The organism is Acinetobacter pittii, from assembly GCF_022449185.1.
GTDB lineage: Bacteria > Pseudomonadota > Gammaproteobacteria > Pseudomonadales > Moraxellaceae > Acinetobacter > Acinetobacter pittii_I.
In genome coordinates, this window is record NZ_JAKUKO010000005.1 from 57,672 (window position 1) to 115,342 (window position 57,671).

General features: G+C 38.2%; 46 protein-coding genes, 3 pseudogenes and 1 riboswitch (2 of these 50 cut by a window edge). Of the genes and pseudogenes, 41 read left to right on the forward strand and 8 right to left on the reverse strand.

What is annotated here, in order from left to right; genetic code table 11:
• A protein-coding gene (locus tag MKX14_RS12310; protein WP_240282561.1) for a DUF4424 family protein crosses the window boundary here: on the forward strand, window positions 1–853 show its 3' portion. 92 nt of this gene lie to the left of the window's left edge; 853 of the gene's 945 nt are visible here — the last part of the coding sequence; the start codon falls outside the window, past its left edge; the stop codon is at window positions 851–853.
• Window positions 854–981: 128 nt separating this feature from the next.
• Here MKX14_RS12310 and MKX14_RS12315 read toward each other — a convergent pair whose 3' ends face one another.
• Window positions 982–1,584 carry an HvfX family Cu-binding RiPP maturation protein gene (locus MKX14_RS12315; protein ID WP_240282562.1) on the reverse strand — a complete coding sequence of 201 codons (603 nt, stop codon included), beginning with the start codon at window positions 1,582–1,584 and terminating at the stop codon, window positions 982–984.
• 164 nt (window positions 1,585–1,748) lie between these two features.
• Here MKX14_RS12315 and MKX14_RS12320 point away from each other — a divergent pair, with 164 nt between their 5' ends.
• The 21 genes from MKX14_RS12320 to MKX14_RS12420 all read left to right on the forward strand — a co-directional run bounded on the left by MKX14_RS12320 (window position 1,749) and on the right by MKX14_RS12420 (window position 22,179).
• Window positions 1,749–2,057: an HvfA family oxazolone/thioamide-modified RiPP metallophore gene (locus MKX14_RS12320; protein ID WP_108008342.1), complete on the forward strand. Its 309-nt coding sequence runs from the start codon at window positions 1,749–1,751 to the stop codon at window positions 2,055–2,057.
• 69 nt (window positions 2,058–2,126) lie between these two features.
• Entirely contained in the window at window positions 2,127–2,990 is an 864-nt protein-coding gene (locus MKX14_RS12325; RefSeq protein ID WP_240282563.1) for an HvfB family MNIO-type RiPP peptide maturase, read from the forward strand.
• Complete coding sequence (locus tag MKX14_RS12330) at window positions 2,941–3,696, forward strand: HvfC family RiPP maturation protein (RefSeq protein WP_240282564.1); 756 nt, start codon at window positions 2,941–2,943, stop codon at window positions 3,694–3,696. The genes MKX14_RS12325 and MKX14_RS12330 overlap by 50 nt, the downstream gene beginning before the upstream one ends.
• A 2-nt stretch (window positions 3,697–3,698) precedes the next feature.
• Window positions 3,699–4,319, forward strand: a complete 621-nt coding sequence (locus MKX14_RS12335; RefSeq protein WP_005070082.1) for an RNA polymerase factor sigma-70 — start codon at window positions 3,699–3,701, stop codon at window positions 4,317–4,319.
• Window positions 4,313–4,492 carry a zf-HC2 domain-containing protein gene (locus MKX14_RS12340; RefSeq protein WP_017403061.1) on the forward strand — a complete coding sequence of 60 codons (180 nt, stop codon included), beginning with the start codon at window positions 4,313–4,315 and terminating at the stop codon, window positions 4,490–4,492. The genes MKX14_RS12335 and MKX14_RS12340 overlap by 7 nt, the downstream gene beginning before the upstream one ends.
• Window positions 4,493–4,584: 92 nt before the next feature.
• Complete coding sequence (gene mumR / locus MKX14_RS12345) at window positions 4,585–5,496, forward strand: LysR family transcriptional regulator MumR (RefSeq protein WP_014206319.1); 912 nt, start codon at window positions 4,585–4,587, stop codon at window positions 5,494–5,496.
• A 344-nt stretch (window positions 5,497–5,840) separates the two neighbouring features.
• Window positions 5,841–7,094: an NRAMP family divalent metal transporter gene (ycsG, locus tag MKX14_RS12350; RefSeq protein WP_014206320.1), complete on the forward strand. Its 1,254-nt coding sequence runs from the start codon at window positions 5,841–5,843 to the stop codon at window positions 7,092–7,094.
• A gap of 34 nt (window positions 7,095–7,128) precedes the next feature.
• On the forward strand, window positions 7,129–7,893 hold the full coding sequence (locus MKX14_RS12355) for a LamB/YcsF family protein (RefSeq protein WP_068528112.1): 765 nt from the start codon (window positions 7,129–7,131) through the stop codon (window positions 7,891–7,893).
• A 2-nt stretch (window positions 7,894–7,895) separates the two neighbouring features.
• The gene (locus MKX14_RS12360; RefSeq protein ID WP_240282565.1) at window positions 7,896–8,711 is read left to right on the forward strand and encodes a putative hydro-lyase; all 816 of its coding nucleotides are present in this window, start codon (window positions 7,896–7,898) and stop codon (window positions 8,709–8,711) included.
• Between the two features lie 32 nt (window positions 8,712–8,743).
• A complete protein-coding gene (gene ybgK, locus MKX14_RS12365; protein WP_240282566.1) occupies window positions 8,744–10,330 on the forward strand; it encodes an urea amidolyase family protein in 1,587 nt (528 codons plus the stop codon).
• On the forward strand, window positions 10,327–12,045 hold the full coding sequence (bccA, locus tag MKX14_RS12370) for an acetyl/propionyl/methylcrotonyl-CoA carboxylase subunit alpha (RefSeq protein ID WP_240282567.1): 1,719 nt from the start codon (window positions 10,327–10,329) through the stop codon (window positions 12,043–12,045). Before ybgK ends, bccA begins: the two co-directional genes overlap by 4 nt.
• Window positions 12,046–12,399: 354 nt before the next feature.
• Window positions 12,400–13,104, forward strand: a complete 705-nt coding sequence (locus MKX14_RS12375; RefSeq protein ID WP_240282568.1) for a thermostable hemolysin — start codon at window positions 12,400–12,402, stop codon at window positions 13,102–13,104.
• Between the two features lie 13 nt (window positions 13,105–13,117).
• On the forward strand, window positions 13,118–14,653 hold the full coding sequence (locus MKX14_RS12380) for an AMP-binding protein (RefSeq protein ID WP_240282569.1): 1,536 nt from the start codon (window positions 13,118–13,120) through the stop codon (window positions 14,651–14,653).
• A 53-nt stretch (window positions 14,654–14,706) separates the two neighbouring features.
• Window positions 14,707–15,582 (forward strand): TauD/TfdA family dioxygenase, encoded by an 876-nt coding sequence (locus tag MKX14_RS12385; protein WP_228156154.1) that lies wholly within the window; start codon window positions 14,707–14,709, stop codon window positions 15,580–15,582.
• Window positions 15,583–15,631: 49 nt separating this feature from the next.
• Window positions 15,632–16,444: an SDR family oxidoreductase gene (locus tag MKX14_RS12390; RefSeq protein WP_046813611.1), complete on the forward strand. Its 813-nt coding sequence runs from the start codon at window positions 15,632–15,634 to the stop codon at window positions 16,442–16,444.
• 213 nt (window positions 16,445–16,657) lie between these two features.
• A complete protein-coding gene (locus tag MKX14_RS12395) occupies window positions 16,658–17,878 on the forward strand; it encodes a chloride channel protein (protein ID WP_046813612.1) in 1,221 nt (406 codons plus the stop codon).
• 255 nt (window positions 17,879–18,133) lie between these two features.
• Window positions 18,134–19,078, forward strand: coding sequence for a cysteine synthase family protein (locus tag MKX14_RS12400; RefSeq protein WP_046813613.1), 945 nt, complete (start codon window positions 18,134–18,136; stop codon window positions 19,076–19,078).
• Window positions 19,079–19,092: 14 nt separating this feature from the next.
• Window positions 19,093–19,656, forward strand: a complete 564-nt coding sequence (locus tag MKX14_RS12405) for a phosphoribosyltransferase family protein (protein WP_046813614.1) — start codon at window positions 19,093–19,095, stop codon at window positions 19,654–19,656.
• The gene (locus MKX14_RS12410) at window positions 19,653–20,306 is read left to right on the forward strand and encodes a YggS family pyridoxal phosphate-dependent enzyme (RefSeq protein WP_052942556.1); all 654 of its coding nucleotides are present in this window, start codon (window positions 19,653–19,655) and stop codon (window positions 20,304–20,306) included. Before MKX14_RS12405 ends, MKX14_RS12410 begins: the two co-directional genes overlap by 4 nt.
• Before the next feature lie 23 nt (window positions 20,307–20,329).
• Entirely contained in the window at window positions 20,330–20,953 is a 624-nt protein-coding gene (locus MKX14_RS12415) for a LysE family translocator (RefSeq protein ID WP_046813615.1), read from the forward strand.
• 659 nt (window positions 20,954–21,612) lie between these two features.
• The gene (locus tag MKX14_RS12420) at window positions 21,613–22,179 is read left to right on the forward strand and encodes a TetR/AcrR family transcriptional regulator (RefSeq protein WP_240282570.1); all 567 of its coding nucleotides are present in this window, start codon (window positions 21,613–21,615) and stop codon (window positions 22,177–22,179) included.
• A 51-nt stretch (window positions 22,180–22,230) separates the two neighbouring features.
• On the opposite strand, the gene MKX14_RS12425 is transcribed toward MKX14_RS12420, so the two are convergent.
• Both MKX14_RS12425 and yddG read right to left on the reverse strand, forming a co-directional pair.
• Entirely contained in the window at window positions 22,231–22,662 is a 432-nt protein-coding gene (locus MKX14_RS12425; RefSeq protein ID WP_108008318.1) for an SRPBCC family protein, read from the reverse strand.
• 129 nt (window positions 22,663–22,791) lie between these two features.
• Window positions 22,792–23,724, reverse strand: a complete 933-nt coding sequence (yddG, locus tag MKX14_RS12430; protein WP_240282571.1) for an aromatic amino acid DMT transporter YddG — start codon at window positions 23,722–23,724, stop codon at window positions 22,792–22,794.
• Between the two features lie 203 nt (window positions 23,725–23,927).
• On the opposite strand from yddG, the gene MKX14_RS12435 reads away from it, so the two are divergent.
• From MKX14_RS12435 to uca, 4 genes are all read left to right on the forward strand, one after another.
• Window positions 23,928–24,878 carry a 3-hydroxyacyl-CoA dehydrogenase NAD-binding domain-containing protein gene (locus tag MKX14_RS12435; protein WP_240282572.1) on the forward strand — a complete coding sequence of 317 codons (951 nt, stop codon included), beginning with the start codon at window positions 23,928–23,930 and terminating at the stop codon, window positions 24,876–24,878.
• A gap of 191 nt (window positions 24,879–25,069) precedes the next feature.
• Window positions 25,070–25,165, forward strand: a riboswitch (guanidine-I (ykkC/yxkD leader).
• Between the two features lie 28 nt (window positions 25,166–25,193).
• Window positions 25,194–25,934 carry an urea amidolyase associated protein UAAP1 gene (locus tag MKX14_RS12440; protein ID WP_240282573.1) on the forward strand — a complete coding sequence of 247 codons (741 nt, stop codon included), beginning with the start codon at window positions 25,194–25,196 and terminating at the stop codon, window positions 25,932–25,934.
• Window positions 25,935–25,949: 15 nt separating this feature from the next.
• A complete protein-coding gene (locus MKX14_RS12445) occupies window positions 25,950–26,603 on the forward strand; it encodes an urea amidolyase associated protein UAAP2 (RefSeq protein ID WP_000217380.1) in 654 nt (217 codons plus the stop codon).
• A gap of 2 nt (window positions 26,604–26,605) precedes the next feature.
• Window positions 26,606–30,211 (forward strand): urea carboxylase, encoded by a 3,606-nt coding sequence (gene uca, locus MKX14_RS12450; protein ID WP_240282574.1) that lies wholly within the window; start codon window positions 26,606–26,608, stop codon window positions 30,209–30,211.
• Between the two features lie 39 nt (window positions 30,212–30,250).
• Here uca and kefF read toward each other — a convergent pair whose 3' ends face one another.
• Window positions 30,251–30,787: an NAD(P)H-dependent oxidoreductase gene (gene kefF, locus MKX14_RS12455; protein ID WP_240282575.1), complete on the reverse strand. Its 537-nt coding sequence runs from the start codon at window positions 30,785–30,787 to the stop codon at window positions 30,251–30,253.
• Window positions 30,788–30,879: 92 nt separating this feature from the next.
• Between kefF and MKX14_RS12460 the strand changes: the two genes are divergently transcribed.
• From MKX14_RS12460 to MKX14_RS12480, 5 genes are all read left to right on the forward strand, one after another.
• A complete protein-coding gene (locus MKX14_RS12460; protein ID WP_240282576.1) occupies window positions 30,880–31,233 on the forward strand; it encodes a winged helix-turn-helix transcriptional regulator in 354 nt (117 codons plus the stop codon).
• A gap of 174 nt (window positions 31,234–31,407) precedes the next feature.
• Entirely contained in the window at window positions 31,408–31,533 is a 126-nt protein-coding gene (locus MKX14_RS12465; RefSeq protein WP_240282577.1) for a hypothetical protein, read from the forward strand.
• A 4-nt stretch (window positions 31,534–31,537) separates the two neighbouring features.
• The gene (copG, locus tag MKX14_RS12470; protein ID WP_240282578.1) at window positions 31,538–31,972 is read left to right on the forward strand and encodes a CopG family ribbon-helix-helix protein; all 435 of its coding nucleotides are present in this window, start codon (window positions 31,538–31,540) and stop codon (window positions 31,970–31,972) included.
• A gap of 12 nt (window positions 31,973–31,984) precedes the next feature.
• Complete coding sequence (gene atzF, locus MKX14_RS12475) at window positions 31,985–33,796, forward strand: allophanate hydrolase (RefSeq protein ID WP_240282579.1); 1,812 nt, start codon at window positions 31,985–31,987, stop codon at window positions 33,794–33,796.
• Window positions 33,793–34,815: an ABC transporter substrate-binding protein gene (locus MKX14_RS12480; protein ID WP_240282580.1), complete on the forward strand. Its 1,023-nt coding sequence runs from the start codon at window positions 33,793–33,795 to the stop codon at window positions 34,813–34,815. Before atzF ends, MKX14_RS12480 begins: the two co-directional genes overlap by 4 nt.
• Window positions 34,816–34,866: 51 nt before the next feature.
• Here the strand turns inward: MKX14_RS12480 and MKX14_RS12485 are convergent, their stop codons facing one another.
• From MKX14_RS12485 to MKX14_RS12500, 4 genes are all read right to left on the reverse strand, one after another.
• A complete protein-coding gene (locus MKX14_RS12485) occupies window positions 34,867–35,748 on the reverse strand; it encodes an ABC transporter ATP-binding protein (protein ID WP_240282581.1) in 882 nt (293 codons plus the stop codon).
• Window positions 35,748–36,692, reverse strand: coding sequence for an ABC transporter permease (locus tag MKX14_RS12490; protein ID WP_240282582.1), 945 nt, complete (start codon window positions 36,690–36,692; stop codon window positions 35,748–35,750). Before MKX14_RS12490 ends, MKX14_RS12485 begins: the two co-directional genes overlap by 1 nt.
• Before the next feature lie 95 nt (window positions 36,693–36,787).
• Window positions 36,788–37,186 carry a hypothetical protein gene (locus tag MKX14_RS12495; protein ID WP_199992826.1) on the reverse strand — a complete coding sequence of 133 codons (399 nt, stop codon included), beginning with the start codon at window positions 37,184–37,186 and terminating at the stop codon, window positions 36,788–36,790.
• Window positions 37,179–38,519 (reverse strand): MFS transporter, encoded by a 1,341-nt coding sequence (locus MKX14_RS12500; RefSeq protein ID WP_240282583.1) that lies wholly within the window; start codon window positions 38,517–38,519, stop codon window positions 37,179–37,181. Before MKX14_RS12500 ends, MKX14_RS12495 begins: the two co-directional genes overlap by 8 nt.
• A 98-nt stretch (window positions 38,520–38,617) precedes the next feature.
• Here MKX14_RS12500 and MKX14_RS12505 point away from each other — a divergent pair, with 98 nt between their 5' ends.
• From MKX14_RS12505 to MKX14_RS12550, 10 genes and pseudogenes are all read left to right on the forward strand, one after another.
• The gene (locus MKX14_RS12505; protein ID WP_075382687.1) at window positions 38,618–39,514 is read left to right on the forward strand and encodes a LysR family transcriptional regulator; all 897 of its coding nucleotides are present in this window, start codon (window positions 38,618–38,620) and stop codon (window positions 39,512–39,514) included.
• A gap of 104 nt (window positions 39,515–39,618) precedes the next feature.
• Window positions 39,619–42,816, forward strand: a complete 3,198-nt coding sequence (locus tag MKX14_RS12510; RefSeq protein ID WP_108008294.1) for a type VI secretion system Vgr family protein — start codon at window positions 39,619–39,621, stop codon at window positions 42,814–42,816.
• A 9-nt stretch (window positions 42,817–42,825) separates the two neighbouring features.
• Window positions 42,826–47,697, forward strand: a complete 4,872-nt coding sequence (locus tag MKX14_RS12515; protein WP_240282584.1) for an RHS repeat-associated core domain-containing protein — start codon at window positions 42,826–42,828, stop codon at window positions 47,695–47,697.
• Between the two features lies 1 nt (window position 47,698).
• Window positions 47,699–48,490 (forward strand): hypothetical protein, encoded by a 792-nt coding sequence (locus MKX14_RS12520; RefSeq protein WP_240282585.1) that lies wholly within the window; start codon window positions 47,699–47,701, stop codon window positions 48,488–48,490.
• A 14-nt stretch (window positions 48,491–48,504) separates the two neighbouring features.
• Window positions 48,505–50,664, forward strand: a pseudogene (locus MKX14_RS12525) (RHS repeat-associated core domain-containing protein); the annotation flags it as partial.
• 17 nt (window positions 50,665–50,681) lie between these two features.
• Complete coding sequence (locus MKX14_RS12530) at window positions 50,682–51,200, forward strand: hypothetical protein (protein WP_057069375.1); 519 nt, start codon at window positions 50,682–50,684, stop codon at window positions 51,198–51,200.
• Between the two features lie 77 nt (window positions 51,201–51,277).
• Window positions 51,278–51,813 (forward strand): annotated as a pseudogene (locus MKX14_RS12535) (hypothetical protein).
• Window positions 51,814–51,901: 88 nt separating this feature from the next.
• Window positions 51,902–52,240 (forward strand): annotated as a pseudogene (locus MKX14_RS12540) (hypothetical protein); the annotation flags it as partial.
• Between the two features lie 345 nt (window positions 52,241–52,585).
• Window positions 52,586–55,372 carry a DUF2345 domain-containing protein gene (locus tag MKX14_RS12545; RefSeq protein ID WP_240282586.1) on the forward strand — a complete coding sequence of 929 codons (2,787 nt, stop codon included), beginning with the start codon at window positions 52,586–52,588 and terminating at the stop codon, window positions 55,370–55,372.
• A gap of 3 nt (window positions 55,373–55,375) precedes the next feature.
• Window positions 55,376–57,671, forward strand: partial view of an ATPase gene (locus tag MKX14_RS12550; RefSeq protein WP_240282587.1) — the 5' portion only. It continues 671 nt past the right edge of the window; only the first 2,296 of its 2,967 coding nucleotides appear in the window; the start codon lies at window positions 55,376–55,378; the stop codon falls past the right edge of the window.

The window sequence follows — 57,671 nt, forward strand, 5'->3', positions numbered from 1 at the left end:
GATTCAATATCTCAAAAACTCAGAGATTGCCATGCAAAGCGAAGATCTATTTATTAGTAAAAAGATTATTAAGGTCGACTACCTCTATAAAAATTTAAGTAATAAAGACGTAACGGAAACGATTTTATTTCCGTTACCACGCATTGATAATTTTTTTGAATCTGATTTTGCTCACACCGAACAGCTTTTAAAAAGTTTTAAAATTGTGGTAGATGGAAAAAATATAAAACCCGAGATACATGTCAGAACGTTTATTCAAAAAGATGAAAAATCGCCACTGATTGATGCAACGGATGAGTTTAAGCAATGCGGTTTTAGTGAAAAAGAGATGCTAAACCCATGGACTCGTACTAACTATGATTATGAATATTATGTAGACAAGCTAAAACAATGTAATAAGCCGCAAATACAGAAAATTTTAGCTAATTTTAAAAAAGATGATGTTATTCCATGGTCATCTCAAGTGATCTATAGTTGGAAGCAAACTTTTAAGGCCAATAGTTTGACTAGAATTCACCATGAATATAAACCTTTGGTCGGTGGCTCTGTAGCTCTCTATCCAGACGAATATAACCAGCAATTTTGTATGGATAAACAATTTAAGCAGGGCTTAAAAAAAGCCAGTGCAGAAAATTCTCCGTTTAGTGCTTTGGGCTATATTTTGACGACGGGCGCAAATTGGGCAAAACCAATTGAAAACTTTAAGCTCACCATTGAGCGCGATAAAGACGAACTGGTTTCATTTTGTTGGGATGGGCAAGTTAAAAAGATTAGTCCAACTCAATTTCAAATGGCCAAGACTAAGTTTGTTCCCAAAAAAGACCTAGATATTATTTTTGTTAGAGTTCGATAATTTGATACCAGCTTCTGGTTTGACCAAATTGCCTCAATATTGATTGTGTGTCATGAACCAGACATGGCACACATTAGGAAAAAGATGTTCTATATGGCTGTCAGTAGGATTGTTGGCGTAATGAGTAATTAGAGCAGCTTCTTTTGAATCCAATAATCTAAACTGAAATAACGGCCGCCTCCAAGAACAAGCAGTGCGAGTAGCATGACTAAATACGTAGCGGCAAACTCAATTCCATTATTTAAAACTACAAACGAACCACTAGACGTGAGCCAGTCATAATTGCCGTAGGTTTGTAATATTTCACGAGCTTTCTCTAACTTTTCAGCCGAGGCCAAGACCTGCATGTTTGCAAAGGGTGCATTTGGATCAGCAATCGCTTGCCATCCGTTCGGTAGATGGACCGTAAATATAGCAACCGACATGGTAATCATGAGTGGAATACTAATTAAGCGAGTAAAAAGGCCAAATGTTAATAGTATTGCCCCCGCGAGTTCAGTTGTTGTTGCAAGCAGGGCCATTAAATACGGAAAGGGAAGTCCTAAACCTCCATCTGAGTTGCCAAACCATTCTACAATATCATTAAAGTGCATTAATTTATTTGTGCCTGCCATCCAAAATATAGGAACTAAATATAATCGAAGAGCCAGAGCTGCGATGCCGTCCGCATGTTGTAGAGTTTTACCCAGTTTTTGATAATATTGAGATAAGCCATAAATAAAATTCTTCATGATAATTTCACATCCGATGCGATTGAATATTAATTAGTCGGATAAAAACTGTATTTCTTACATAAAAAAATTTTTTATTTACGGTGTAATAAAAAAGGATTTGGTCCGTCTAACTATACGTACAAATGTACAAATCGAGAATTTATCTTTAAAGGAATACTAAAATGAACAAACTCAACTCAATGACTTCAGTGGCGGCATTATTAGCACTTTCAGTTGCTGGCGCTACACAAGTGGCAGTGGCAGCACCCCATACAACAACCGAAGCACATGCAACCAAAGCAGCAGATGGAAAATGCGGTGAAGCAAAATGCGGTGCTAGCAAAATGAAAAACCACGAAAAGTCTGCCGAAGCAAAATGTGGTGCAGATAAAAAAGCAGCTGATGGTAAATGTGGAGCAACTAAAAAAGCAGCGGACGGCAAGTGCGGTGCAGATAAAAAAGTCGCTGACGGTAAGTGCGGCGCTAAGTAAACAATCTGATCATGGATGATGTCGACCTTCTGGTAAGTGTCGGCATCGTTTCTAAAAGGAGAAATCACCATGATGGATTTGTCAGGCGTAGGGCTGGGTTTAAGGCGTGATTTTATAGATTCGTTTTTAGATGCAAAAACATGTCCCGATTTTATCGAAGTTGCTCCTGAAAACTGGCTAGGTTTTGGTGGACGACACGCGAAATTACTCGCACAGTGTGTTGAAAAAGCTCCATTAATTTGTCACGGCTTGTCATTGTCTATTGGCGGTCCTCATCCACTCAATCTTGAATTTATCGGAAAAATAAAAAGCTTTTTAGAACAATATGATGTCTCTATTTATTCTGAACATTTAAGTTATACAAATGATGGGGGCTATCTATATGATTTGTTGCCAATCCCCATGACCGAAGCGGCTGTTAAATATGTCGCTGAACGTATTTTATGTGTTCAAGATATTTTAGGAAGACGATTAGTCATAGAGAATGTTTCTACTTATTTAATGCCTAATGCTGAAATGAGTGAAGCGGAATTTATACGTGAAGTCCTTCAATATGCAGACTGTGATTTGCTTCTGGATGTAAATAATGTCTATGTCAACAGTATTAATCATGGCAGTGATGCATTTGCATTTATTCGGGACATGCCAAAAGAAAGAATCCGTTATTTACATATTGCTGGACATGAACAAGTTCAGAAAAATTTATTAATTGATACGCATGGCGCAGAAGTTTGTGATCGCGTATGGGAACTATTGAGATATACCTATCAAGTGTGTGGTGTGAAAGCAACTTTACTTGAACGCGACTTTAATATTCCCTCATGGCGAGAGCTAGAAGAGGAGCTAGCCAAAATTAAAATAATTCAACAACAGGAGAGTGGCTATGAAGGAAAATCAAATATCCTTCCAAACCATGCAACAACAGTTTTGTGACTGGATTCGTGATCCTGATTTGGAATTACCTCAAGCTCTTCCTGCCGAACGAATGCATATTTATCGAGACTTACTTTTTAATAATGTCTGTTCATTTATTGATTTAGTTTATCCCGTGGCTCGTGCGATGTTGCCAGAGTTAAAATGGCAACAATTACTCACGGAATTCTTTCAAAAAGCCCAGTGCCGCTCACCTTTGTATAATGATATTTCTCTTGAGTTTAGAGAATATTTGAAAGATCAGCAGCACCCGATATTGCAAGAATACCCTTGGTTGGCTGAGTTGTTGCAGTTTGAATGGCTTGAGTTGTATTTAGATACTGTTGAAATTGAACAAGTAGTCTTACAGGAAAACTGTGATTGGCAGTTAACCACGAAAGTATGGGTATTGGTTTATCAATATCCCGTTTATAGGTGGACAACTTTAATGACTCCAGAACAGGCCGAGCCTATGCCTGGAGCAATTATGGTCTGGCGAGATGAACAAGACAAAGTATGTATTGAACAGCTTTCGCCTTTGTTTGCTATGGTGATTGAACAGTTGACTCAAAATGTAAAGTTAACTGACCAAGATATTCATACACTGATTCAATCTGTACTCACTGATTTGTCTGAACATGATATTTATCTGCAGATTCAAGAACTAAAAGCACTGTTAACTCGAATGCGATTAATTCAAGTTCCCCATGATTTTAAAGAGGTATAAGGATGACTTCAGCCGTGGCATCAGATCATGAAGAAATAGAAGATCAGCTGCATAATCCAGCCTTTTTACAAGACTTAAGGCAGCAAATGATAAAATTTGCTTTTTTACAGCTTTCTTCTCTTCCTCAAGCTGAAGATGTGGTGCAAGAAGCATTAACGAGTGCTTTCCAGCATTTAGATTCATTTAAAGGGCGGGCTGCATTCAAAACGTGGGTATTCGCGATTTTAAAAAATAAAATTATTGATGTGATTCGGCAAAAATCGCGTTTGGTCGCAATGACAGAATTATTTAAAGATGAGGAAAGTGAACTGAGTATTGATGCATTGTTTGATGCTTCCGGACATTGGCATAAATATGAAGCGCCTCAAGCATGGCAAAGCCCTGAAGAAATGATGGAACAGGCAGATTTCTGGATAATTTTTGAAGCTTGTTTAAATCATTTACCTGCCAAATATGCTCAAGTTTTTATGATGAGAGAGGTGATAGAGCTGAGCTCCAACGAAATCTGTAGCAAGTTGGAATTGTCTATCTCAAACTTTAATGTGTTGATGTATCGGAGTCGTACCCGACTACGTGAATGTTTAGAAAATAAATGGTTATTGAAGGAGGATTGTTCATGCTGACATGTCGACAAGCCACTCAACTGTTGTCTGAAAAGCAAGATAGACCATTGTTATTACGTGAGCAAAGTGGTTTACAACTGCATTTATTGGCTTGCCGCTCATGCCGCCGTTATTCAAAACAGATCAAAACAATTAGTCAGCTTTCTAAAGCATTTAAAAATTTAGATAGCTAATTTTATTTAAAAATTTATTTATTGCTAGCCTAATTACGCTAACAACTCCCATACTATAAAAGTAAAGGAGTTTTTTTAAGACAGGATGAAACGTGAATTTAAAGAATCTTGAAGCATTTTATTGGGTTGTGACTTTAAAGAGCTTCAATAAGGCCGCGACTAAATTACAAACCACCCAGCCTGCGGTCTCTCAAAAAATCACATCTCTTGAAAATGAATTAGGCTTTAAAGTTTTAGATCGAAGTTATCGGCAGCTTAAACCGACTCATAAAGGCTTAACTTTATTTAAATACGCCGAAAAATTTATGCGACTAGAGACCGATCTGGTTGCAGAGCTGACTGAAAATCAACACCTGACTGGCACCATTCGTTTAGGCGTTTCCGAAACTATTGTTTATACGTGGCTCGTTGAATATATCGAAAAGGTTCAGCAAGAGTTCCCAAAAATTTCAGTAGAAATTGTGGTAGACCTTACGCCTAACTTACAAGAGGGCGTTCGGACAGGTGACTTAGACATGGCTTTTTTACTCGGGCCAACTTTAGCTTTTGAGTGTATTGAACAAGCCTTGTGTGACTTTGAACTAAGTTTCTTGGCTTCACCGTCGTTTAAAGGTGGAGTTGCTCAAATGTCTTTTAAAACTTTAATGTCACATACCATTTTAACTTATCCAAAAATTACCTATCCCTATAAAGAATTGAAAGCACGAATGAAAGAGCAAGGGATTGATGAACCACTTTCAATTACCAGTTATTCATTGGCAACGCTGTTGCGTTTAGCCGAGCAGGGCTTAGGTATTGCTGTGGTGCCGACCTTAACGGCGTTAAAAGAAATTACTGATGGACGACTAGAAATATTAAATACGCCTATTCAGTTAAAGACGTTTCATTTCACCTCGATCTACATTCAAGGAAACGATGTTGCCTTAAAAGAGAAATTAACCGAAGTTGCGGTTAAGGTCTCTGAATGCGCTATGAAAAGACTCAATGAGCAAATTAAAAAATAAGCTGTTTTTGTGTGTCTTTTATCCCGATTTTTTCTTATTTAAAAAAGCTGTTTTGTATGTAAAACCATAAAAGCAGCTTATTAACTTCAATAAGTAAAGCTTATCCTGATTTTTTAATAACTAATAAATCATTAAAAATCAAATATTTGAATTTTTAATTTTATGTAAAAAGTCTTATTGTCCGTAGGGATTAGCTATGTTTTTATTTTAGACACAAGATTTGATCACCGATTGTGTTAATTGGGGAACAGGGAATCTTTGTCATTTTAAAGGATTAAAGAATATCGTTTGGGACGAAAAATGGTGTTCTTGGTTCAACTTGAAAATAGCGTTGTTAAGCTCAAATGGATGAGGAACGCATTAATATGTCTTTACTGAAATCTTCTTTTTTATCAGATCGCCAATGGGCCATTGTGGCCTCGATCTTTATGATGGCGACCTCTGCAATGGGGCCCGGATTTTTAACCCAAACTGCTGTATTTACAGTCAAGTTAGGCGCGGCATTTGGCTTTGCCATTTTAGTTTCCATTCTGATTGATTATGTGGTTCAACAAAACATTTGGCGTGTGGTGACACTTACTCAAATGCGTGCATCTGATATTGCCAATAAAGCATTGCCGGGTAGTGGTTATTTACTGGCGTTTTTGGTGATTTTGGGCGGGTTTTTCTTTAGTGTCGGTAACATTGCCGGTGCAGCTTTAGGTTTAAATGCGCTTTTTGGCCTCGACACAAAGTGGGGTGGTATTTTAAGTGGTGCATTAGCCATTTTGATTTTTGCCTCTAGAAAAGCAACGCTTGCAATGGATAAAAGCATGATCGTATTGGGATTACTTAAAATCCTCCTGATTATTATCGTTGCTGTCATTGTGATGCCTCCAGTTGGGCAAGCTGTACATCAAACCTTTGCTCCAGATCAGATCGACTTTGCCATTATTACCACCATTGTTGGCGGTACGGTTGGTGGCTATATCTGTTATGCGGGTGCACACCGTTTACTCGATAAAGGCGCTGTTGGCCCTGAAAATATTGATGAAGTTGCTAAAGCTGCGACCAAGGGCATTGTTGTGGTCGGCATCATGCGCTATGTGTTGTTCTTGGCTTTTTTAGGTGTGGTGGTGAGCGGTGCAACCATTGATTTAGCCAGCCATGACGCCAATCCGGCAGCTCAAGCATTCCAATATGCAGCGGGTACATTTGGTTTTAAATTATTTGGTTTAATTTTCTGGGCAGCAGGGATTAGTAGCACCATTGGCGCAGCATATACTTCAGTGTCATTCTTTACTGCGTTTAAAAAGAACTTAACACCAAAACAAACCAACTATACGACCATTACCTTTATCGCATTGGCTTTATTGCTTTATGTGTTATTGGGTGCAACTCCGGCAGGCCTACTCATTTTCGTAGGTGGTTTTAACGGATTGGTGTTGCCAATTGGCCTTACAATTTTTGTGTATGTTGCCGCGTGCCGTAAAGATTTGATGGGTAATTATAACTATCCAAAATGGTTGCTTATTTTGGGTGGATTAACATGTCTGTTAACGTGGTGGATGGGCTACATGTCATTTACGACTGTATTTAACTATTTGACCAAGCTTTAAGCCAGACTGCGTGAAGTGATAAAGGAATAATGCCATGTTTGTAGATTTAAATAGTGATTTGGGTGAGAGCTTTGGCTCATGGAAAATGGGTAATGATGACCAGATTTTACCTGTCGTGACCAGTGCCAATATTGCTTGTGGCTTTCATGCTGGCGACCCACTCGGCATTTTAAAAACGGTTCGTAAAGCCGTTGAGCTTGGTGTGACTATTGGGGCCCATGTGTCTTATCCAGACCTTGTGGGCTTTGGCCGGCGTAATATGGATTTGTCACGTGACGAATTGATTGCCGATGTGCTTTACCAAATTTCTGCACTCGATGGTTTGGCTAAAGTGGCAGGCTCAAAAGTGCAATACGTTAAACCACATGGCGCGCTCTACAACACCATTGCCCATGACCAATCTCAAGCAGCAGCCGTGATTGATGCCATTAAAATGTATAACCCTGAACTGGTTTTAGTGGCTTTGGCTGGGTCGAACTTAGTCGAGCAAGCACGTGCGGCTGGTTTAAAAGTTGTATCAGAAGCATTTGCAGACCGTGCGTATAACAGTGATGGCTCATTAGTGTCCCGCCGTCTAGAAGGTGCGGTTTTACATGACTCGGCATTTGTTGCGAGCCGTGTGGTGTCTATGCTTAAAAATGGTGGAGTTGAGTCAATTGACGGCGTATTTACCCCAATTCAAGCCGACACCATTTGCTTACATGGTGATACCGATGGTGCGCTAGAGATGTCGGCAGCCATTAAAGCCGAGCTTGTAAAAAATAATATTGAAATCCGCCCATTTGTAAACAAAGCATAAGGATGAGCACCATGTATAAGGATATTAAAGTCGACCCAGCTCAGCTTGAAGCTGCGTTAGATGCGCGTTTAAAAATCCGTGCAGGTTTTGATAAACCGACAGCAGGCATGGCCGCGGGCATGACGCAGGTCAACATGATTTCGGTGCCAAAAGAGTGGGCATATGACTTTTTGCTCTATGCACACCGTAATCCGCAAAGCTGCCCTGTGCTTGATGTGCTCGAAGAAGGCATCTATGCAACTAAGCTTGCAGCAGACTCAGATATCCGCACTGACTTCCCACGTTATCGCATTTGGAAAGATGGCGAAATGGTCGATGAAGTGACCGATGCAAGAGAGATTTATAACGCGCATCCTGATTTGGTGACATTCTTAATTGGCTGTAGTTTTTCGTTTGAAACAGCTTTGCAAGAAGCGGGCATTGAAGTTCGTCATATTCATGACGACACCAATGTGCCGATGTATTTGAGCAATATCAAGTGTGAACCAGCAGGCCGTATTTCAGGAAATATGGTGGTTTCCATGCGACCAATTCCATCGCATCAAATTAGTGAAGCGGTAAAAATTACAGCACGTATGCCAAGCGTGCATGGTGCACCTGTACATATTGGGCACCCTGAAAGCTTAGGAATTTTGGATGTAAATAAGCCAGACTTTGGCGATGCTTCTCGTATTGAAGCGGGTGAAATTCCAGTGTTTTGGGCCTGTGGCGTAACACCGCAAGCTGCCGTCATGAACTCGAAAATTCCTTTTGCGATTAGTCATGCACCGGGTCACATGTTTATTACCGACATTCCTGACCGTGCTTGGATGGGTTAATTGGACTAAAGAAGAATTAAAAGGATAAACAAATGCGTTTTTTATCGGTAAACGCCGATTGTTTTCTAATTGAGCTTGCAAGCCTAGAAGAAACATTGGCGTTGTACAATAAATTGCAAAATACGCAATTGAATGGAATTAAAGACTTAGTCCCTGCTGCAAAAACAATTTTGGTTTTCTTTAATGAGATCGAAACCAACTTTAAAACGCTGGTTGCTTTAATTCAGAGTCTCAAAATTGATTCTGGATTTGAGCGTAGCGGCCAAGAAGTGCTTGTGCCGATTCGTTACGATGGTGAAGACCTTGCGCAGGTTGCCGAGTCGCAAGGTTTATCTGTTGCCGATGTGATTAGAAAACATCACCAAAGCGTATGGAATGTGGCTTTTATTGGTTTTGCACCGGGTTTTGCGTATATGAGCAGTCCCGATAAGCCTTTTACTGATATTCCGCGCTTAACGGTTCCGCGTAAAAAAATACCGTCAGGTTCTTTGGGCTTGGCTGGAAAATACTCTGGTATTTACCCAAAAGACAGTCCGGGTGGTTGGCAGCTGATTGGTACTACATCAGAAAAAATGTGGGATTTAGAGCGTAAAAATCCTGCATTACTGTTACCGGGCATGACCGTTCATTTTGAAGATGTTACACATCGCCCAACGACTGTGACTGTACCGCAGCAAATCACGCGTACGGTTGAGCCGAAACAATCTGTGCCACTGTTTAAGATCACTGCACCAAGTTTACAAATGCTTATTCAAGATGAAGGGCGCTTAAACCAGACCAATATTGGTGTTGGTGTAGCGGGTGCAATGGACTTATCTGCCATGCACAGTGCTAACCGTATTGTCGGTAATCCAACCGATACACCTGTCATTGAAGTTTTAAATGGTGGCTTAAAAGCAAAGATGCAACATGCAGGTGTTATTGCGGTGGCTGGGGCCATCTCAAACATTCGTGTGAAATTTGCGGATGGTCAAACCGCAGACTTTGCAAGCTATCAACCGATTGATTTGGATGAAGGCGATGAATTTCAAATTCAACCACCAACAGCAGGCTTAAGAAACTATTTAGCAGTTCGCGGCGGTATAGAGGTTGAACCAGTACTGGGTAGTGCCTCGTTTGACAGCTTGGCAGTGTTAGGTCCAGAGCCTTTAAAGCTTGGAGATACCATTTACCAAGGGCAGGTAAAGGCAGCCAATATTAGCGTAAATGAAGTGGGCAAAAGTGACTTACCGCGAGCTGGTGAAGTCGTTGAGCTAGATATTGTGATGGGCCCACGTACCGACTGGTTCGAACAAGACAGTATTGAACTGCTATGTCAGCAAGAATGGCTCGTGACCAATGAAAGCAACCGAGTTGGGCTAAGACTTTCAGGTGAACAACCTTTATCTCGCAAAATTACCCATGAACTGGAAAGTGAAGGCACATGCATTGGTGCTTTGCAGATTCCACCGAGTGGTCAGCCTGTTTTGTTTATGAATGATCACCCTTTAACGGGCGGATATCCGGTCATTGCCTCTGTTGCTAAACACCATTGGGATTTGGTGGCACAGATTCCGGCAGGTTGCCGCATCAAATTTAGAAAAATTGCCGAATTTACAGATTTTGAGAATGAAAGATGAATACAGAAAAATTATTGATTGCTAACCGTGGTGAAATTGCCGTTCGTATTATTCATGCTTGCCGTGATATGAGAATTTCATCAGTCGCGTTATATGCAGATGACGATATTGGCAGCATGCATGTCGAACTTGCAGATGAAGCATGGGGTTTGGCTGGTGCGACTGCTAGCGAGACTTACCTAAATATTCCAGCCATTATCGAAGTTGCAAAGAAATCGAAAGTGACCATGGTGCATCCGGGTTATGGCTTTTTATCTGAACGTGCTGAATTTGCCCAAGCCGTGATTGATGCGGGCTTAAAATGGGTAGGGCCATCACCAAGTGCCATTGAAAAACTAGGCGATAAAATCGAAGCACGTAAAATTGCAGCTTCCGTTGGTGCGCCTTTGGTTCAGGGTACGCAAGATCCACTCAATAATGCAGATGAAGCTTTAGAGTTTGCCAAACAATATGGTTTACCAATTGCCATTAAAGCTGCATTTGGGGGCGGTGGCCGTGGCTTAAAAGTTGCGTGGAAACTCGAAGAAGTCAAAGAGCTTTATGAGTCGGCAGTGCGAGAGGCAAAAGCTGCTTTTGGTCGTGGTGAATGTTTTGTCGAGCAATATCTTGATAAACCGCGCCATGTAGAGGCACAAGTCATAGCCGACCAACATGGCAACATTGTGGTACTTGGTACACGTGATTGTTCATTGCAACGTCGTAACCAAAAGTTAGTCGAAGAAGCGCCCGCGCCATTTATTAGCGATGCGATTTATCAGCAAATTTTAATCTCGGCAAAAAACATTTGTCAGGCCGCAAACTATGTGGGTGCGGGAACAGTTGAATATTTACTGAGCCGTGACGGCAAGCTTTCCTTTTTAGAAGTAAACACACGTTTGCAAGTTGAGCACCCAGTGACTGAAGAAACCTCAAAAGTTGATTTGGTGGTTGAGCAAATTCGCGTGGCACAGGGCCATGAGCTTTCTATTAAAGAAACACCGAAAGCGCAAGGCCATGCCATTGAGTTTCGTATCAATGCCGAAGACCCAGCACGTGGTTTTATTCCAGCCTTTGGTGTGTTGAGTTTATTTGAAGCGCCGTTTGGTCATGGTGTACGAGTCGACACAGGTGTTCGCACTGGGTCATTGGTGTCGAGTCACTTTGACTCACTTATGGCAAAACTAATTGTGACTGGTCCAACCCGTGAAGTTGCAATTGCTCGCGCTAAACGTGCTTTAAAGCAATTTAAAATTGAAGGTGTGGCTTCTGTTTTAGACTTTCACCGTGCGGTACTTAATGAGCCTGACTTTACAGATGAGTTTAACGTACACACGCGTTGGATCGAAAATGACTTTAAACAAGAGTTGAAACCGACTAAACGCGGCATTCCAAACCATCAACAACCAATGCTGCTTAGCTACATTGAAATTGATGGCAAGTTACATCGTTTAGGTTTACCTGCGGGTATGTTTGCACAAGGCCCAGCAACCGCAGCTCAAGCACAAACTGCCGAGCCAGAAGTAAGTGCCGAGCATTTACTTGCCCCAATTAATGGTGTGATTAGCGCTTGGAAAGTCGAAAATGGTGAGCAAGTCACCGAAGGCCAAGTGGTTGCCATTATGGAAGCCATGAAAATGGAAGTGCAGGTACTGGCACATCGCAGTGGTGTTATTCAGATTGGCGCAGAGAAGGGCGCGACCTGCCATGCAGAAACTGTGATTGCGAGTATTAATTAAGTTTTGAATAAATGATTTGGCTCACTTAAGCATTAGCTTAATTGGGTCAAATTACATAAAGCCTTGATGAAATCATTTAAATTAGAATTAAAATATTTACTGAATATTGAATCGTTAGTGATAATTATTATTAATAATTTTAACAGTTTTATCTAAATTTTTATTTATCAAACTATATTTTTAGTAATCTAGTTTTGTTTCATTTTTATGACAGATTTCAATATTCTAAAAAAATATTAAAATAGTTAAGTATTTGAAATTGTTGTTTATATTTTTTAATTTATAAAATTAAGAAATAATTAAGAATAGCTTATTAGTTTTAAGGATAAATATTTATTGTTTATGAGATAAGCAATGTCATCTAGTTTTATTGGAAATAATTTATTTCTTCCTAGAAGTGGTCATTATACTTTTTTGCCTAGAAAAGAAAATATTTTTTTCTATCAAATTGTTGAAAATAAAACATCTGACTTTATTCAGGTAAATAAAGTTAATCCCGAACGATTTTTCTTAGAATCATTTATTAACAATAGTTTTAAGAAAACTCATCAAGCTGAATTATCTAGTTATTTATCAACCTTATTTTCCGGAAAGTCTAATAATGATGTAAAAGTCGCTATCGGTATTGAAAGCTTAAAAGACCATATTGCTTTCTTGGAACAATACTTATCTATACCGGTACATAAAGCAATAGAGCAAAGTGTCGGTTATCAAGTAAATAGAGAAAAGGTTTTTGAAATTGGCAATCTAGCAGCAATAGATATAAAAAATGCCAAATTAATCATTGCTTTTCTCGTATTTTATTTCTCAATTCATAAAGTTGAATGGGCAGTTTGTACAGGAACAATTGCGGTGAGGTATGCACTTAAACAAATGGGTCTAATTTTTCATGTTTTAGAAAAAGCGGATCCGCTTGCTTTGCAGGATGAAGGCGAACAGTGGGGCAGCTATTTTGAGCAAAAACCGCAAGTATTAGCTATCCATGTGCCTCAGGCATTTTTAGTTACTAAGCAGAATTATAGCTTTACTAATTCTAAGCTATTAAAACAATGCGGCTAATCGAGTAAATAAAATGAAAAATTTATTTAATGCAATTCATTATTATTCTGAAAATAAACCACTATCTGAAGCCATAGTGACTGAAGAAAAGGTAGTTAATTATGCCGAACTATATAAATTTATTATAGCCCTACAAACAGAGTTAACTGAATTAAATATTCATAAATTAGGTATATATGCTGAGAATAGTATTGAATGGGTTCTGGTAGATCTTGCTGCAACATTAGCAAATATTACAGTTGTACCTATACCACTTTTCTTTACTCAAAATCAGATTGAACATCTGATTGAAGATAGCCAAATTAATTTTATTTTTACATCCGAAAAGCAAAACCCATTAATTATTAAATTTCTTAATAACACTTATGATCAAATTGGCCAGCTAAAGGAAATTGATTCTAAAATTATTTCTGGACAGTTTATTCAGCTTTCAAATACTACAGAAAAATTAAGTGAAATTGTACCCGCCAAAATTACGTACACTTCTGGCAGTACTGGTTCGCCTAAAGGAGTTTGTTTAGCTAAAGATACCATTTCATCTATAACAGAATCCTTAAGTAATGCTTTGCGATCAAGTCAGCTTCAAAGGCATTTGTGCTTAATTCCATTTGCAACACTGCTAGAGAATATCGCAGGGATTTATGTTGCATTAAAGATGGGACGTTCAATTGTTGTAGGTGAGGTAAATAAATTTGGCTTGGTTTCAAATCACGAATTTGATGTGGAAAAGTTTGCTGCAACAGTAAATCACTATCAAATACAAAGCGTAATTTTATTACCTCAGATGCTAAAAGCGATTGTTGAATATGTCCGGATAACTGGCAGTGCTGAGCTGGTAAGCTTGAAATTTATTGCCGTAGGGGGTGGAAAAGTTGCTCCTGATTTATTAATTCAAGGTCAGCAATTTAACTTGCCTGTTTATGAAGGATATGGACTTTCTGAATGTGCATCTGTGGTTAGCTTGAATGTTCCTGAAGCTCGCAAAATAGGAAGTGTGGGTCAACCACTTCCACATGTAGATGTACATATTAGTGAACAAGGTGAAGTGTTGGTTCGCGGTAATGCCATGCAAGGTTATTTGAATGAATCGATTGTTGATAATTTAATTCATACGGGTGATGCAGGATTTATTGATGACGATGGATATTTGTTTATTACAGGAAGAATAAAGCAAATTATTGTCAGTAGCTTCGGGCGAAATATTTCACCTGAATGGGTTGAGTCAAATAGTCTAAATGAACCAGAGATTAATCAAATTGCAATCTTTGGTGAAGCTCAACCGTACTTAGCTGCGGTAGTCTATGCAAAAGATTTTATTCATGACGATGAAATAGAGCAAGCGATTGAAAAGGCAAATACAAGATTGCCTGACTACGCTCATATCAAACATTGGTGCCGATCAACAGAACCATTTTCCTTAGAAAATAATATGTTAACCGATAATGGGAAGTTGCGAAGAAATGAAATCAAACAGCAATTTAATGCCTTTTTATTCCCTGATGATTACTCATTTCAAATAAGGAACTTATCAATTACTTCTAATGACTGAATACCTCGGTAAACAGATTGAAAAATTGTCAAATTATTTATGGGAAATGAAAAATGATAGGTCTTACTGATAGTGTAGAAGTTATGAAAAATGATATTGATAATTTACCGAGTCTTAAAAATATTCGAGATACTTTGCGTGCTCAAGGCTATGTCTTAATTAGAAATGAAGGCTTCGATGTAAATAAATTTAGTGAGTTGATGACTTCTCTTTGCCAACGTTTGACTTACGATCCAGCGCGTGAAAATGTTACGCAGCAATCACAAAAAGTTGATTCGGGAACTCAGGCAATTGGGTTGCATATCGAAAATGGAACAACACCGCTTCCTCCAGATGTTATTGCTTTTTATAGTGAAGTCAGTGCAACCAAGGGTTCACAAACGACGATTTGTGATGGCTATGCAATCTGGGAAAATTTGTCAGAAACATTAAAGAAAAAATTTAGTCAACCTATGACCATAAGTCGTTACCTACCTAAAAATATTTGGCAAAAATATGTAGCCAATGCTTTTGGTATTAAAGACTCTGTAACAGTGACATGGGATGATTTAAAGCGTTTTATTGAATTGATTCCCGGTCAGAGTATTACACCCGCCGAAAATGAAGGTGTTCAATATCATCTACAAATGAACATGATCCGACACGACAATTTAAGTGGTAAGCCTGCTTTTGCTAATGCAGTTTTAGGTCCTTCATATAACTACGAAACCCCACGTTATTGCTTTGCGGATGGTGAATTAATTTCTGATCAGCTACGCAGTGAGCTTGCTGAGTTATGTGAACAGCATACGCATGAGGTAGCATGGCAAGATGGTGACGTACTTATTTTAGATAATAAACGCTTTATGCATGGTCGAAGGGAAATTCTTGTTCCTCTTGAACAACGAAAGCTGTGTATCAGTATGGGGCTTGGTCTCCAGAACTTTTAAATGATTCATAAATTTATCCAAATTAATTAAATTCGAAAAGGAAAAGACCATGACTCAACCAACCGCTATATTATTCGGTGCAACAGGTGGAATAGGTCAGGCGATTGCAAATATTTTGTGTAAAAACCAGATAAATGTTGTTTTAGTTGGTAGAAATGAAGAGACGTTGAAATCTCTACATCAACAACTGGCTCAAGACTATCAAAATGTGCATTTAGAGTTTATTTCATGCGATGTGAGTATTGCAGAAAGTAGACAAAATCTGGTGAAAAATCTGACCACACTAAATACACCTATTCAATATTTTATTTACAATGCTGGAATAAATCATTTTTCTTTATTTAAAGATCAGTCTCCTGAATTAATAGAAAAAATGATGCAAGTTAATGTGATCCAACCATTACAGCTCATTCAAGATATTATTCCTCTCATGTTGAAATCTGGGCCTGCTCAAATTATTAACGTGGGATCGACATTTGGCAGTATAGGCTATCCCGGTTATGTCAGTTACTGTGCTAGTAAATTTGCTTTAAAGGGTGCGACGGAAGCGCTTGCTCGTGAATATAGTGACACATCCTTAAAATTCAGATATTTTTCTCCTAGAGCAACAGACACACCTATGAATAATAGTTGTGTGGTAGAAATGAATCAGAAGCTTGGTGTGAAAATGGATAGCCCTGAGGTTGTTGCTGAGGAGTTATATCAATTTCTTAAGTCTGACAAAGCTTATTATCAAGTTGGATATCCTGAGAAAATTTTTGTTAAAGTGAATCAGGTTTTACCGGATGTTGTGAGTAAAAGTATTCACAAAGATATTGGTGAAATTAAGAGCTTTGCGAAAAGAAGTGGACAGTTGGGATAAGCTTTTGTTAACCATTTTCAGCTTGAAAACTAACCCTAATTGTGAGATATTTATCACAGTTAAGTGATATGAATATTGATCACTGTATTGAAAGCTCGCTTATGCGAGCTTTAATTTTTAGCCCAGTTTAAGCATTTCTCACTTAATGAGCTGGCGGCATAAAAAATAATTTGAGAATTTGGCACTCACTCAAAGGCGAATTGAAGAAAGCGAATGAAAATTCTACCTTCATCTGAATATGATCAAATTCTAAAATACAGTGTCTATTGGCTCGTCATATCAATCGTGATTGGAGTCGTCGCAGGGCTGGCATCGACTTTAATTTTTGTTGCTTTTGATATTTCCAATAAAGTCAGAAGTTTGCATCACTGGTTCATCTACTTTTTGCCTTTTGTTGGTTTTGGTATTGGTTATCTCATTAAAAAATATGGTTCACCGATTGAGCGGGGAACCCATTTACTGATTGATGAAATTCACCAACCCAAGTCGTTCATTCCAAAACGAATGAGCCCCATCATTTTTATTACTTCAATTTTAACGCAGTTATTTGGTGGTTCGGCAGGGCGTGAGGCGCCAGCAGTTCAACTTTCAGGGGCTCTAATTGACCACTTAAGCCATATTCTAAAAATCTCTGAAGATAACCGAAAAATTTGCTTAATCGCCAGTATTGGCGCGGGCTTTGCGGGGGTGTTTGGTTTGCCTCTGGCGGGTGCAATCTATGGGTTAGAAATTACTGCTTTAGGCAATTTAAGATATTCAGCTATTTTTCCATGTTTTGTATCGGCGCTGATTGCATCGGCTATCCCTGAGCTATTTGATATTGTTCATCCGCATATTTTTTACGTCATTGATGAGTTTCCAGCCATTCATTTTGGCACGCTCATGAACTTAATTGTGGCAGGTCTAATCTTCGGTCTAGTCGCACGTTTCTTTATTGCAGCCATCCATTTTGCGAGTGACGTTTTTTATAAATATATTCGCTATTTGCCTTTAAGAACCATGGTGGGCGGTATTGTCATTATGCTACTTACTTTGTTCACTGCGCATCAGCAATATAACGGTTTGGGTACAGATAAAATCATTTCATCTTTTTATGTACCGATTCAGTTTTACGACTTTTTTAACAAGACTATTTTTACAGCCATCACTTTAGGTTCAGGCTTTAAAGGTGGTGAAATTACGCCGTTGTTTTATGTAGGTGCGACATTAGGTAATGCCTTAGGCGCAGTTTTAAATCTGCCACTTTCATTGCTTGCTGGCTTAGGATTAGTCAGTTTGTTTTCGGGGGCGAGTAAGGCACCGTTAACATCTATTATTTTAGCTGTTGAGCTATTTGGAATGAATGTTGCGACTTACGCCATTATTACTTGTTTATTGGCTGCGTTATTTTCTGGGAATTGTGGGTTGTATCGCCGTAAAAAGTTGATGGATTAGTAAAAATTCTTAGATATGTTGAAATCTAATTAATAAAACTTCATATATTTTAATTATTTGTTTAATAATAGATTTTAAATCTAAACTTATCTTTATGTCTTATATCTTTATATTTTATAAAAATATATAGACAGGTCTGTATTTTTTATCTAGTATTTGATCAGTTTTGAAACAATTATCTATTTTTATAAATATTGTTTATAAAACCTTAAAAAACAATCAGTAGAATTTAACAAATGTTAAAAAGAGCTAAAAATGAATTTAAACAAAATTGGAAACACTGAGCTTAAACAGTTGACTTCTTTATCTAAGAATGGGAATCAAATCTTTTCAAAATTTGAATTGAGTAATCCTACAGGTAGCCATAAAGATAGAACATTTCTTCATATTATTGAGTCATTAGAAAAGGAAAAACTCATAAAACCAGGGATGACTTTAGTCGATTGTTCTACGGGCAATGGTGGGGCTGCATTAGCATGGATTGGACGAGAAAAGGGCTATAAAGTCGTTATATGTATGCCTGAGGGAATGACGCAAGAACGGATTGATCAAATCAATAATTTCGGTGCAGAAATTATATTTACTGATAAAGAAAAGTTTTTAAATGGGAGTGTTGAAGCTGCGCGAAAATATGTTGAATTGAATAGAAATACATATTTCCTTGATCAAGCTTCAAGTCTATTAAATAAAAATGCATGGCATAAATGTGGTGATGAAATAACTCATCAATTAAAGGAGTTGAAAATTACTCCAGATTATTTTGTTTGTTCAATTGGAACAGGAGGAACTTTTTCTGGTATCGCAGAAAGATTAAAAGAGAATTTTCCTAATATAAAAACTATTGGCATAGAAGTTGATAAGTCTGCTCCAATATATGCGATGAAAAATGGTTTAAAATTTACGCATTCTCCACATAACTTAATGGGATTAGGTGCTGGTATATTATCAGCAAATACTAGTCTCGATGTTATTGATGCTATTACAACAGTTAATGGTCATGAAGCTTGGAATAGAATGAAAAGCTTTATAGAAAGTGATCAAATTGGTATAGGTCCAACTTGTGGAGCAAATTTATTAGTTTGTGAATCATTGATGGATAATATAAATAATAAAACAATAGTTACTTTGTTTTTTGATAATGCGTGGAAATATAAAAGTAGATGGGATGGTGTATACCCTGAATATCAAGATGAAAAATAATTAAGGAGATAAAAATGTTATTAGAAGAAATTTATAGAAACGCACGGGTAGTAAACTCAGGAAAAACACTTACAACAGTTAATGAATTTACTGATCAGTTACCAGCATTAAGACCCAAGGTCTTAATCGAAGTTGCCTATGCAATTTTAGAACATCTAGATTGTGATTTTGATAAAATTGTTACAGAAGAGGATAAGGGAGCACCATTAGCAACCACTATCTCTTTATTAACAGGTAAACCTCTTGCAATGGCACGATGGTACCCTTATAGCCTAACAGAACTTAATAATAATGTGGTGGATATTAAATCTGAATATTTTGAAGGAAAAATGTATTTAAATGGTATAGATAAGGGCGATAGAGTAGTTATTATTGATGATACTTTAAGTACAGGAGGAGCCGTGATTGCCCTTGCTGAAGCATTAAAAACAGCAGGAAGTACTATTGAAAAAGTCATATGTGCAATTGAAAAAGTTCAAAATAAGGGTAAAGAAAAAGTAAAAGAAATTACAGGATTAGATGTGACCTCAATTATGAAAATTGAAGTATTTCCTGAAGAGGTAAAAGTCGTAAAATGAACTCAATAATATTAGATAATTTTAATAAGATTATTAATGATATTCACCAGTTAAACTCTTCTACACAATTGGTTGCAGTTTCTAAATTTCAACCGGTAGAAAAAATTTTACCTCTTTTAGAACATGGGCACCGCATGTTTGGTGAAAGTAGAGTAGAGGAGGCCTATGAAAAATGGTCTTTGCTGAAAGATAAATATACTGATCTAGAATTACATTTTATTGGTAGTATTCAGTCAAAAAAAATTAAGAAAATAGTTAATTTTTTTGATGTGATAGAATCAGTAGACAGCGTTAATACTCTAAATAAAATTATAAAATATGCAGCAGAAGTGCAAAAGATAGTAAGGATTTTTATTCAAATTAATATAGGAAATGAATTGCAGAAAAGTGGTGTTGATTTAAGCGATCTAAATGATTTATTTCAAAAAGCCATTAGTAGTAGAAGTATTAAACTAGAAGGATTCATGTGTATTCCGCCCAATACTGAAGAAGTAGAGCCTTATTTTTTAAAAATGAAGGAATTAAAGTCTTTATATGAAATAGAAAATTTAAGTATGGGAATGAGTAATGACTATAAAAAGGCTATACCGATAGGGGCCAACTATATTCGTATAGGTAGTTCTCTATTCGGAGTTAGAGATTACTCTTAAATAAACTGTATTAAGGATAAATAATGGTTTCAATTGAATTACTTATAACTTTTGTTATAACTACACTAATTTTTGCCTATATGCCTGGACCAGCTATGCTTTATACAGCAGCTCAGACTCTTTCTAAAGGGAAAAGAGCTGGGTTAATGGCATCATTAGGAATTTTTATTGGTGGATGTTTCCACATAATTGCAGCTTCAATTGGATTAACTGCAATTTTTAAAACAACACCTATGCTCTATGATGTAATTAAACTATTCGGTGCGGCATACTTAATTTGGCTTGGAATCAAGCTAATAAGATCAAAGCTACAAGGAAATCTAGAAATTGATCTGCATGCTCCTGAAGTTTCATTCAGGCAAAGTATTTTAGTTGAAGTATTTAACCCCAAAACAGCAATATTTTATATTTCTTTTTTACCTCAATTTATAAATACGACTTCCGGATTTTCCGTATGGCTACAATTCATAATATTAGGACTTTTTGTAAATTTAGCTTTTGTTTCTGCCGATATAGTATGTGTCTTTCTAGCAAATTATATTTTGAAAAGGTTTAAAAAGTCTGAAAAGACTCAAAAAGTCATGTCTTTAATGGGGGGATCAATTTTTATAGGATTAGGCTTATTTTTAGCTTTTAATACAAATTAAAAGTTAATCTAATAATTCTATTTAAATTTATTTTAAACTCCTAATGAATAAAGCCATTACTTACCCACACTGTAATGGCTTTTTTATTTACCCCAACCGCTCTACTTTAATACGATTGTCATTTCCCACGCTTGACGCCAACAAGTGCGAATACTATCCTTTGCCTGCTGGCCTACATTGCCAGTCGGTTTTAGCAGACCGTTTTCATCTAGAACATCAAAAAAGTAATTTTTTGGTGATGAACTCGTTCGTCTCCCTTCGTAGCGGTAGGACGGAGGAGGGACGCCTTCGGGCGTGCCAGTTCCTAGATGACTGGTCTGCTAACCCTTCTTCGTTCTGCCACCATAATCATTTAGCAGTGATCTGGTAGAACTTCTATTTCATCTAGGAGTCCGCTATGCGTACTAATTCTTCTCAATTTTTGGCCTTTGCCAAAGTCTTTCTATTCATACCGTTTAAACATTCTATAAATCGGTTTTGACGACTCTAGGTTTTTACGCCTAAACATCATTACGACTAAAACATAGCAACAATAAAACCGAGATAGGCGAGCACACCTTTAGTGCCGCTTTTGCATGCCTGTTTTTAGCACTCAATTTAAGAGTGACGGCATTTCTATCTCTTTTACATACAACAAAAAATTATTTTAAGCGGTATATATGAAAAATTTAGAATCTTCATTTAGAGCACTACGAGTGCTGCACACAGCAAAAGATTTATTTAATCAAGATGGATTTAACAAGGTCAGTGTTGACCGAATTATTGCTGAAGCCAAAATCCCCAAAGCGACTTTCTATAACATCTTTCATTCAAAAGCACGACTGATCGAGATGTGTCTAACTTTTCAAACGGATGCGCTCAAAGTAAAAGTTCTTTCAATTATCAATTCATACAGCGAACTTATGGTGTTCGATAAACTCAAGCAAATTTACTTTTTACATGCCAATTTAGAAGGCTTTTATCGTTTACCATTTAAAGCAATTTTTGAAATTGAAAAGTGTTATGCAACAGCTTATCAAGTGGTTGTTGCTTATAGAAACTGGTTTATAAATGAGCTTTATAAGCTGCTTCTTACTGTAAAAACTACTGCTTCAATAAAAGATGCCCACATGTTTCTATTTGCAATTGATGGGGCAGTGGTTCAGCTGTTAAGTGCCAATAGCGTAGATGAACGGGATAAATTATTAGATTACTTTTTATTTATGCTATCTGAGCATTCAACTTAAACCTTAAAACAAAAAGCCCGTGATTGGGCTTTTTTTGTGGATATTAGTCGATTAAAACTTAAGTTTTTTAAGCCCGCGACTCACACCATTTTGTAGAGCGGCTTTAATAATAGGGCCAATAAATGGTACGCGGCCTTTAAAGCTAATGGTGTAATCCAAACGAGTTCGATTATTTCCCAAGTCAGTAAATTTCATGACACCACGGTGACCTTTAATTGGGCTAATCCCGCTCGTAATTGCATACTCGATCAGTTCATTTTCTTTATAGACTAAATTGGTTTCTACAAATGAAGGGGTCAATGGAATAGACATTTTGCGCGCAGAGCCAACACCATTACGAGCGTCTTTTCCGTCGCTAATACGAGTCACTTTAGCAGGGGCAAAAAGCTTACTTAAGTTTTCATGCTCACTTAAGGTTGCAAAGACCTTGTCTACAGGTGCATCAAATTCTTGTACGATGTTGATTTTTTGAGTTTTTAACATCTTATTCCCTCTAGAAATTATTTTGACATTGGTAATTGTCAGAATTTGGATGTTAGCACGCTTTGGGCAATGGGGGAATTCTTCTTCGTCGGAGTTATTTTAAGTCTGAAAAAAAGCATTGCGATAAATCTACAATGCTTTTTGGCCTTTTCTTAATTTTTTAAAGAAAGGCTGAATCACAGACCAGTTGGTTGAAACCCAGCAAATAAAGGAACCCGCCGTCACCATTGCTGTTCCTTGCCAAAAGCTCATCGATAATTGAGTTTGTAAAACAAACATCGCCAAAATAGACGAAATAATCGGGGTGAAATAAGAGGCCACCACAAGCACGGTAATGTTTCCATGGATGATGCCAATGTTCCAAGCAGCATAACCAAAACCCATGGCAGCAGATGCCACTAAAAGGGTGAGGAGAGCTGGAATATCCATTGAAGGAATAGCAAAGTGCCCCGATACAAGCAGCTTGAACCATAGTGTTAGCGCGACACCAACAAAGAAAATAGAAATTGGATTTTGCCCATTACTTAATTTTTTGGTGAGTACACAGTAAAAAGCCCAAATGATGGCGCCTGCAAATGCCAAAATATAGCTCAGTGGGTTGCTATGAAAATTATCGACAAGACTATTTAGACTAAAATCACTGTTTCCAGTTTGAATAAAAACAATGCCGAAAATTGAAAGCATTAAACCTAAAATAATAAGGAAATTAAACTTTAATTCCTTAAAAATAACGAAAGCTAAAACCGTTAAACTCGGCCACAAATAGTTAACAATACTAATTTCAATTGCTTGTCTTGCTGTCTGAGAATAAGCAATTGCAAATGAGAAGCACACTTCATAAGCCACGAACAGAATTGTGCCAAATATTAAGTATTTTTTAGAAATTTGCTTAAAATCTGGAACTTTGAAAATGGCAAGCAACAGTAGCGCACTTAAAGAATAAATAAAGGTAACACCTAGCTCAGGCCCAATGGCGGCACTGACTTGCTTCATCAGACCGACCAGAGATGCCCACATGAGAATGGCACTTAAACCAATCAATGTTGCTAGATTTTTTGACATAAAATTCAATAAATAACGGTTAAAAAAGGGTAAAAGATGAAGTTGTACTAATGAAAGGAATCAATTTTCAAGCTAAGGAATATAGGACAAATTATATAAAATATAAACAATTAAATTTATTGATTGGTTGAATCTGCTATGTTTATTTAGCATTCATATGAGTAAAGAAATTTCGAATAAAACAACATTCTTACGAGGAAAATATGGAAGTCATTAAAACGGTTGGTGTTGTTGGAGCAGGTGTAATAGGTGCAAGTTGGACGGCCTTATTTTTATATAAAGGATTTAAAGTTAATGTTTACGACCCTTATCCTATAGATGAAGCGGTCTTTAAAAAAAGAATATCTGCAAATTTAAATGATTTATTGGCTTTAGACCAAAACGCTGAACACAGTTATTCTCCGCAAGATGTACTGCTTCATCTGGAAATTTTTAATCATTTAAAAGATGCAGTTTCAGATGTAGATTTTATTCAAGAAAATGCCCCTGAACGTCTGGATGTAAAACAACAGCTATATCAAGACATCACAGCATATTGTCCTGAACATACTCTTATTGCTTCAAGTTCATCGGGCTTAAAAGTGTCTGATTTTCAAAAAGAGGCCAAACATCCTGAACGTATTTTATTAGGTCATCCTTTTAATCCACCTCATCTCTTACCTTTGGTCGAGATTGTCGGTGGTACTTTGACAGATCCTCAAATTTTAAAACAGGCTGCTGAGTTCTATAAACAACTGGGTAAGAACCCAATTGTTTTAAATAAAGAAGTAAAAGGGCATGTCGCAAACCGTTTGCAGGCTGCGCTATGGCGAGAAGCTTTTTCATTGGTTGAACAAGGCGTGTGCTCTGCCGAAGATGTCGATGTCGCGATTACCAGTGGACCGGGTTTAAGATGGGCGTTATTTGGCCCCTACATTAATATGCAGCTTGCCAACCAAAAGGGCTTTAAAGAGGCGATTCATCATTTAGGCCCACCTATGACAGAATGGTGGAACGATATGCATGCATTTCAACATTCAGACGAGACAACAGAGATATTGGAAGCAGAAACCAACCAGCTATTAGCACAATATAAAGATATCGATTTATATGAAACCAGAGATAAAGGTCTGGTCGATATATTAAAGCTCAGACATAAATTAGATTTGGATTAAGTAGACAATTTATAGTCCTGCTATCTAATTGTGTTGAGAATTAGCTTTCTTATACTTCTATGAAATGCACAACTTTTAGTGCAGCTTTTTATTTTGTGTTTTAAATCGCACTCAAATTGCCCAAGTTTAGTATTACTTTTAAAAAAAACCGTAATACTAATCTGGCATGTCCTTTGCATAGTCTTAAGTAATCAAAAGTGATCTAGGGTTCCGATACTTACAGTATGACTGGACCGAGAGTTCACGGTTCCTAGCGAACTACACGGAGGGATAAAAGCCCGGGAGGAAGTCTAAAACTATCCGACAGGAGTAGCTATGAACACTGCAAGTTATCATAACAATCAGGCGATTTGGACCGAACTTTTACCCGGAGGACACCACTGGTCGGGTCGAATTCAAAAAGGAACCATTCTTAGATTTACATCGCTTGGCGCTCAGGCAAATGTTTCTTTGTTTTGTGTAAATGCTGCCGATGTGCTTGAACGTTTTAACATGCCCGACAGTTTAAAAGGGCAACACACCGCCTATTTAAAAGCTTCCAATGTGCTGTACTCAGACCTAGGCCGTGTGATGGCTTCTATTGTTCATGATGACCATGGTTGGAACGATGCACTTTGTGGCCCAAGCCGACCTGAGCAAATTGAAAAGCAATTTGGTGCGCGCACATTTCAAGATGCCCGAAATGATATGTACCAAAATGGCTTAGACAGTTTACTCATTGAAATGTGTAAATACGGGCTTGCCAGCCAAGACCTGAGTGCCGCGGTTAATCTATTTTCTAAAGTTGTACCAGACGAAAACGGCGCTTTGTCTTATGTCAGTTCTGACAATACTGATCAAACCATTGAATTGCGTTTTGAAATGGACTGCCTGCTATTTTTATCTGCCGCACCGCACGGTTTAGATACCAGCCAAAGCTATCAACCTGCCGATATTCAACTCAGTTTATTTAAAGCCAATTCACTAACAGACAACGATATTTGTCGTGATGCGTGTTCGCAAAATCAGCGTGCGTTTCAAAACACAGCCCGCTACTACGCGCTTAGCAATATTTAAATCAGGAGAAGCATCATGACAGTTTTACAATCATTTGAAAAAGCAGTTTTAAATGAAGTTTGTCCTGCGGGTGAAGCGTGGATGTGCGAGGTTAAAAAGGGCCAATATTTTCGAATTATTGACCTTGAGGGAAACCAAGCGGTCGATACTTTGTTTATGAGTGCCGAAAATCCAACTGAGCGTTATAGCGCAATGGACACTTTGGCTATCAACCAACAAATCTATTTAGAAAAGGGCACCAAGCTCTATAGTAACTTTGGCCGCCCAATAGCCGTTATTCATGATGATAACTGTGGTCGCCATGACACCATTGGTGGTGCCTGTTCATGTGAAAGTAATACGGTTCGCTATGCACATGAAACGTACCCTATGCATAGTTGCCGTAACAACTTTATGTATGCCTTGGCAAAACATCCGATTGCAAAAAAGCATGGCTTAAATGTGCGTCACATCGGCCCAAACATTAACTTTTTTATGAATGTGCCTGTGACACCAGACGGTCAGCTTAAATTTGATGATGGAATTTCAGGTCCGGGTAAATATGTCGAAGTTCGGGCAGAAATGGATTTGATTGTTTTAATTTCCAATTGTCCACAGCTTAATAACCCATGTAATGCCTATAACCCAACCAAAATTCAACTGGTTGTCCGTGAAGCGGAAGGGGTGTAAGCATGTTTAAAAAAGTTCTGATTGCTAACCGCGGTGCTATTGCCTGTCGCGTCATTCGCACCCTTAAAAAACTCGGGATCGCTTCGGTTGCGGTTTATTCCGAAGCCGACCGTGATTCTTTACACGTAACTTTGGCCGATGAAGCTTTCCTAATTGGCCCTGCGCCTGCGCATCAAAGTTATTTAAATATTGAAAAAATCCTTGAAGTTGCAAAACAATCTGGTGCAGAAGCTATTCACCCCGGGTATGGTTTTTTATCTGAAAATGCTGAGTTTTGTGATTTATGTGAAAGCCAAGGTATTGCGTTTATTGGACCAACTTCAAGCCAAATGCTCGATTTTGGTTTAAAACATACTGCACGTGAACTCGCAATTCAAAGCAATGTGCCTTTACTTCCGGGCAGTTCACTACTTGCAGATGAAGCTGAGGCCTTGTTTGAGGCAGCCCGTATTGGCTATCCGGTCATGCTGAAAAGTACCGCGGGCGGTGGTGGTATTGGCATGCGTTTGGTCTGGAATGAAACCGAGTTAAAAGATGCTTATCAAACCGTATCTTATTTAGCTCAGGTCAATTTTAAAGATGCAGGTTTGTATTTAGAAAAATTTGTACAACATGCGCGTCACATCGAAGTGCAAATTTTTGGTGATGGGAAAGGGCAAGTTTTAGCCTTGGGTGAGCGTGATTGTTCGGTGCAACGCCGTAATCAAAAGGTGATTGAAGAAACACCTGCACCACACTTAAATGAACAGCAACGCGACTATCTTCAAAAAGTCGCGATTCAATTGATGCAATCGGTGAACTATCGCTCGGCAGGCACGGTTGAGTTTGTCATGGACACCGAAACCCAAGAATTTTATTTCTTAGAGGTCAACACGCGTTTGCAAGTCGAGCACGGCGTGACCGAGCAAGTATTTGGTGTCGACTTAGTCGAATGGATGGTTACTTTGGCAAGCGGTGATTGGTCAGCACCAACAGAAAAGTTAGAGCCAACAGGACATTCCATTCAGGTTCGTCTTTATGCCGAAGACCCAATTAAACAGTTCCAGCCGAGTGCAGGCCTGCTTACACACGTTAAATTTGACCCGCAAACCCGAGTCGAAACATGGGTTGAAACAGGTTCAACGGTGTCTTCTTTTTATGACCCAATGATTGCCAAAATCATTGTAACTGCTGCAACACGGGACCAAGCCATACAGGCAATGAGTGCTAGTCTTGCCAACACGCAAGTCGCAGGCATCGAAACTAATCTGGAATATTTGCAAAACATTATTGCTTGTGATGTTTTTGCTTTGGGTACTCAAACCACTCGATTTTTAAATACCTTTGAATGGAAAACTCAAAAAATTGAGGTGTTGCAGGCTGGCATTCAAACTGCCATTCAAGACGTAACAGGGCGATTAGGTTATTGGGATGTTGGTGTGCCGCCATCAGGTGCTATCGATCCACTCAGTTTAACGGTGGCAAACCAGCTTCTAGCCAATGAGCCAAATACGGCAGGGCTTGAATGCACCTTACAAGGGCCGACCTTAAAGTTTCACTGCGACAGCCAAATTGTCATTACAGGCGGTGATATGCCTTCAAAACTTGATGGCGAACTGGTGCCGATGTGGCAAACCATTAATGTGAAAAAAGGCCAAGTTTTAAAATGTGGGATTATCCGTTCAGGTTGCCGTAGCTATATTGGCGTGAAAGGTGGTTTCGATGTTCCTGACTATTTAGGGTCACAGGCGACTTTCACTTTAGGGCAGTTTGGTGGGCATGCAGGCCGTAATTTATTAATTGGTGATATGCTGCCAATTACTGAATATTCAGCTCAATCGACCACGGCTTTAGCTCAAGCACAAATTCCTAGCTTTACCCAAAACTGGGAAATTGCTGTGATGTATGGGCCACATGGCGCACCAGATTTTTTCACCAAACAAGATATTGATACCTTCTTTGCCAACGAGTTTGAAATTCACTATAACTCGAGCCGTACAGGTATTCGTTTAATTGGTCCAAAACCAGAGTGGGCACGTGAAGATGGTGGCGAGGCAGGCTTACATCCATCCAATATTCACGACAACGCTTATGCCATTGGCGCAATTGATTTTACTGGCGATATGCCAATTATTCTGGGGCCAGATGGTCCGAGCTTAGGCGGTTTTGTTTGTCCTGCCGTAGTGATTCATTCCGAGCTTTGGAAAATTGGGCAGCTTAAAGCAGGCGATAAAGTTAAATTTGTCCCTGTAAGTTATGCGCAGGCAAAAGTACTCGATCAAAAATATTATCAAAGCTTAACTGCGACAGATACAACTCATATTGATTTCAACCCAGCCATTCAAGCAGAACTCGACACTTTAAAAGATGCAGTTTTAGCTACTTTGGACGGTAAAGCTGACTTACCAAGCGTGACCTATCGACCAGCAGGAAATAGCTATTTGTTGGTGGAATATGGTGAGTTAGTACTCGATCTAAATTTACGCTTCCGTATTCATGCGCTAATGCAATGGGTCAAAGATCAAAACATTCAGGGTATTATCGATTTAACACCGGGTATCCGTTCACTACAAATTCATTTTGATTCAATCCAGCTCGATCAACGTGAACTTTTACAGAAACTTCAACAAGCAGAAGCCGAATTACCCGATATTCAAAATATGCAGGTGCCTTCACGGACTGTCTATTTGCCTTTAGCTTGGGAAGATTCACAAACTCAACTTGCCACCGAACGTTACACACAAATTGTCCGTCCAGATGCGCCGTGGTGCCCAGATAACGTCGAGTTTATCCGCCGTATTAATGGTCTAGCTTCCAAGCAAGCAGTTAAAGATGTGGTCTATAGCGCAAACTATTTGGTGATGGGTTTAGGCGATGTGTATTTAGGTGCGCCCGTTGCAACACCACTCGACCCACGCCAACGTCTAGTCACCACAAAATATAACCCTGCGCGAACTTGGACACCTGAAAATGCGGTCGGCATTGGCGGTGCGTATATGTGTGTGTACGGTATGGAAGGGCCGGGCGGCTATCAATTCGTTGGTCGTACCACTCAAATGTGGAGTCGTTATCGTAAAAATGCCGACTTCGAAGATGGCAAACCGTGGTTATTACGCTTTTTTGACCAAGTTAAGTTTTATGAAGTTTCTGAGGCTGAACTTCTGCAAATGCGTGAAGACTTTAAGGCAGGTCGTCTACAACTTCGTATTGAAGATGGTGTACTCAACTTAAAAGAATACAACGAGTTTTTAAAGACGCATCAAGACAGTATTCAAGCCTTTAAAGATACACAGCAAGCTAACTTTGAGGCTGAACGCCGCCGTTGGCACGAAGCAGGCCTGCAAGAATATATTTCTGAAAGCCTAGATGCGGTTGATGAAGGTCAAACCGTGGTTATTCCTGAAGGAGGCTGTACAGTCGAATCACACATGCCGGGGTCAATCTGGAAAATCGAATGTGCATCGGGTGATATTGTTGAAGAAGGTGCAACCCTTGCGGTAATTGAGGCAATGAAAATTGAAATTCCAATTATTGCGCCGGAACGTATGAAGGTAGAAACCATTACCATTGAAAAAGGGCAAACCGTAAAAACAGGACAAGTGCTATTTACCTTAGCACCTGTCGCTTAAACCAAAAGAGAGCATCAATATTGATGCTCTCTTTTTTTATTATGCTTCGGTCAAATGCTTTAATACTTTATGACCATGTTCAACAGCTTTTAACTTAATTTCAGACTCTGAATGACCTGATAAAGGCGAAACGTCATAAAGCAAGTAAGTGGCGCTTAACTGCATTTGTGTATATTGAATTGAATATTGAACCGCTTTTAAAAAACTATCCGCTAAGTTTTCTCGGTCGTTCACCATATCGGCTTCTTTTTGCCCGACTGTCATACTAATAATGACTTTTTTATCTTTTAATTTATCGCCTTGAGAGCCATAAGCAAACTGATAAGTAAAAACTTCATCAAACCATAACTTCAAAATTGCCGGCATATTAAACCAGAACATTGGATATTGCAGAATGATGGTGTCATGGCGTAGCAACGCTTCTTGTTCAGCACTGACATCAATTTTATAGTCTGGATAAAGCTGAAAAATATCTCGCACTTCAAGGTCAGGATAGGTTTTTATAAGTTCATTCACTATCGTTTTATTTGCAATTGATTGAGCGTAGTAGGGATGGGCCAAAATAAGTAAAGCCATGAGAGTGCCTTTAAACTATAAAAATCATAGTCACTATAATTTTTATAGTATGGGTGTACAATAACTATCAAAGTTGATAGGTGGCATGAAAAATGGCAAATACTGAAAATAAATGTGAAATCACCATGAATGGAAAAACCTATCCATGTCATATCAGTATGGCTATGGACTTGGTGGGTGGAAAATGGAAAGGTGTTATTTTGTATTATCTAAAAAATGGGCCAAAACGTTTTAATGAAATCAATCAATTAATGCCCACCATCACAGAAATGACTTTAAGCCTTCAACTCAAGCAATTAGAGCAAAGTGGCTTAATCTCTCGAACCGTTTATGGTGAAAAAGCACCGATTAAAGTGGTTTATGAAATGACCGAATTAGGCCAATCTTTTAAGCCTGTTTTAGAGTCTTTATCGTTATGGGCACATACGATGATTAATCAGTCATAAGATTAAAATTAAATATTAGCCCTATCCCTGTGCATGGGGCTTTTTTCTGCCCAAAAATCACTCACAAATTTCTGCCAAACCTATCAAAACCACACTTAAAAACTGGCACATTTTCTGCATCTCTTATTAGTAATACAAAAACTGAATTTAGTAATACCAAGCTAGAGGTGTGATATGAACGATGTAAAACCCGTGGTTCAACCAAAGCAAACTTTAAAAGCCTTTTTAGTCCAGTTGCTTAGCATACGTGCAGGCGTATATATCAAACAAAACAATCAGCCGCCTAAAACAAAAGGATAAGACTGTGCCGAAACAAAAGTTGGCTCGAATCAGTATTACCGTACCTGAAACGACACTTAATGCACTTGATCAAAAAATTGTCGAGCAGAATTATGAAAGTCGCTCGCAAGCCATTGTCGACATGATTAATAAACACCTGATTGCGGAGCAGGCACAGGCCAATGAAGTCATGGTTGGCACTTTGACGCTACTTTATGACGCTAGCCAAATGACCTTACGCAATCAATTAGTTGATTTACAACAACAGTTTTTAACACAGGTGATTAGTTCACTTCATATCCAGCTCGATCAGCAAAAGATATTGCAAGTCATGTTAATGCAGGGCGCGAGTTCTGAGCTTAGACAAATTAGCCAGCAATTTATTGTGCTGAAAGGGGTAATCAAAGGACATCTAGAACTGATGGATGCCGTCATGCCGCCTATACAGCAAAATGACTAAATGAGGAGTAGCGTGTTGAAAAATTTATGGACCATCCAAGACTGGAAAACTGCATATCAAAACGGGAAAATCCATCTTAAAGATCTGGTTGGCTATGTTGCAGAAATTAAAAATGATGATCATGCATGGATTGAAATTGCATCGAACGAGCAGATTCAATTGCAAATTAATGTTTTAAAAGATCAGCATATTGCCGACTTACCACTATACGGTGTGCCATTTGCAGTCAAAGACAACATTGATGTTGCTGGCTTTCACACCACTGCTGCCTGTAAAGAGGTTCAATATTTAGCGACACAAGATGCTGCCGTAGTTGCCAAGCTAAAAAAAGCCGGGGCAGTTGTAATTGGTAAAACTAATCTAGATCAGTTTGCGACTGGGCTGGTTGGCGTTCGCTCTCCATATGGCGCAGTAAAAAATAGTTTTAACCCTGAATATATCAGCGGTGGTTCAAGTTCTGGTTCATCAGTGGTGGTTGCCAACGGCATTGTGCCTTTTAGTTTGGGGACAGACACGGCGGGGTCAGGGCGTGTTCCTGCGGGCCATAACAATATTGTGGGTCTTAAGCCGACAAAGGGCTGGTTTTCTACTACAGGTTTAATTCCTGCATGTCGGACTATTGATGTCATTTCTATTTTTGCGCTGCATATTGATGATGCGTGGACCGTTGCCAGTTTAATGCAGGGCTATGATGAAATAGATGAATATTCACGAGCACATCCAGCCAATGTACCGACTCAATTTTCTAAACGAAAAATTGCTATTCCAGCTCAGCTTGAGTTTTATGGAGATATTGGATCTGAAAAAGCTTTTTTAGTTGCAGTCGAGCGGGTAAAAAAACTGGGCTATGAAGTTGAGAGTATTGATTTCAGTGCGTTTAATGAGCTTGCTGCTGCACTGTATAACGATGCTTGGGTAGCTGAAAGAACAGTTGCCGTTGAACGCATGACAACACGTGAAAAGGCTCATCCAGTCATTGCTCAAATTATTGCACAGGCAGATAAATTCAAGGCAACAGATGCACTTCAAGCCGAATATAACCGCGCCGTATTAGCTCGAAAAATTAATGTGGCTTTACAATCTTTTGATGCATTGATGGTTCCGACAGCACCAACCATTTACACTATTGCCGAAGTTGAAGCCGACCCGTTGACTAAAAATGCGCACATGGGGGCCTATACTAACTTTGTCAATTTTGCTGATCTTTCTGCTTTGGCTTTACCAAATGTACTCCGTGAAGACGGCCTACCAAGTGGGGTAACCTTTATTGCACCAGCTTGGCACGATCAGGCACTGGCCAATTTTGCTCAGCTCTGGCAAGCCGAAACATCACTGAGTTTAGGTAAATCAACTCAACATTATCAAAAAAGTCTAGAAATCCAATCGAATCATTCAGTGCAGCTTGCTGTGGTGGGAGCGCACTTAACAGGCATGCCACTTAATTTTCAGCTGACTAGTCGCAATGCCACTTTGGTTAAGAAAACTCAGACTGTAGAAACTTATAAACTATTTGCCTTAAAAAATACCACGCCACCAAAGCCGGGACTGCAATGTGATGCAGCAGGGACCTCAATTGAAGTGGAGGTGTGGGATGTTCCTTTAGCAAATTTTGGAGCCATTGTGGCTGAAGTACCTGCACCGCTTGGTATTGGGAACCTGAAATTAAAAGATGGAACATGGGTCAAAGGCTTTATTTGCGAAGCTTACGCCATTCAAGATGCAACCGATATTAGCCATTTTGGAGGCTGGCGAGCTTACGTACAGTCACTCAATCAAACCGCTCAAAGTGTTGTTAGTAAAAATGTTGGGGAAGTTTCTATATGATTAAAAAAGCGTTGTTATCCGTATCTATTTTATCGGCAGTTGTATTGGGTGGGTGTGACAATACCGCTAAAGTGCCTGAGGCTAAACAAGATGCTCAGGCATCAACAAATACAAAACCAATTACGATTGGCTATAGTGATTGGCCGGGCTGGGTGGCTTGGCAAGTGGCTATTGAAAAAGGCTGGTTAAAAGAAGCAGGCTTAAATGTAGAGTTTAAATGGTTTGATTATTCGGCTTCTCTGTCAGCCTTTTCCGCAAATCAGCTCGATGCTGTGTTGGTCACCAATGGCGATAACTTGGTAACTGCTTCGGGCGGTACACAAGGCATGATGATCATGGCAACGGATTATTCTGCGGGCAATGATGTCATTATTGCAAAAGAGGGTATTAATACCATTCAAGACTTAAAAGGAAAATCAATCGGTGTTGAAAAAGGCTTGGTTGATCATCTTTTGCTAGCAACTGCTTTGACCGATCATAACATTAAAGCAAATGAGGTGAAGCTGGTAAATTCGGCGACAAACCAATTACCTCAAGTGTTTAATAGCCCAGATATTTCTGCGATTGCTGTTTGGCAACCTGTTGCAGGTCAAGCATTAAAAGCAGTGGCAGGCTCTAAAATTATCTACACCTCTAAAGACAAGCCAGGTTTAATTTACGACACATTAACAGTCAACATGGGCCATTTAACAACTCATCAAGAGGAATGGAAAAAAGTCATTCAGGTGTGGGATAAAACAGTTAAATATATTAATGACCCTGCAACCCATGCCGATGCGGTTAAAATTATGGCAAATCGTTCAGGGGTTGACCCAAAACAATATGAGTTGATGGTTAGCGGTACGCATTTATTAGATATCAATGCCAATAAAAAAGTATTTGCTAAATCTCAAGGTTTTGACTCAATTTATGGCTCTAGCTATCACGTTAATAAATTTAACGTTGAAAACGGTATTTATAAAACCGAACAAAATGTAGATGGGCTGATTTATCCAACACTCATAGAACAGCTCAAATAAGCCTAGTAAATAAAAAAGCCCAAGTTGAACTTGGGCTTTTTAATGTGTTTCTTATTTTTCTGTACTGACCTGAGTCATACGCGGTATTTTTGGTAAATCTTGTAAAGCAGGGTCAAGCTCATCTTCTTCGGCGTGAACTAAATAATCTACCCGTGAACGAAGCTGTTTAAACTCAGGGGTGCTCATCAAGTCGAGTGAGCGTGGACGCGGCAAATTAACTTCAATAATTTCCTTAATTTCACCTGGGTTGGCTTTGAGTGCCACAATTCGGTCTGCCAGTAAAATGGCTTCATCCATGTCATGGGTCACAAAAATAATGGTGATATCAATGTTTTGCCATAAATCCATCAAGTGCTTTTGCATTTTTTGACGGGTGTGTGGGTCGAGTGCACCAAAAGGTTCATCCATGAGTAAAATTTTAGGTTGATTAACTAAAGCTCTAGCAATCGCAACGCGCTGTTTCATACCACCAGAAAGTTGGTGTGGATACTGATTTTCATATTTTTCTAAACCAATAATATTAATCCATTCACGTGCTTGAGCTTCGGCTGTCATTTGACTTGCGCCGCGCATTTGCGGGCCAAACATCACGTTTTCTTTTACAGTTTTCCACGGGAAAAGGGTATAGCCCTGAAACACCATACCGCGTTCAGGACATGGGCCCGTAATGCATTCGCCGTCTACTAAAACTTCTCCACTATGGTAGGGGTCTAAACCTGCAATAACACGGCTTAGTGTGGATTTGCCGCAGCCAGAAGGACCAATCACACAAATAAATTCTCTTTTATGAATTTTTAAATCGAGTTTATTTAAAACAGTGCATTCGCTGTGACCATGCTTAAACACTTGGCTCAGTTGTTTTGCTTCTAAAATCACAGGACGTTCATAAATTTTTTGAAAGTATTCATGCGCGTTAAATGTTGAATCGTTCATTATTTTGCTCCTACTTTCCAAGTGAACATCCGCTCACCTAACTTCATTAATACCCAGTCACAGATCAGGCCAATCACCCCAATAATCAAAATAGCCGCATAGACATTGTCAAAGTTTTGATAGCGAGCCTGTTGGGTAATAAACCACGTAATACCCGAGGTCGTACCAATCAACTCTGAAACAATTAAATAGGTCCAAGCCCAGCCCAGTAACACACGTAAGTCACGGTAAATATCAGGTAAGGCCGCAGGAATCACCACGTGAAATAAACTTTTGAGCTTATTGGTACCAAGCGTATAGCCAGCTTCAATTAAGCTTCGATCTACTATTCGTGTGGTATTGGCAATAATGAGAATTTGCTGAAATAGCGTACCAATCACAATAATGGCAATTTTAGGCGCATCATTAATCCCTAAAATTGCTACTGCAAGTGCACCAAAGGCGGGAGCGGGTAAGTAACGGAAAAATTCAACAAACGGTTCTGTTAACAGCGATATCCGCTTAGAAAAACCACACAAAATACCCAGTGGAATCCCAATCAATGAAGATATAAAAAAGGCTGAAAAAACCAGTTTAATACTGTGCCATAAACTTTGATGAAACCACGGTGAATCAGGTTGTTCTGGTGGTGTTGTAAATGCGGTGACCAAAGCCTTAGCGACTTCATGGGGAACAGGTAAATAAATCGGATTAACCAAAATACCTTGTGGTGGTGCAGAATTTCGATTGACTGCATTTTGTGCTTCGAGATAGAACACATTTTTATCAATGCGACTTCCTACTTGTAAGTAAGAAACACTTCCCGAACTCGTGATTTGTACTTGAGGATGCCAAACAAAAGGTAAGTAACTGATTACGCACCAAAGACATATTGGAATCACGAAAGAACAAATACTGAGAATCAGCTTGTTCTTTCGCGTAAATTCCTTTGCAACATAACCCATATCGAGAGCTCCCCATTTTGATCAGTATTACGATTTTCATAAAACGTAATATTTTTAAGCAAAATAGGTGCCATCTTTAAGGTGCTCTACATGACTTAAGACGAGGGAACAAAAGTTTCATGTAAATACACCCAATAACATTTTTTATCTTCTACTTTAATGCAGGCCGTAGAGGTACGCACTGTCTCGGTTTCATCAGTTTGCTGATGTTCCTGATATTGCACCCAACAATAATTTTCAAATTCGTATAAAGTTGTACTCTTAATAATGGTGATTTTTAAAGAGGGTTTCTTTCCAATATTTTGACTAAATAAGCTTTTAACTTCGGCTAAACCAATACTCTGACCTTGAACCGTTACCATCTTAAAATTTTGATCAAAGCTATCTAAAAGCGGGCTCAGACTTTGCTCTGCATTTTTTCCTGTAAATACATTTTCTATTAAAATATGTAGGTCAATGACACTTTGAATGGCTTGATCCATTTGATTAGACATGGGTTTTCTCCTTTAAAACGGGAATGAGTGAAAGTAAACAGAGCAAAGCTGCAATTAAAAAAGTATGTTGATAACGAAGCAAATCGCTTGAGCTAGACATCAAGTTATATATCGAAATGAGAACGACAGTACCGACACTAAATGAAACTTGTCGATTAATATTCCAGAGCACACTTCCTTGTAATAAATCTTGGCCTGAAAAATCAATCAATGAGCTAATTTGGGCAATATTGGCACTTAGACCGCCACCCATACCCATCAATAAATAAGAAATCACTAAAAAGCTTAAAGGGCTTGTGTTTGAAATACAAAACAAAAGAAATATGCCAAAGCTATGTAGGATTATTCCAATAATAAGAAGAGACTTTTTTCCTAATCGTTGATAGAGCAGGCCACCACTAATCATTGCAGTGAGTGCCCCAGTTGCATAGAGCAACATGAATAAACCAGTTTGTTTTGCGTTAAAGCCGAAATTAAGCTGTAAATTAAAAATATTGAGTAAATTAACGCCTGTAAAAATACCCGGAACGGCGTAATAGACAATAAATGCATTACGTAAATTTTTATTTTTTAATAACTCAAGATTAAGAACAGGATGGGAAATGTTCTTCGCATGTCGAATATAAAAAATAAGCATTCCGACTGAAATTAGAAAACTAGTTATAGCGAATGAGGCGTTATGGTAATCACTATAAAATGAAAAAGAGAGTAACAAACATAACAGACTTATATTAAAAATAACTAACCCTTTTATGTCTGGTTTTTCACTCGACACATTCTCTGTTTTTTTAATCCAGAAGCATGCTAGGGCTGATGCAAGTAAAGAAAAAGGAAGGTTAGATAAGAATACCCATCGCCAATTCAATGAATCAATAATCACACCGCCAATCGCAGGTGAAAATGCAGGGGCAATAAGCGCAATTGCCATAATCATGGTAGAAATACGTTGGCGTTCTTGGTTCGGGAATAAGGCATATACGAGTGCTTGCCCGACTGGAATTAATAAACCTCCAGCTACGCCTTGAATAAATCGCCAAAAAATTAAGCTATAAATCGATTCACTAAAGCCAATAAAGCAAATGCTTATCGAGAATAAAAGCATCGAATAACACAATAACTTTTGGTTCCCAAGTTTGGTGGCTAACCATAAACTCATGGGCATAATTAAAATGAGGCCGAGAATATACGCATTTGTTACCCAAGCGACCATGGATTGGCTAACTGAAAATGACGATCCAATATTAGGCAATGCAATTGCGGACATAAAAATGTTGATGCAATCAATAAAGAACCCAAGTAAAAACACTGTCGCTATTTTATATCGATAAGACATACCTACCTCCGTGCAGGCAGGGTAAGATTTGACTCTTTTATTGTCGATGCAAGCGAAGTAAAATCATTGTTTGATAATTTTAAACAATTGGCTTAATTGTGCAAAAAAACCTCAAGCAAATTACCAGTTTTTTACAAGTCGTTGATTCCGGCTCTTTTACCAAGGCTGCTGAAATTTTAGGCTTAAGCCGATCAATGGTGAGTATCGATATAAAACAATTAGAAAAGCAGCTAAATACAAGCCTATTAATTCGCAACACCCGTAATATTGCATTAACTGAAATTGGTCAGCATTTTTATGAAGATTTTAAACAAATCCAACTTCAGATTGATGAGGCATTTGAGCGAAGCCAACACTTAGGTACAAGCATTACAGGCACTTTACGGTTTTCGTCTACCAATGAATTTGGCCAACGTTTCATTTTGCCTTTACTTCCTGAGTTTTGTCGGCTTTACCCACATTTACGTTTACAGTATTCATTTAATTCATCTCTCGATGATTTAGTGACTGAAAAATTAGATCTGGTTATTCGACTAGGGAATTTAAAAAACTCATCTCTAAAAACTCGAAAAATTGGGGAATATCCAATTTATATTGTTGCTACTCCACAATTTATACAAAACCATCCCGTAGAAAATATATCTGATTTAGCAAATGTTCCGTGGATTGGTCACACATTATTGAACTGGCAAGATTCACAATATATTTTGGAAAATAGTTTAGGTGAGCAATATTCATTACCTTTTATTCGAAGTCAGTATGAATCAAACTCGGTAACAGCCATTCATCAAATGGCTCTCTCATCTTTAGGTATTGCGATTTGCCCAGCATGGTTAGTTGATGAAGATATTCAACAAAACCGGTTAATTCGATTATTTCCCGATTTCTCATTACCGCTACAAAATATTCAATTACTTTATCCTAATACTTCTAATTTATCTGCCAAAACGAGAGCATTTATAGACTTTTTGGTGTCCCATCTTTCTTTTAGATAAACTAAAAAGTATGTAAGTCATGGAAGATAAGCTATTTTATATAAATAGACAATTCTGTCTGTTTTTTATAAAATATCGATGATTATGACTCAGTTTTTATAATAATGATGTCCCATAAAATATTTCAAATTTTAGATAGTTTAGGGTTGGTCGCACAGAACCGCGTTCTTCATGTGCAATTTTCCAACGCATCATTAAACAATCAAGTCTTCTTGCAACGCATTGAGGGCGAACATACCCTCAACCAAGGTAGCGTTGCTGAGTTACTGTGTCTGTCGACAAACGCGCACATTGCATTAAAACAATTTATTGGCTGTCAGGTTGCCGTAGATCAAGTCACCGATACAGGCCAGTTCTTTAGAACCACGGGCATTATTACCGAAGCTAGCCAAGGGCAAAGTGATGGCTCACTCACCATTTATAATTTAAGTTTAAAAGACCCAACTGCTCTCTGGCATAAACGCCGAAATAGTCGCGTGTTTATGAATAAAAGCGTGCGGGACATTAGCGAAATTCTATTTAAGGAATGGCAGGGGAAAAGCCCGTTATTTGCCTCAAGCTTAACACTTGACACAGCCGGTTTAACCAAAGACTACGATGTGCGTCCATTTGTGATGCAGTCAAATGAAAGTGATTATGACTTTTTAACCCGTTTATGGCGTAGCGAAGGCATTAACTGGCTAGTCGACGAATCGCAGCTTTTTGTCACCGACCCGAATGCTTCCATTCAGCCACAAGTGTTACGTTTAATTGATGATAACCAAAATTATCAGTCGCTTGAACGCCGTAGCCTACGTTACCAACGCAGCAGTGCCACAGAGCAGTTCGACACCATTACTCAAGTTAAAGCTGAGCGCCGTTTACAACCGACTTCGGTTCATGTGCAACGCTGGCAAGCCGATGCCCTACAACAAGAAGAAGGTAGCGGCAGCGTACAAGGCACGCAAAAGCACAGCGAACACTATGACAATGCCAGCCTAAACCTTGAAGATGCATGGCACGTTAGCCCAGCGTGGATGCAAGACCTAAAAGGCGAAGACCAAGCCACCGCTTCAGGTAATGGCCAGATTGAACAGCTTAACCAGCACATGAATGCTTATCATCACCTGAGTTCTAAGCAGTTTACCGTTTCAGGAAATGTTCGTGATGCACAGGTCGGTTACTGGTTTGAACTCAATGACCATCCTGAACTCGACCAACATGACAGTGCCGATAAAGAGTTCTTAATCTTAAGCAAGCACTACTACAACCAGAATAATTTACCGAAAGAATTACAACAGCAACTTGAGCGCTTATTACCAAAAGACAAGCTCAAGGCAGCCCAACTCGACAGCCAAAACCCAGAGCAACGCCACTATGCTGAGCTGAACGTTGTTCGACGCAACATTAAAGCTGTGCCTGAATATAACCCGCTAGAACACCGACCAGCCGCTTACCCGCAGCGCGCTAGAGTGGTGGGGCTGGAAGGTGAAAGCATTCATGTCGACCAGTGGGGACGCATTAAAGTCCGCTTTTTGTTTACCCGAGCTGACGACCATAGTCATGACGGTGGAGCGGGAAGTAACGACAATGACACCGACTCGGCTTGGGTCGATGTGCTGACCCCATGGGCAGGTGCAGGTTATGGCGCACGCTTCTTACCACGTGTGGGTGAGATCGTGGTCATCGACTTCTTTGACGGCAACATTGACCGCCCATTTGTAGTCGGACGCATTCACGAAGCCGAACGTCACCCGACCCAGTTCGACCAGAAAGGCCAGTTACCTGATACCAAAAAACTCAGTGGTATCCGCTCAGAAGAAGTCGACGGTAAAGGTTTTAACCAGCTACGTTTTGATGACACGACAGGTCAAATCAGTGCCCAGCTACAAAGTAGTCATGCAGCAAGCCAACTAAACCTCGGTAACTTAAGCCATCCAAAAGACAAGGCTGAAAGTGAAGGCCGAGGTGAAGGTTTTGAGCTAAGAACAGATCAATGGGGCGCGGTAAGAGCGGGTAGCGGCTTACTCGTTACCACTCATAAACAGGACCAAGCCCAAGGTGTACATCTAGAGGCAGCTGAGGCCAAACAACAAATAGAAGGTGGCCTTAACAATGCCAAGGCACTCAGTGAAGTAGCTAAAAATCAGCAAACTGATCCATTGGAAGTTCTTGAGAACTTAAAAACGTTCATAGAACAAATTGAAGAAAAAGATCAAGACAAAGCTGCCGCTTTTAAGCAAGCCTTGATGATATTAACTGCACCTAACAGTATCGCTTTAGCCAGTAATGAAGACATTCACCTCAGTGCAGATGCTCAGTTAAGTCAAACTGCTGGTGATAGCATTAATCTGACCACTCAGAAGAACCTGATTGCACACGCCCAAAATAAAATCAGCCTTTTTGCGGCTCAAGAAGGTGCAAGACTCTATGCAGGCAAAGGAAAAGTCGAAATACAAGCACAAGGCGATGGAGCAGATTTAATTGCCCGTAAAGCTGTTCAGGTGATTTCAACTGAAGACAAAATTGAAATTAGTGCTTCTAAAGAAATCGTTATCACGGCGGGTGGCTCTCAAATCAAGATTAATGGCTCGGGAATTTTCCCAGTTACGGGTGGTAAGTTTGAGGTGAAGGCTGGGCAGCATTTGTTTATGGGGGGAGGAAGTGCGAATTTTAGTTCTTCACTACCGCCTCCGCCAAAACGGAGTCCCGGAAATTTAGAGCTCATCCACGATTATGCGCATGGTGAGTTTGTTAAAGGTGGAAGCTATACGGTTGTCGATAACTTAGGAAAAGAAGTCACTGGCAAGCTGGATGATAAGGGATTTGCAAGAGTTTCTGGCTTAGCAACAGGTGCAGTAAAAGTCTTCTTTGAACCAGATCACCGTGATCCTTGGGATGCAGCAAGTGATTTTAAACGTCCAGTTGAGTGGCCAAATAAGAATGATGCGGATAATGAGCAATCAGATTCCTTAATTGCACAAATGAGTAAAACAGCCCAGTCCAAACTTGGTGAATTATCTAAACAATTAACCAATCCTGCGAATATTATGAAAAATATTCAGACAGCACAAAGCATAAAATCTGAAGGAGCAAAGGCTTTAATGCCAATATTAAAAATAGAAGCGCAGGGATTAGTGACTGATCAAGTGAAAAGCTTTTTACCTATTTCAGAAGTAGGTCGAAAAATAGGGAACAATATTGATCTTGCATCAATTCAGAAAATAAATGACATCAGCAAATTAAGTTCTGTTGATAGCGGTAGTTTGCTGACTAACGCGCTTCCTCAATATTTGCAAAGTCCTTTTAAAAAGAATTCATAGAGAAAGAAAATGTCTGGAAAAACAGAAGTTGTTAAGCCATTAACAGAAGTTGCTATTAAAGATGTTAGTCATTCAAAACAAAAAATAGATAATTGGTTAAAGAGTCATACACATCAAATTGTGACATTAGATTTGCTAGCCAGTGTAATGGGGACAGTTCCAATTATTGGAAATGTGATGGCTGCTATCGATGTGGTCTCCGACATTTGCTATATCTACGATAAAGGTTTTCAAAATGCCGATATTATGGATTGGTCCACAATGGGTATTGACCTTATTGGGATTGCACCTGTACCAGGAACAACAGCAATTCGTATGTCTGCTCGTCCAGCCCTGTTTCTAGTCCGTCAAGAAGTTAAACGTGTGGGTAAAGCTGCTTTGGGAGAAGCAGTTATCGTAGTGATCTCCAATCATTTAAATGATCAGGTTGCTGGACAAATTGATAAATTCTGTAAAACAGGCCTACAACAGTTAAATTCAATTTTAGCTACTTGTGGTGGAACCGTCCAAAATGCCACAACACAAATTAATGGTGGAATTGTTCGAGTTGTAACAAAAGGCCAAGTATTTACAAATGCGGGGTCAAATGCAAACCGAGCTCAGCAGCAAGCTGCTGGTGTTATTAAAGGAATAAAAAGTGGTGACTTAACACGAGCTGGAAAAAACTTGGTTTACATGACCGAAAACTTGGGAAAAGCTCTGATTAAAACAGGAGCAAACTCCAATGCTAAAGTTGTTACTTCTTTAGTTCCTGCACATCTAAAGCAGCCGATATTAAATGTAGGTGCAACGATTAATAAAATTGGTATTACTGCCAATACTAAAATTAAAGGCTTGGGAAATACAGCACAGCCACAAACAATTGGGTGGCTATTTGAAATATTACGTTTAAGTAATGCTAGATTTAGAAAAAAAGCCTCCGGCCAAGTTAAGCCAACCCAAACCACACAAGTCAGACATGACAAGAAGAATGATAAGTTAGAAAAGGCAAATACTGAACATGCTGCGACCCATAATGCGAATGCATGTAAAAACTGTAAAGGGGGTGCGACTAAACGATCGATTACCTTTGCCATGGGTACTGAATTTTTAAACCATACCGATGCACAAATTCATCCATTATTGGTAGAGCAATTTTCGAGAACGTATGTATCAAACTTATATCAGTATGATCAATCGATTTTCGGAGCGCGGTGGATTACACCATTTACAACCAAGATTGCTCGTTGTTCTAGTTACAACATTAATGAACCTAAAGAACCGATTGAGCAAGAGGGCTGGGAGTATATTGGCAGTGATGGTCGTCCTGTTCGCTTACCAGAGCTAAAAGTTGGGCAGAGTTACTATGATGAAGTAGAAACTTTTACTTATACAGTTGTCTCACCTGAAATTAGAGCAATTTCATATGGTGTTTCAGAAACTCGCTTCTATCAAAAATATAAAAACGAGTTTCGTTTAGTCTCCATTGAACGTCAAAATGGATTTAGTATTGGGCTGCGTTATGACCATGAATTAGAAAATAGTGATAGTTATTTATCAGATATTATATTTAAACAGCAACAACAAATATTGGCACATGTAGCATTACAGATTAATGATGCGCAGAAAGTTGTTGCAGCTTGGTTGGTTGAAGATGGTGAACTTATTAGACAGCTATCAGCATATCAATATAACGAACAAGGCGATTTAATTAAGGCAACTAATGAGTTTGCTGCTTCTTACGAATATCAATACCAAGCTCACTTATTGACTCGTTATACTGATCTTACTCAAAGAGGAATGAACTTAAAGTGGGATGGAAATTTACCTAGCTCAAAAGCAATTGAAGAATGGGCTGATGATTATAGCTCTGCGACTAAATTAGATTGGGATGAAAACATTCGCGTAACTTCAGTCATGGATATCGATGGTAACGTGACTGAATACTATTATGGTATTACGGGTTATACCTATCGAATTATTTATCCAGACAATTTGCAAGAATGGTTCTTTAGAGACCAAGCAAAAAATATAACATCGCATATTGCTACAGATGGAACAGAAACATCGTATACCTACGATGAACGCGGTAATGTCTTAAGTATGGTTCAGGCTGATGGCTCAACCTTTTATTATGAATACGACGAAAAAGATAATCTGACTGGTTTTGTTGATGCTGAACAGGGGCGTTGGTTTAAAGAATACGATGCTTCAGGGAATATAATTAAAGAAATTGATCCGCTGAAGCATGAAACAGCCTATACCTATAATGCGATGGGATTGGTAACCTCCATTAAAGATGCTAAAGGCGGTAAGAAGACACTTAAATATGATGATCAAGGGAACTTGGTTACTTATACGGATTGTTCTGGTAAAGAAACGCACTGGCATTATGATGATCGCGGGCGTGTCAAATTTATTGAAAATGCTTTAAAGCAAAAAGTTGAATATTTCTATACGGAATTAACTGCTGAACCAAGAAAACCTCTAGCAAAAGGCTTACCGCTGAATGCTTTTGGACAGCTCGAAAAAATTAAACACGCTGATGGAGCTGAAGAGCATTTTATTCATGATGAAGAAGGTCGATTATTAGTTCATATTGACCCTAAAGGTCAGCAGACACGTTATGAATATGATGCGGCTGGTTTAATTACTAAGCGTATTGACCCATTAAATCAAACCTTAAAATATCAATGGGACCGCTTGAGTCGCTTAAAACGTTTAACTAATGAAAATGGCGCAAGTTACGAGTTTGTCTATGATGCGGCGGGTCGATTAGTAAAAGAAATTGATTTTGATGGCAAAGAAACTGTTTATACGTACGATGAATATAATGGTCGTTTAACTAGTAGCATTGAGGTCGCTTCTGCTTATGGTCAAGATTTCAAAGATCGCGCTGCTCCTAAAGACCGTATTCAGCAATTTATTTTTGATAGCATGGGACGTTTAGAACAACGTACAGCAGGATATGGTTATCAAGGGCAAGAGCTTGAAGAAAAGCAAATAGAAGAATTTTCTTATGATGGCCTAGGTCATTTAGTTCAAGCTAAAAATGCTGAAACCAACTTACAGTGGTTTTACGATGCAGCAGGCAATTTAATTAAAGAACATCATCAAGACGTTGTGACACAGAAAACTGCTGTATGGAAACATGTCTATGATGAATTAAATAATCGAACTACAACCATCCGACCTGATGGACAGAAAATAGATTGGCTGACTTATGGGAGTGGACATGTCTATGGTGTGGCTTTAAATGGTGAAGATGTTGTTAGCTTTGAACGTGATGATTTACATAGAGAGACATTACGCCACTATGCAAATGGTCTTAGCCAACAACAACGTTATGATGAAGTCGGGCGCTTAACTCAGCAATTAATGTTGAATGGGCATGACAAAGGCTATCAGGCCCAAACTCAAAATAATGCTATCCAGCATACTAATCAATTGATTGAACGCTTATATCACTACGATAAAACAGGTGAGTTAACGCTCATTAAGGATACTCGTCGTGGGGCTATTCATTATAAATATGATCCTGTTGGGCGTTTATTAGAAGCGACCAGTAAACTTGGGAAAGAGACTTTTAATTTTGACCCGGCAAGTAATATTCTAGATCGATATAACAGTACCAAAGAGCAATCCGCACAGCACATTTCTAGTGAAAAAGGTTATAGCTATAACCCCTTAGTCAATAACGTTGTACAAGAATATCTTGACCAACAATATCAATATGATGCTTTTGGGCAATTGATTCGACAAAAGTCATCACGAGGTGATTTAAATCTTGAGTGGGATGTATTGGGACGTCTTATTCGTAGCCGAAATAATCAATACACGGCGGATTATCGTTATGATGCTTTAGGTAGACGTATTCAAAAAAGAAGTAAACATCACCATACAGGGCAAGAGCAGAACATTATTTATGGTTGGGATGGTGATACTTTAGCTTATGAATCTAGCGCTGATATAACTAAACACTATTTCTACGAAAAAGATAGTTTCGTGCCTTTGTTGCAAGCGGCGTATCATCACCCCATTGAGCTACATCAAACCCAAGACTGGACAGAAAAAACATATAGCATTTATAAAGACCCTCTTTGGAATACAGTAAAACAAAGTCAAGGTTTTGATGATGTATGGTTTTACCACTGTGACCACTTAGGTACTCCGCAAGAAATGAGTAACCAGACAGGCGCCATTGTCTGGAAAGCTCAATATAAAGCTTGGGGTGAGTGTAAAACAGAGAAAGCCAAGTCGAATTTCTTCGAAAACAGTGAAATTATTTCAAATAATATCCGTTTCCAAGGTCAGTATTTTGATGAAGAGACAGGATTACATTACAACCGTTATCGTTATTATTCACCGTATGTAGGTAGGTTTGTCAGTAAAGATCCAATTGGGTTGTTGGGTGGCTCTAATATTTATGCTTATGCACCGAATCCAGTGGGGTGGATTGATCCATTAGGATTGGCAAAGAGCAAGAACTCAAAAGAATTAGGTAAAAATACAACAGGAAAATGCAATTGGCCAGGAAAGCAAGCCCATCATCTTATACCTGAGGAATTTGAAGATCACGATACTTTGAAAGGTATTGGATTTAAAATGAATAGTGCTTCAAATGGAATAATGTTACCGAATAAGCCAAATATTTTTATTAGTTCTCATAGTGGATATCATTCATCTTATAATAGAGCTGTTGAATCAGAATTGGATCATATTGGGAAAAAGTATGCTAATGATGCAAATAGTAGGAAATTGGCAGTACAAGATTTGCAAAGAAACTTAGATTCTGCCTTAAGAAGAAATAAATTTCCTTTGTATAAAACAATTTGTGGTAAAGCTACTGGTTTGAAAGATGGTGATTGGTCACGATATATAAAGTCATCTAGGAGATATTAAGATGAAAATTGAAAAAATTGATTATGCAAGAAAATTAATAAAGTTTGATAAAACTGTTGAAGCATCAAAAGTTCTTGAAAATATACTTCATGAAAGTGATGATAAATTCTTAGTAAGTAATGCGATAGAATTATTACTTACTGAAATTGAGTTCAAGCAACCTACAATTGACAGTGTAAAAGTACTTAATTTAATAAGTCAGTTTAAGAAAAATGGTGGAGATGAGGCAAAAATTCAAATATTTGAAAAAAAAGTTAAAGATAAATCAATACAAAAGGCAGAAACTATTTTAGAATTTTCTAATAGTTTTAAAGAAAATTATTATTTTTTTGAGCAAAATTTTTTAAATGTTAATTTTGATCAAAAAGTTAATCAAAAAAAATTTGAAATCATTGATCTTGATTTGGCAAAAATAATAGCACATGATCAAGATATAGAAGAACCATATGAAAGTTGGAACGATTTACGGGCTGACATTAGCAAGCAAATATATAGTTTTATTTTTAAAGAAAAAATTAAATTAGATTTGCTTGAAAATGAAATAAATAAATTAAATAAAGTTTTAGAAAAGAAATTAGAAGATGGAAAAAAAGTTTTTTATTATTTCCTAGATGATTTAGAGGCAGATATTCATTTGATATTGATGGCTAATTATATTGGATTTAAAAATAAATTAATTGATATGCTTTTAGAAGCATATCAAATTAATTATATGCCTTGTGGGTGGAAAGGTGAATTTCCATCAGGAAATCTATGTGTAACTAATGGGATGCTAGAGTTTGAAATCAACTAACTACTTATGATATTCGTTTTAAGCGCCTAATCAATGAAAATGGTGCCAGTTACCAATTTTTTTATGATGTCGCAAGCCGGCTCGTTAAAGAAATTGACTTTGATGGTAAGGAAACGGTTTACCACTACAATGAAAACTCGGGCCAACTTGTAACCAGTATTGAAGTCGCATCTGCTTATGGTCAAGATTTCAAAGATCGCGCTGCTCCTAAAGACCGTATTCAGCAATTTATTTTTGACAGCATGGGACGTTTAGAACAACGTACAGCAGGATATGGCTACCCAGGACAAGAGCTTGAAGAAAAACAAACAGAAGAATTTTCTTATGATGGCTTAGGTAATCTAGTTCAGGCTAAAAATGCCGAAACTAACTTGCAATGGTTTTATGATGCAGCAGGCAATCTAATTAAAGAGCATCATCAAGACGTTGTAACTCAGAAAACAGCTGTGTGGAAACATATCTATGATGAATTAAATAATCGAACCACAACTATTCGACCAGATGGACAGAAAGTAGATTGGCTGACTTATGGAAGTGGACATGTCTATGGCGTAGCTTTAAATGGTGAAGATGTTGTTAGCTTTGAACGTGATGATTTACATAGAGAGACATTACGTCACTATGCAAATGGTCTCAGCCAACAACAACGTTATGATGAAGTTGGACGTTTAACTCAGCAATTAATGTTGAGTGGGCATGACAAAGGCTATCAGGCTCAAACTCAAAATAATGCCATCCAGCATACCAACCAATTGATTGAACGCTTATATCACTACGATCAAACAGGTGAGTTAACGCTCATTAAAGATACACGTCGTGGAACCATTCACTATAAATATGATCCTGTTGGGCGTTTATTAGAGGCAACCAGTAAGCTTGGCAAAGAGACTTTTAATTTTGACCCGGCAAGTAATATTCTAGATCGATATAACAGTACCAAAGAGCAATCCTCACAGCATATTGCCACTGAAAAAGGTCTTGGTTATAACCGCTTAGTTAATAACATCGTACAAGAATATCTTGACCAGCAATATCAATATGATGCTTTTGGACAGTTGATTCGACAAAAATCATCACAAGGTGATTTAAATCTTGAGTGGGATGTATTGGGGCGTCTTGTTCGTAGCCGAAACAATCAATACACGGCAGAATACCGCTATGATGCTTTAGGCCGACGTATTCAAAAAAGAAGTAAACATCACCATACTGGGCAAGAGCAGAACATTATTTATGGTTGGGATGGTGATACTTTAGCTTATGAATCTAGCGCTGATATAACTAAACACTATTTCTACGAAAAAGATAGTTTCGTGCCTTTGTTGCAGGCGGCGTATCATCACTCCATTGAGCTACATCAAACCCAAGACTGGACAGAAAAAACATATAGTATTTATAAAGATCCACTATGGAATACGGTAAAACAAAGCCAAGGTTTTGATGATGTATGGTTTTATCACTGCGACCATTTAGGCACACCGCAAGAAATGAGTAACCAGACAGGCGCCATTGTTTGGAAAGCTCAATATAAAGCTTGGGGTGAGTGTAAGTTAGAACAGGCTAAATCAGATTTCTTTGACAATTCAGAGATTATAAGCAATAACATCCGTTTCCAAGGTCAGTATTTTGATGGGGAAACTGGGCTTCATTACAACCGTTATCGTTATTATTCGCCTTACGTTGGACGTTTTATTAGTAAAGACCCGATTGGGTTGCTGGGTGGCTCTAATATTTATGCTTATGCACCTAATCCAGTGGGTTGGGTTGATCAGCTTGGGCTAGCAAAAACACCAACTCGAACTCTGCAAAAAAATTGGAAAAATTATGTAGGTTGTAAACATACTAATTCAGATATTCATCATGGTTTTCCCGAAGAATATGCAGAAAGATTTAAAAATATAGCTGGTATCGATGTGAATAATCCACAATATTATTATAATCTTCCAAAAGAAAAGCATACTAAATCTCCAGGTATTCATACTAACAGTTCGCGTACTGGTCAGAATTGGAATAAAACTTGGGGAGGAATTTTAAACCAAGTTGAAGCTATGAATTTATCACAAGCTGAATCGAAGGAAATTTTGGAACAACGCTTGAGAGCATTGGCAAGGAAAGAGCGTATTGGAAAGCACAATGCTACAGCTGTTAAGGGTGCAAACTTTTGTCAATTACAGTAAGTTAAAAGGTATATGAAATGTTCGATAAATTAATGACAGATCAAGAAATTAAAGAGAAATTAATTGAAAGAAGTAGCGAAATAACGAAATTTAGCAAACTACCTCAGCTTGATGGTAATTATTTATCTTTTTTAGGTAAATTTAAAGAAATAGAAATTACACCCGATATTATAATTTTTGGATATGAAACAGCATTAAAAGAAAATCAATATCTTCATGAAAATTATCCTGAAATTAGTGAGAAAGTTTGGATAGTTGGTCGTACCGGTCAAGGTGATGAATGGTTTATAGGTAAGGAAAAAAATAATATCTTGTTTTATGATCATAACCAAGGGGAGTATTTGAATATTAATCAGTTTATAGATATGAGAATTACTTTTGAAGACTTTCTTAAAATGGCATTTTCTTATCAACAACTTGAAGAAGAATTGGATATAAACGAAGAGCTTAATAAAGTTGAACAAGATCAATTTAAGAAATTAGTCAATTCTATTAATGAAGGTTTATATGAAAGATATCCCTTTGAATATTTTTAGTTTTTGTGTTGGGGTTTAATGATTTTTAGATAAAATATTTGATACTATTTAATTGTATTAAATAGGGAGTCTTAATAGTGCAGGTTTGTTTTAAAAAATTATTAGAGGAAATTGATGAATGTAATGAAATAATTTATGGTGAAAGATTCCTTATTAATCAGGTTAATTCTGTTAATGATGATCTGTTTAAAAGCTATTTAAGTTGTATTCCTGAAAATGATTTTAATATTGATCTAGGAGGAAATATAAATGATTTTTTAGGAAAAGATTCGTTAGACAATATTCAATATATGTTTGAAGATATATTCGATGGGGAAGGTGCTACAGTATTCTTAACACAGCATGATGTAAATATCGTATACATAAATCATAATAGTGGCGAGATAGGAGCATGTATTTCAGGCGATGAATTACATATCATTGCTAAAAATTTATTTGATTTTTTTCGCAAATTAATATTGTGCAGAATTTAATTATTGACCTATATGACTCTAACCCTAGAGGTGAAAATGGAGGGTATAAAATAGGTTTTTTAGAAGAGTTAAAGAAAATTCTTATAAATGAAAAAGTATTGTTAGATGTAGAGTATTTTATAGAATTTTTTTATGGTTAAAGTGTAAGTAATATTCAAAAATAAGTAGTATTTCTAGATGTTTGTTTAGAAGTACTACTTTGAAATAAGATGTTTTAAAGGTTGGTCTGTGAATTTTTATACAATTTATCCGTCTGAATATATTGATAGATATTTTTCTTTTGACTTGAAAGGGAAGCAAGAAATTATTGTTGATTATTTTAAATTTGATTTAAGTGATAAGTTTTTAAAAAATCCTAGAATAAGTTTAGATTGTGATAATATTTTTTCTGATCGATTAAATGAGATGTTAGAAACTGATTTTTATTATTCATCTTCTGGAATTTTACTATTTTCAAAAAGATTTTTTAATGAAATGAAAGAAACTCTTGAAGATGATTGTGATTTCTATAAGTGCTCTGTGAGGAATGAAGAGGTAGATATTTATGCTATGTATATTAAGAGAAAAAACAATTTATTAGATGAGTATGACTTCATAAAAAAAGATCTTGTAACAGATGACTTTTTTATTGCTAGAGATACGGATAAACCTTATATCTATGTAGTAAGTCAAAAATTTGTGGATGCTATTAATAAATTTAAATTAAAAATGAATTTCTTAGAATACTAAAATATTAACAATTTTTAAAAGTGAATTAATAGCGTAAGTTTTTAATTCACTTTGTATCTTTATTACGTTTATTATCTTCATTCACTCTTGTATTCATATGGTTAAGTTTTTCTTTACAAAATAGACAGATGTTTCTGTATTTTATAAAATAATGCAAATCCTGACAAAGTTTTCATAAAAAAGATGTTATCTCATATACATAGAATCCTAGAAGATTTGGGTATCAGCTCGCAAAAACGCGTGCTTCATGTTCAGTTTTCTAATCCATCGTTGAATACTCAAGTCTTTTTACAAAGTATTGAAGGGCAGCATCAGCTAAATAAAGGACTGACTGCCGATTTATTTTGTCTTTCTATCAATGCCCAAATTTCATTAAAACAATTTATTGGTTGTCAGGTTGCAGTCGATCAAGTCACTGATCAGGGGCAATTATTTAGAACTACAGGAATTATTACAGAAGCCAGTCAGGGGCAGAGTGATGGTTCATTAACATTGTATAAACTGAGATTACAAGACCCGACCGCGCTATGGCATAAACGCCGAAATAGCCGTGTATTTATGAATAAAAGTGTACGGGACATTACAGAAGTTCTATTTACTGAGTGGCAGAACAAAAGCCCGTTGTTTGCTTCTGGTTTAACTTTGGATTTAAAAGGTCTAACCGAAGACTACGATGTTCGACCTTTTATAATGCAAAGTAATGAAACGGATTATGAGTTTTTAACTCGACTTTGGCGTAGTGAAGGCATTAACTGGTTAATTGATGAAGCTCAGTTGTTTGCCATTAATAGCTCAGTTGAGATTCAACCGCAAAAGTTACGTTTAATTGATAATAATGAATCATATTTAGCATTAGACCGAAGAAATATTCGTTATCACCGCAGTAGCGCAGTTGAACAACAAGACAGTATGACGAGTCTTGTGCCAACTCGAAGCTTGCAACCTACAGCCGTGCATGTACAACGCTGGCAGGCAGATGCTTTAAGTCAAGAAGAAGGCATGGGCAGTGTTCAGTCAAAGCATAGTCATAGTGCTGATCAGGATAATGCAAGTTTAAGTCTAGAACATGCATGGCATGTCAGCCCTGCTTGGATGCAAGATTTAAATGGGGAAGACCAAGCCACTGCATCGGGTCACCAGCAGCTAGAAAAACTCAATCAAAATCTATCTGATTATTATGCGTCTCAATCAAAATACTTTCATGCACAAACCACGGTACGTGATGCGCAAGTCGGTTATTGGTTTGAACTGAATGAACATCCAGAAATAGATACGCATAGCGGATCGGACAAAGAATTTCTGATTATTGGTAAAAGCTTTTATTTACAAAATAATTTGCCTAAAGATTTGCAACAGCAAATCAATCAACTTTTTAGTCAAAGCCAATGGCAAAACAATCAATCAGGGCCAAATGACCAAACCGAGCGTCAGGGTAATGAACTCATCTTGTCGCGTAGAAATATTAAAACTGTTCCTGAGTACCATCCGTTAGAGCACCGTCCAGCTGCTTACCCGCAGCGCGCTAGAGTGGTTGGCTTGGAAGGCGAAAGTATTCATGTTGACCAATGGGGACGCATTAAAGTCCGTTTCCTATTTACCCGAGCTGATGACCATAGCCATGATGGTGGAGCGGGAAGTAACGACAACGACACCGACTCTGCTTGGGTAGATGTACTCACCCCGTGGGCAGGCGCGGGTTATGGTGCACGCTTCTTGCCACGTGTCGGTGAGATTGTGGTCATCGACTTCTTTGACGGCAATATTGACCGCCCATTTGTGGTGGGACGTATTCATGAGGCTGAACGTCACCCAACTCAGTTCGATCAGAAAGGCCAGCTCCCTGACACTAAAAAACTTAGCGGCATCCGCTCAGAAGAAGTCGACGGTAAAGGTTTTAACCAGCTACGCTTTGATGACACCACGGGGCAAATTAGTGCCCAGCTACAAAGTAGCCATGTGGCCAGCCAACTAAACTTAGGTAACTTAAGCCATCCAAAAGACAAGGCGGAAAGTGAAGGCCGTGGTGAAGGTTTCGAGCTACGAACAGACCAGTGGGGGGCAGTCAGAGCAGGCAGCGGCTTACTCGTTAGTACCCATAAACAGGACCAAGCCCAAGGTGTACACCTAGATGCAAATGAGGCTAAACAGCAAATCGAAGGCGGTCTCAATAATGCTAAGGCACTTAGTGAGGTAGCTAAAAATCAGCAAACTGACCCATTAGATATGCTTGAGAATATTCAGACTTTTTTAGAAGTTCTTAAACAAGAAGATCCTAAAAAAGCTGCTGAGTTTCAATCAGCAGTGATGCTGCTGGCATCTCCAAAAAGTATTGCTGTAAGTAGTAATGAAGATATACACCTCAGTGCAAATGGTCAGCTCACTCAAAGTGCTGGAGATAGCATTAATATCAGTACGCAAAAGAATATATTAAGTCATGCGAGCCAAAAGATTAGTCTATTTGCCGCTCAGGAGGGTGCTCGACTTTTTGCTGGCCAAGGCAAAGTAGAAATTCAGGCTCAAGGTGATGCCTTAGATGTTATTGCTCGAAAAGGCGTACAGATTACTTCAACTGAAGACACAGTTTATATTACTAGCCCAACTGAGATTAATCTGACAGCAAACGGATCTCAAGTTAAGCTGAATGATTCAGGTATTTTCCCAGTCACGGGTGGTAAGGTTGAGGTGAAAGCAGGGCAACATTTGTTTATGGGAGGGGCTAAGGTGGCAACGCAAAGTCCTGAGTTGGCGATGTTACCTGACTACCATTTAACTTATATAGCGAAAGATTTGGATGGAAATCCTTTGAAAAATAAGAAGTATTTGATGATTTTACAAAATGGAGAAATGGTTAGTGGTGTAACGGATGGTCAGGGTAAAACTCAGAAAATCACAACCAAAGGACCTCAGAAAATCCAGATTAGCTTAGAAGATCATGTTCATGATGGTTTTGTAACTTTTGAAGAAGAATAAGTGATGAATAAGATTAAATTAAAACTATTTATTAACGTGTTGCCTGATAATGATGCGATTGCTTGTCATGGCATGCTTTATTCTGTAACGGAAAAGGGTAGAAGACCTGGTGAGGCAAATAAACTAGCTATAGCAATAGCGAGTACAAAAAGTCCTAAGCCTCTTGTGCAGCCATTGGATATGAAATCCATATATAAGAAGAACACTCCGATTACTGGCCAAGCAATAGCGCAAAATATGGCAAAGTATAAAGATACACAAGAAAGTATAACCCTCGTTCATAACAGAGAAGACAGAACTGATATGAAGGGTTTTACCAAAGAAATGTATTTGCCTGTTGGAGAATATGATCTTTGGATTAAGCGAAATGATTCTGAATGGGAAAAGGCCATCAATATAAATGGTGCGTCAGGCATTCAGATAAAACAAGAAAATCAAGGAGTAACCACGATAGAGTATCAGATTAAGCAATATTACCGCTATAAAATAGAAGGTTTTAGAGGCTCTAAATTATCTGATAATATTTCATTTGAAACTTTCACTTTTGACAAAGAGGGTAAAGAAAAGAAAATTAGTTTACCGAATGTCAAAGTGAAAATCGTAGATAAAAATGGTTTTACACCACCTCTGTATTCACCAAAAGGTGAGGTTATATTTGTAAAGTTTAAGTTTATAAATATGGATGTCCAGCCAGATAAAAAAGATATACAACATTTCACCACAATTAGTAAAAATAATTATGTCACCGTTCAATTAAAATCTGTTGCTAAAACCACTAAGCAAAAAGAGAATACGACAGTAACATTACAGGGAAATGGAAAACCTCCTGTTATTTTAAATATGCATAGAGAGGAAATGATTGTTCTTTCGGCAGAGGACTATGCTGAGTTTGAAAAAGAAAGTTCAAAATTAGATAAATTATTTGGTAATTCTTTTGATGCTAAAAATAAATTAGCAGACGCAATAAAATCTGGTAGCGTTTCTAGTGTTAAAAAAGCAGAAGATGAAATAAAAGAAGCAGAGAAGAAAATTGAAGAGGAGCTAAATAAAAACTTCAAAAAAGCGGCTGACTTGACAGAGGTTATTACTTTTGAGGCACGCCAAAAGAAGAATCCAAGTGGTAACACGCAAGAGTTTGATTTCAGACGTCGATATTTACGTACTGATAGATATATGCAATTACAACAAAAGAAAAAGAATAAAGAAAGTTTTAAGGTTACAGTCTTAGGATCTGAATTAAAGAAGCTTAAAGATATAAAGCAAGACTTTAAGAAAATTAATGAACAGGCTATTCACAATGAGTTTAAAAAAGTCAGTCTAGATTTAGCTAAATATTCCAAGCAAACTGGAACAAAGGTTTGGGACTTCTCTGCTTTTAGTGCAGGTTTTGTTGAACAAATTAAACTTTCAGATAGTTTAACGGTAGATATTCAATCTCAATGGTTAAGATGTGTTGGTGGTGCTGGTTTCTCATCAAGTGCGAGTTGGAAACCTGAAAGTGGAGAAGTGAATGCTAAGGCAAATGTGAATGCCCAAGGTAAGCTGGTTTTGTTTGAGGGGAAAGCAAAAACTACCTATGTTATTCCATGTGATAAAGGTTGGATGCTGAACTTTGAAGATATTGATTTAGGGGCATTCCGGTTTATTGTTGGCATGGAGCTCTATGGTTTTGCTGGTGCAAAAGTGGCCGCAGGAATTGGTTTAGAGATCAGCTACAGTAAAGATGGTCAACAACAATTAGCTGCCAATGGTAGGCGAAACCGAAATCCTTCACTCGCCAATAATATGGGAGAAAACCGTCCAAGATTTGTTCCAATGGATCGAGATGAAACCATTATTCCTGGTAGTGGTGCAAGTTCTGAGGGGCAAATTGAAGCTTTTGCTGGGGCTGAGGCAGGTATCAAACCATCGGGTGAATTTCAATGGCTTTCACCTGAAGCTAAAGATTTTAAACCTTTAGCGAGCTTAGCTGTCGATTTTGCTGTAAGTGCAGGCTTGGGGGCGGGTGTAAATTTTAAATTATTTTACTGGGCTCAAAAGAGTCAATTTCGTTTTAGAGCAAAAGCTGCTTTATGTGTTGGACTGGGCGCAAAAGGGGCGCTAGATTTTGTAATTGATTTTAGTCAAGTTCTTGAAGTACTAAGATGGGTACATTATCAACTTACTCGTGCTCAATTTAAATTGTTGGGCTTTATTGCAGAGGGTGCTTTTAGAAATTTAAGTCAATTGGCTGTAATTGCTTTAGGTAATGATTCAAGAGTAGCGCAGACTTTAAATGATATTACGGGCGAGTTTCAGA

Bases quoted from the DNA above. Each gene is read 5' to 3' on its own strand.
- MKX14_RS12395 (WP_046813612.1), top strand. From the start codon at position 16,658: ATGAAAATTCTACCTTCATCTGAATATGATCAAATTCTAAAATACAGT.
- MKX14_RS12520 (WP_240282585.1), top strand. From the start codon at position 47,699: ATGAAAATTGAAAAAATTGATTATGCAAGAAAATTAATAAAGTTTGAT.
- MKX14_RS12355 (WP_068528112.1), top strand. From the start codon at position 7,129: ATGTTTGTAGATTTAAATAGTGATTTGGGTGAGAGCTTTGGCTCATGG.
- ybgK (WP_240282566.1), top strand. From the start codon at position 8,744: ATGCGTTTTTTATCGGTAAACGCCGATTGTTTTCTAATTGAGCTTGCA.
- uca (WP_240282574.1), top strand. From the start codon at position 26,606: ATGTTTAAAAAAGTTCTGATTGCTAACCGCGGTGCTATTGCCTGTCGC.
- MKX14_RS12490 (WP_240282582.1), bottom strand. From the start codon at position 36,692: ATGGGTTATGTTGCAAAGGAATTTACGCGAAAGAACAAGCTGATTCTC.
- MKX14_RS12320 (WP_108008342.1), top strand. From the start codon at position 1,749: ATGAACAAACTCAACTCAATGACTTCAGTGGCGGCATTATTAGCACTT.
- MKX14_RS12460 (WP_240282576.1), top strand. From the start codon at position 30,880: ATGGCAAATACTGAAAATAAATGTGAAATCACCATGAATGGAAAAACC.
- MKX14_RS12485 (WP_240282581.1), bottom strand. From the start codon at position 35,748: ATGAACGATTCAACATTTAACGCGCATGAATACTTTCAAAAAATTTAT.
- MKX14_RS12325 (WP_240282563.1), top strand. From the start codon at position 2,127: ATGATGGATTTGTCAGGCGTAGGGCTGGGTTTAAGGCGTGATTTTATA.
- yddG (WP_240282571.1), bottom strand. From the start codon at position 23,724: ATGTCAAAAAATCTAGCAACATTGATTGGTTTAAGTGCCATTCTCATG.
- MKX14_RS12375 (WP_240282568.1), top strand. From the start codon at position 12,400: ATGTCATCTAGTTTTATTGGAAATAATTTATTTCTTCCTAGAAGTGGT.
- MKX14_RS12330 (WP_240282564.1), top strand. From the start codon at position 2,941: ATGAAGGAAAATCAAATATCCTTCCAAACCATGCAACAACAGTTTTGT.
- MKX14_RS12390 (WP_046813611.1), top strand. From the start codon at position 15,632: ATGACTCAACCAACCGCTATATTATTCGGTGCAACAGGTGGAATAGGT.
- MKX14_RS12410 (WP_052942556.1), top strand. From the start codon at position 19,653: ATGAACTCAATAATATTAGATAATTTTAATAAGATTATTAATGATATT.
- ycsG (WP_014206320.1), top strand. From the start codon at position 5,841: ATGGATGAGGAACGCATTAATATGTCTTTACTGAAATCTTCTTTTTTA.
- MKX14_RS12510 (WP_108008294.1), top strand. From the start codon at position 39,619: ATGATGTCCCATAAAATATTTCAAATTTTAGATAGTTTAGGGTTGGTC.
- kefF (WP_240282575.1), bottom strand. From the start codon at position 30,787: ATGGCTTTACTTATTTTGGCCCATCCCTACTACGCTCAATCAATTGCA.
- MKX14_RS12380 (WP_240282569.1), top strand. From the start codon at position 13,118: ATGAAAAATTTATTTAATGCAATTCATTATTATTCTGAAAATAAACCA.
- MKX14_RS12480 (WP_240282580.1), top strand. From the start codon at position 33,793: ATGATTAAAAAAGCGTTGTTATCCGTATCTATTTTATCGGCAGTTGTA.
- MKX14_RS12440 (WP_240282573.1), top strand. From the start codon at position 25,194: ATGAACACTGCAAGTTATCATAACAATCAGGCGATTTGGACCGAACTT.
- MKX14_RS12400 (WP_046813613.1), top strand. From the start codon at position 18,134: ATGAATTTAAACAAAATTGGAAACACTGAGCTTAAACAGTTGACTTCT.
- MKX14_RS12420 (WP_240282570.1), top strand. From the start codon at position 21,613: ATGAAAAATTTAGAATCTTCATTTAGAGCACTACGAGTGCTGCACACA.
- MKX14_RS12315 (WP_240282562.1), bottom strand. From the start codon at position 1,584: ATGAAGAATTTTATTTATGGCTTATCTCAATATTATCAAAAACTGGGT.
- MKX14_RS12435 (WP_240282572.1), top strand. From the start codon at position 23,928: ATGGAAGTCATTAAAACGGTTGGTGTTGTTGGAGCAGGTGTAATAGGT.
- MKX14_RS12495 (WP_199992826.1), bottom strand. From the start codon at position 37,186: ATGTCTAATCAAATGGATCAAGCCATTCAAAGTGTCATTGACCTACAT.
- MKX14_RS12445 (WP_000217380.1), top strand. From the start codon at position 25,950: ATGACAGTTTTACAATCATTTGAAAAAGCAGTTTTAAATGAAGTTTGT.
- MKX14_RS12425 (WP_108008318.1), bottom strand. From the start codon at position 22,662: ATGTTAAAAACTCAAAAAATCAACATCGTACAAGAATTTGATGCACCT.
- MKX14_RS12335 (WP_005070082.1), top strand. From the start codon at position 3,699: ATGACTTCAGCCGTGGCATCAGATCATGAAGAAATAGAAGATCAGCTG.
- MKX14_RS12545 (WP_240282586.1), top strand. From the start codon at position 52,586: ATGTTATCTCATATACATAGAATCCTAGAAGATTTGGGTATCAGCTCG.
- MKX14_RS12415 (WP_046813615.1), top strand. From the start codon at position 20,330: ATGGTTTCAATTGAATTACTTATAACTTTTGTTATAACTACACTAATT.
- MKX14_RS12340 (WP_017403061.1), top strand. From the start codon at position 4,313: ATGCTGACATGTCGACAAGCCACTCAACTGTTGTCTGAAAAGCAAGAT.
- MKX14_RS12385 (WP_228156154.1), top strand. From the start codon at position 14,707: ATGATAGGTCTTACTGATAGTGTAGAAGTTATGAAAAATGATATTGAT.
- MKX14_RS12405 (WP_046813614.1), top strand. From the start codon at position 19,093: ATGTTATTAGAAGAAATTTATAGAAACGCACGGGTAGTAAACTCAGGA.
- MKX14_RS12500 (WP_240282583.1), bottom strand. From the start codon at position 38,519: ATGTCTTATCGATATAAAATAGCGACAGTGTTTTTACTTGGGTTCTTT.
- bccA (WP_240282567.1), top strand. From the start codon at position 10,327: ATGAATACAGAAAAATTATTGATTGCTAACCGTGGTGAAATTGCCGTT.
- MKX14_RS12360 (WP_240282565.1), top strand. From the start codon at position 7,896: ATGAGCACCATGTATAAGGATATTAAAGTCGACCCAGCTCAGCTTGAA.
- MKX14_RS12465 (WP_240282577.1), top strand. From the start codon at position 31,408: ATGAACGATGTAAAACCCGTGGTTCAACCAAAGCAAACTTTAAAAGCC.
- MKX14_RS12530 (WP_057069375.1), top strand. From the start codon at position 50,682: ATGTTCGATAAATTAATGACAGATCAAGAAATTAAAGAGAAATTAATT.
- MKX14_RS12515 (WP_240282584.1), top strand. From the start codon at position 42,826: ATGTCTGGAAAAACAGAAGTTGTTAAGCCATTAACAGAAGTTGCTATT.